We start from the raw sequence: 57,131 nt of genomic DNA, 5'->3' as shown, positions 1-57,131 counted from the left end.
CCCGACGTTCCCCGCGCTCGTCCCGGTGCGCGAGGTGATCGGGGACGCCCCCGTGACGCTCGGCGCGCAGGACCTGGCCTGGGCGGACACCGGCGCCTTCACCGGCGAGGTGTCCGGTGCGGAGCTGCGCGAGATCGGCGTCGCGCTCGTCGAGATCGCGCACGCGGAGCGGCGCTCCCTGTTCCACGAAACGGACGAGGAGATCGCCGGGAAGGTGCACGCCGCCTTCCGCAACCACCTGCGGCCCCTGATCTGCATCGGGGAGACCACCCTCCCCACCGGCTCGGCCGCCACGTCGCTCCGCAAGCTCCGCGACGCGTCGGAACCGGCCGGCGTGGGCCCTGCCTCCAGTGAGACCGCCGTGGCGGACGTGACCGCGCAGCTCGACCGGTTCCTGGCGACCGCGACCGCGGACGGTCTCGCCGGGCCGGTCATCGCGGCGTACGAGCCCGTGTGGGCGATCGGCGCCCCGGCGCCCGCGCCCGACGAGCACATCGTCGCGGTCCTCTCCGGGATCGAGGAGCACCTCGCCTCCAAGCCGGAGCTCGCCGGCTCCGTCGCGATCTACGGCGGCAGCGCCGGACCGGGCCTGCTCACCCGTGGGCAGGGGCGCATCGGCGGGCTGTTCCTCGGACGGTTCGCCCACGACCCCGCCGCCATCCGGACCATCCTCGACGAAGCCGCGCAGCTGGGGGCGACCGCATGACCTCCCTGCTCGGCCTCTCCACCTACGCCTACTTCTGGCGGATGTCCGACCGCGTGCCGGACCCGATGTCGCTCGACGACGCGATGCGGGACGCAGCGGCGCACGACGGCGTCGACCTCTTCCAGATCTGCGACCACCTGCCGCTCGACGCCGCCTCGGACGACCGACTGGCCGCGATCCGGGCACTGGCCGACGAGCTCGGGCTCGCGCTCGAGGTCGGCACCCGTGGGACCCACCCGGAGCACCTCGCGCGGTACCTCCACATCGCGCAGGCGCTCGGCGCGACCCTCGTGCGGAGCATGTGGACGAGCGGCGACGACCAGCCCGACGCCCTCGAGACCGAACGTCGACTGCGCCGGGCGCTCCCCGCGTACGAGGCAGCCGGGGTGACGCTCGCGCTCGAGACCTACGAGGTCGTCGCCACCGAGGACCTCGTCGCCGTCGTCCGGGCCGTCGGCTCCGACCACCTCGGGATCTGCCTCGACCCGGCGAACACCGTCGCGCGCCTGGAGCACCCCGCCGACGTGGTCGCCGCGGCCGCCCCGTACACCCGCAACTGGCACGTCAAGGACTCCGGGTTCACCCGCTCACCGGGCTGGGTCGGGTTCCAGTACACCGGCGTCCGCACCGGCACCGGCCTCCTCGACTACGACGCCGTCCGCGCCGCGATCGCCCCCGACGCACGGGGCATCAACCGCGTGATCGAGTTCTGGCTGCCCTGGCAGGACGAGGCCCTCGGCGCCACGGGCGACCCGGCACAGACCACCACCCGCATCGAGGCGGCGTGGACCGAACACACCATCGAGTACATCAGGAGCAAGGAATCATGACCGACACCGTCACCACCCCCCACACCGTCGCTGCCGGATCCGGTACGGCCGACGTCACCGTCGCCGTGATCGGTGCCGGCGGCAAGATGGGCACCCGCGTCTCGAACAACTTCGCCAAGAGCGAGTACACGACGCTCTACAGCGAGGCCTCGCCCGCCGGGCAGGAGCGCATCGAGGCCCTCGGCCGGTCGCTCACCGACAGCGTCGAGGCGGCCAAGGTCGCCGACGTCGTGATCCTCGCCGTGCCGGACGTCCTGCTCGGCACCATCTCCGAGCAGCTCGTCCCCGTCATGAAGTCGGGTGCCAGCATCCTGACCCTCGACCCGGCCGCCGCCTACGCCGGGCTGCTCGCCAAGCGCGAGGACATCCACTACGCCGTGGCGCACCCGTGCCACCCGTCGGTGTTCCTCGAGCGCACCACCAAGGAGGAGTGGGACGACACCTTCGGTGGCATCGCCGCCCCGCAGGAGGTCATCGCCGCCTTCGACGCGTCGGAGTCGCTCGGCGACGAGGGTGACGCCGCCAAGGCGATCGCCGAAGCCGTCATCACGACCATGTACGCGCCCGTCATCCAGGTGCACTGGGTCACGGTGAAGCAGCTCGCCGTCCTCGAGCCGACGCTCGTCGAGACCATCGCCTGCATGATCGGCGACTTCCTCAACGACGCCCTCGAGGAGACCGTCACCGGTGTCGGCGTGCCCCGCGAGGCCGCCCGCGCCATGCTCTACGGCCACACCTGGATCGCCCTGACCAACGGCCTGCGCGGCTCGAACCCGTTCTCGGACGCCTGCCACATCGCGATGGGCTACGGCCGCGAGAAGCTCATCAAGGAGGACTGGAAGCAGGTCTTCGACGACAGCGAGCTCGACAGCGTCATCGCCAAGATGCTCAAGATCGACGCCGTCAAGCGCTGATCGATCCCCGAGACCGGAACGCCCCGCCGACCCCCTTCCGGCGGGGCGTTCCCCTTGGCCCCCACACCTCGGCGAGCGTGATCGAGGCGACACCCGGCACCGTGAGCGCCTGCACGGCCGCAGCGAACCACGCGGCGGCGGCCGCGGAGTGCTGCTGCGGATCCGTCGCGTCCGGCACGGACTGCGGCCCGGAGCCGGCCTCGACCGACGCGTCGGTCACGGCCCGACGCGGTGACGTCGCCACCGCGTTGAACCGCGGACGCAGCGTCACCGGCCCGACGTGGAGCGGCCTGCCGGCGGCCAGCCTGGAGGCGCTCATCGCCACCCAGCGCTGCATCCGGATCGACTCGGTCACCTGGGCACGACTGCGGTCGTGCATCTGCGGCGTCACGCTGAACGTGAGCGGACCGTCCCAGTCGCCGAAGAGGTCGATCGTGCGGTTCAGCTCGGTGAAGTGCGCGCGTGTCCCCGCCACGACGTCGAGTCCCTCGTGTGCGGCCGCTGTCTCCCGGAGCGCCCACTGCAGCGCCGTCGTCGTCACGTGCGACGACGGGTCGAACGCGCCGATGCGCACCACCGGCCCGGACGCCAGGACCTCGTCGACCGCGGCGCGCAGCAGGGCCGGGTCGTCGGTGACGAACCGCACGTCGAGCGGTGCGCCTCGGGCGTCCCGCCGGGCGGAGGCGAGCACCGCGGCGACGTCGGGGTCGCCGAGGACGGGCTCGACCAGGATCGGCACGCCGCCGGGGAGCGCCGCGTCGTCCGGGCGCGCAGCGGCCGGGGCGGAGGCGGCCAGCAGCTGGAGGGTCGGGGGCGGGGTGACCACGGAGGTCGGGGCCGGCCCGTCGAGCGCGGCGAGGTCCGGGGCGGGGGAGGGCGCGCCTCCCGGGTGTCGCACCGCGCGCAGCGTGAGCGCCTGGTGGACGACGGCACCGGCGTCGAGCGCGACGGGGAAGGGCTCGGCCAGCGGCGTCGAGTAGGTCTTGAACGAGGCGTCGGTCCAGTTGCGCTGGTCCTCCATCTCGAACACGTCGCCGGTGAGGTCGAGCGTGCAGTCCGTGCCGCCGGTCGTCCACGCGTACCCGGCGACGTCGGTCGCGGGTTGGTGCGGGGCGATCCACAGCGGGAACGTGTGCGCCGTGGCGGGCGCTGCCGGGTGGCGGACCGTGAACGGGGTGCCGGCGAGGGTCGGCGGGTGCAGGACGACCAGGCCGATGCGGTTGCGGCGGAACGGCGCCGTCGTGGTGGCGGTCGCATCGACGTGCAGAGTGTCGTCGTCGATCGTGAGGTCGAGGGTGGTGCGGAGGACCTCGGCGTCGTCGAAGGCACTCGTCACCTCGATGCGGGCGCGGGCGCGGGCCCGCGCGTGCCCGTGTTCGTCGGTCGCGTCGGCGTCGGCTTCGGCCTCGGCGCCGGCGTCGGTCGTCCGGCGCGTGACGGTGTCGTCCGCGGTGCGCCAGTCCTGGTCGCGGGTGACGAACCGGATGCCGCGCAGCACCGGCACCCCGTCGTGGCGGACGTCGGCGAGCTCGGCGCCACGGAGGGTCACACGCCACGGTCCGACAACGAGCACGTCCTCGGCGGTCGAGTCCGCCCACGCACCGTCGTCGGTCATGTCCCTTTGCTACCAGTCGGTCAACCGGTTGCGCAATGATGTGTCCAGGAGCGACGTCGCTCCGAGGACGGGGCACTGCCGCCCCGAGGACGGAGCACACGCATGGCCGGACGACTGACCGGGAAGACCGCCCTGGTGACCGGGGCCGGATCGGGGATCGGGCGGGCGATCGCGGACCGGTTCGTGGCCGAGGGGGCGCGGGTCGTGTACGCGGACCGGGACGCCGCGGCTGCCGCTGCTGCTGCCGCGTCTGCGTCCGCGGTTGTCACTGCCGACTCGGCGATCGCGCTCACCGTGGACATCGCGGACGAGTCGAGCGTGGCGGCCGGCTTCGCCGCCCTGGTCGCCCGCGGCGCCGTACCGGACGTCGTCGTCGCCAACGCCGGCGTGCAGCTCTTCGGTCACGACGCGAAGGTCGCCGACGTCGCGCTCGAGACCTGGAACCGCACGATCGCGGTGAACCTGACGGGCACCTTCCTCACCGTGAAGCACGCCGTCCGGGCGATGCTCGCGGCCGGTGGCGGCGGGTCCGTCATCGTGACGGGGTCGCCGACCGGCCTGAACGGCGAGGGTGCCGACTTCGCCGCCTACTCGTCCACGAAGGGCGGCGTCCACGCGCTCGTCCGGGCGACCGCGATGGCCTACGCCCGTGACGGCATCCGCGCCAACACCGTCGTGCCGGGCTACACCGAGACGGCGCTCGTCCAGGCGATCTCGGGCGACCCGGAGTCCCGCGCGGCGATCGTGTCGCGGACGCCGCTCGGACGGGCGGGGACCCCGGACGACGTGACCGGGATCATGGTGTACCTCGCGAGCGACGAGTCGTCCTACGCCACCGGCGCGCTCTTCCGGGTCGACGGCGGCATGACGAGCCTGTAGCGCCGCGCCGCGCCGCGCCGCGCCGCGCCGCGCCGCGCGCGCCCGTCCGCCCGCGCACCCGCGCCCGCGCACCCGCGCCCGCGCCGCTCGATGGTGAGCAGATATGGTCGGGTTCGCTCGACCGACCCGACCATTCCTGCTCACGAAGAGTGCACGCGCCCCGGGGTCAGGCGTGCCCGCGTGCCGCGAGCAGCGCGCCGAGCGCCGCCGCACCGCGCTCGGCATCGGCGACCGTGACCACCCGCGCTCCGCCGCCCCGGAGCCGGACGACGAGCCCCGGCCCCGAACGGACCACGTACGCCACACCCCGGCCGGAGATCCGGTAGCCCCGCCCACCCCACTGCCCGGGCGACACCTGCTCCCACCCGCACGACTCGATGCGCTCGAGCGGGACCCGCACGATGGGGATCCGGGTCCACGTCGAGGTCAGCCGGAGGCCGCGTCGATCGACCGTGCACTCGACCCGCGCGAGCACCGCCACCGCGATCCCGGCGAGGACGAACAGCCCGCCCGACACCGCGGCCGCGCCGACGTCAGCGGACGCGGTGGCCCAGGCCGCGACGACGCCGCCGACGACGAGGACCACGCCGAGCCCCGCGAACCAGGGGCTGCCGGCCCGTGCACGCCAGGCGACCCGGGCGTCGGTCGGGACGTCCAACGGAGGGACGTCGTGCGCGGGGACCGGCGCTGCCGTCCGGACGAGCGCGATCGTCGGCGGCACGGCCACGGCGACACCGACCACGAGCGTGAGGACGGCCCACCACACCGGGAACGTCGGGTCGTCGACGCGGTTCACGATCGCCTCGGCGATCCACGCGGTCGCGACGGACCCGCTCAGGAGGTTCGCCACCAGCAGCAGGGTCGCCCACGTCCGGCGGTCGCTGCGTCCGAGCGCCACCACCGCGAGTCCGGCGGCGACCAGGGCCACCACGAGGGACCCCCAGAAGAACGGCCACGGCGACCCCCAGGCGTCGGCGACACCGTCCGCGCCGAAGTGCGTCGCCACCCGTGCCGGCAGCGCGGGTCCGAGCGTGAGCGCCGTGACGACCAGCGCGACGGCCACCGCCGCGCTCGGTCCCACCACGGCCAGTCGTGCGCCGGTCCCCATCGTCCGAGTCGTCATCGTGCCCCCTTGATCATCGCGTACAGGTCGTCGAGCGGGACCCCGAGGGTCTCCGCCTGCTCACGGAGTTCCACCACCAGCGACCGCAGCCGGTCGAACGACGCGTTGCCCGATCGCAGCACCGTGGCACCGCGGCCCCGGCGCAGCTCGATGAGCCCGTCGTCCTGCAGCTGGGCGTAGGCGCGCAGCACCGTGTGCATGTTGACGTCGACGGCGGCCGCGAGTTCGCGCGCGGACGGAAGCCGCTCGCCGTTCCGGAACTCGCCGCGGGCGATCGCGTGCCGGATCTGGGCGGCCACCTGGTCCGCAAGCGATGCCCGCGCTCCGGGGTCGACGGTGATCAACATGTTTGCATTGTATGCGAACAATCCAGTCCGTGCCGACAGTGGTCCGTCCGGATAGCGCGGGCTGGGTGTCCGGTCCACGTGGGCTGTCCGGCACGCGCGTACCGTCGCTGGAGAAGACGGCATCGATCCGCGTCCTCCCGACGCTCCGATGGCACCTCCTTGACCCTGAGGCCGTTCTGGACGTCGGCATCCACGAGGCCGAGGCGGAGCCGGGCTCGCGAGCAGGGAGCACGCCATGAGCAGCCAGGAACTGAGCAGCTACGAGTCGAACGCCGACGTCCAGCCGGTGCGGGTGACCACGTACCGACACCTCCGACGGGCCACACGCCGCGGTTGGGCCGTCCCCGTCGAGTCCGAGCCGTCGCTCGCCGACCTCGTCGGGGAGCGATCGCCTGGTGGTCCGGAGCGACGGTGATCCCCGCGGCGGACCGGCCGCCGGCGGAGTCCTCGACCGCGGAGGTCCGTCGGACCTCCGTCCGGGAGGTCCTCCAGAGCGGCACCGACCCCGATGAAGCACTCGAGTTCTACCGCGGCGTGTACGACGGCCACGACATGGCCTTCGCCCCTTCCTCGTCGCCGTTCGGCTTCCGGTACCGCGCCACCGGGGACGGTCGCCTGAGCCTCCGCACGTCGTCGGTGTCCGCCGCTCGGTCCGGATTCCTCGCACCCGAACGGCAGTACCTGCTGGCGTGGTCGGTCGAGGGCGGCATCGTGGTGGACGACGACGTGCTCCTCCGCGCCGGCGTGCCCGTGATGTACCCGGCCGGACGCCCCTTCCACATCTCGGCACCGGCAGGGACGAAGCACCTCGTGCACTTCGACGCGGACTTCCTCGAGGCCGTCGCGGTCGTGGGCACCGACGCCGCCCCCGTGCCCCTCGCCTTCCCCGTGATCGTGTCCGCCGAACGCCTCGCGCCGCTGCAGGCCGTGCTGCGCGAGGTCGCCCGTCCGCTGCTCGACGTCGCCGTGGTCGACGCCGACCGCGCCGCGCTCGACCTGCGGCTCGCCGAGGCCGTGCTCGGCGCCTTCCGCTCCGATGCCGACCGCCGGGGGACCGCTGCGCCCGCCGGGACGGTCGAACGTGCGAAGGCGTTCATGTACGCGCACTTCGACCGGACCATCGCCGCAACCGACATCGCCGCCGCGGCCGAGGTCAGCGTCCGGACCCTGCAGGAGGGCTTCCAACGGCGCGAGGGCAGCACCCCGATGGCGTACCTCCGCGACCTGCGCCTCGAGAAGGCCCGCCTCGGCCTGCAGCTCGCGGACCCCCGCGAGACCTCCGTGGCCACCGTCGCGCACTCCTGCGGCTTCCGGCACATGGGGCGCTTCTCGGGGTCGTACTTCTCGATGTACGGCGAGTACCCGGGGGACACCCTCCGCGGTCGGAGACGACTCATCGCCGCCGCGGATATCGTCGGGTGATGCCACCAGAGACGCGTCCCGTCGTCACCGACGACACCGAGTTCGCCGTCCGCGGCGCGGGCGCTCCCGTCCTCGTCGTGCACGGCACCCCCGGCGGGATCGACGTCGCCGAGATCATGGCGCGGTTCCTGCCGTCCGCCGACTTCCGTGTCGTCACGCTCTCACGTCCCGGGTACCTCGGCACCCGGGTCAGACCCGGTCACGACTCGCTCGACGACGAGGCCGATCGGTACGCCGAGGTCCTCGACGCGCTCGGCATCGACCGCGTGGCGGTGCTCGCCTGGTCGGGCGGAGCCCCTGCCGCCTACCGGTTCGCCGTCCGCCACCCCGAGCGGGTCCACTCCCTCGTCGTGGCGGCCGGACTGACCGGTCCCTGGACGCCCCCGGAGGTCTCCGCACCGGAGCGCCTGGTCGGCGGCACCCTCCTCGGCGCCGCGCTCGCCCGGGCCGCCGCGCGACTGGTGCCCGGCGTCGTCGTGCGCCTCGCGGTCTCGGGCGTGAGCTCCCTGCGCGGTCGACGGCTCCGCGAGCACGTCCGCGGGATCCTGCGCGATCCGGAGCGTCGCACGTTCCTGCTCGACCTCGCCCGCACCGGCAACACCGCGGGCCCGCACCGTGCCGGGTGGGAAGCCGACGTCCGGAACCTCGGCGCGGTCACCGACCTCGACCTCGGAGCCGTCCGGGCCCCGACACTGCTGCTGCACGGTGACGCGGACGTCGACGTCCCGCCGTCCAACAGCGTCCGGGCGGCGGACGAGGTCCCGGGAGCGGAGCTCCTCGTCCTGCCCGGCGGCACCCACTTCGCGCTCTGGGACCACCCGGACGCCAGCGCCGTGCAGGACCGGGTGCGGAGCCACCTGCGGCTCAGTCGCCCCTGACCCGCAGGACCTCGAGCAGGACGTCGAGTGCGCGATCGAGCTGCGGCAGCGTCAGCGCGCCGTAGCCCAGGACGATCCCCGCCGGTGCGCTCCCCGGCGACACCTCGTACTCCTCCACCGCGCTCACCAGCACACCGGACCGCGCCATCCGGGCGACCACGTCGCGCCCCGCCGCCCGACCCGACCACGTCAGGACCGCGTGCAGCCCGCCGTCCAGGGCACGCGCCTCCAGGCCCGCGACCGCTGCGACGCGCGTCGCGACCCGCTCGCGTCGGTGCGTGTAGTCCCGGCGCACGCGGCCGAGGTGGCGGCGGAGGGCGCCCGTGCGGAGGAGGTGCGCGAGCGCGACCTGCACGGGCTCCGCCACCACGGGTCCGCGAGCGAGCCGCGAGGCGGCCACGGCCTCGTGCACGGGCCCCGGTGGCAGGACCACGTAGCTGCAGCGCAGCCGTGGATCGAGGGTCTTCGAGAACCCGCCGACGTGCACCACGACGCTCGTCGCGTCGAGTGCCGCCAGTGCCGGGACGGGGGAGCCGCGGTGCCGGAACTCCGAGTCGTAGTCGTCCTCGACCACGACTGCCCCGGTGCGCGTCGCCCAGTCGAGCAGGCGGAGCCGTCGTGCCACCGGCATCACCGAGCCGAGCGGGTACTGGTGCGTCGGCGTGACGACGACCGCGTCCACCGGGCCGATGCGGCCGAGGACGTCGACGTCGATCCCGTCGCCGTCTACCGGGACACCCACGAGGGTGGCTCCGGCGCTCATCATCGCCCGACGTCCGGAGCGGTAGCCGGGATCCTCGACGGCGACGACCGGCGCCCGACCCAGGCGGTTCCGGAGTCCCTCGGTGACGAGCGAGAGCGCCTCGGCCGTGCCGGCGGTGACCACGACCCGGCCGATCTCCGGGGCGAACCCGCGAGCGAGGCCGAGCTGGGCAGCGATCTGCGCGCGGAGCTCCGGGAGCCCGGCCGGGTCGGACAGTGCGTTCCGGAGCGGGGCGTCCGCAGCGGCGCGCCAGGCGGCCCGCCAGTCGCGGGCGGCGATCGCCGTCACCGCGGGGATCCCGGGGCGGGCGTCGAGGAGGTCCGCGCCGGTACCCGCCGCGCTGTCGGCGTGCCCGTCCGTGCGCCCCGACGCGTCGCGCGCAGCGTGCTCGGTCGGCCAGTGGCCCGCACCGACCCCCGGCGCCACCCGCGCCACCGCACCCTGCCGCGTCCGGATCCACCCCTCGCCGTCGAGCTGCTCGTACGCCGCGACCACCGTCCCCCGCGCCACCCCCAGCTCCGCCGCGAGGACGCGGGTCGACGGCACTGCGTCGCCGGCCACCAGCGTCCCGTCCTGCACCATCGCCCGGACGCGCGCGACGACCCCGGCGGCCTTCCCGAACTGGTCCACCTGAGCACACCCGATCTGGTCCACGAACCGGACCGGTCCTGACCCTAGCGTTGCCCGCATGCGCACCACGAGCCTCCCGTCCGACCCCGCCGTACCGTCGCTTGCCGTCCGCCGCCTCCGCGACCGCCAGTCCCACGACCCCGCCGACCTCGACGCGATCCTCGCCGAGGCGATCGTCGCGCACGTCGGCTTCGTCCGCGACGGTCACCCGCTCGTCCTGCCGTTCCTCTGCGGCGTCGGTGATCTCGGCGCCGGCCCCGTCCTGCTCCTGCACGGCTCGACCGGCGGCGGTCTCTTCCTCGACGCCGGCGCCGCGGGAGTCCCCGTCAGCGCCACGGTGACCCACGTCGACGGCCTGGTGTTCGCGCGCTCGACCTTCGACAGCTCCGCGAACTACCGCAGCGCCGTGGTCGTCGGCAACGCCACCGTGGTGCCGGACGACCTGCGGACCGAGGCGCTCTGGCAGGTCGCCGACCACCTCATGCCCGGACGCCGCGACGAGGTCCGCGAGATGACCGCCAAGGAGGTCCGTGCCACCCAGGTCCTCCAGCTGCCCCTCGAGCACGCGAGCGTGAAGATCCGCGCCGCCGGCGTCGGCGAGGCTGTCGACGACGCCGAGGACCACGCGGTCTGGGCGGGCGTCCTCCCGCTCGCGGTCACCGCCGGGGCGCCGCTCCCGGGGGACATCTCGGGGGACGCGCCGGTCGACGAGTCGGTGCGCGCCCTGGCGGCCCGCCTCGACGACCTGGCACGGGCTCGGGAGGCGCGGATCGCCGCCGTCATGCGGCCCACCCCCGCCTGAGCCGCGTCCGGAGCGGTGCGGGCGGGTTCTGAACGGGCTGCGAGGAACGCCCGAGCCTGTGACGAACTGCAGGAACCCGCGGCGAGTGCCCAGCGGGGCCCAGGTTCGTGACCAATACGTTATCTTCCCGAGTCGCCTCGTCATCTGCTCGGGCCGGCTCGTCCGACCCGGAAGGAACCATGGGACGCCACGCACTGCCCGCAGCCCCCGACGGCGCGGCCACCACCGAAGCCGTCGAACTGCGCCGTCCCCGCGGACGTCGTTCCGCGTTCGGCCCCGCCGTGGCCCGCTCGACCTTCGTGGAGCACGAGAAGCCGGCGCGCAGCGTGTCCCTGTCGAACACTCGCCCGGTCGCCTCGACGGCCGTCGCCGGAGCGGCCGTGCTGTCCCGGTCCGCAGCGCTCCGAGCCGAACGGGCGGTCGACCCGCGGCACGTCCGCCGGGCTGCCAACGCGAAGCGCGCAGCGGTGCTCCTCGCGCCCGCACTGGCCATCACCTCGAGCCTGACGCTCGCGGTCCCGGCGAACGCCGCGACCCCGTCGACCGACGCGCACCACGGGACGACCACCTCGCAGCACACGCAGACCTACACCGTCGCCCGGGACGTCGAGGTCCCCGTGGTGTCGACCGACGGCATGACGACGACCACGACCGTGGTGTCCTACCCGACGATCGTGACGAAGTTCGGCGTCAGCACCCAGCAGGCGGAGGACGCGATCTCGAAGATCCTCTCCGCCGGTGGCGACCGGGCGACCGTGGTCTCCACCGCCCTGCAGTACATGGGCGACCCGTACGTCGAGGGCGGCGCGAGCCACGAGGGCATCGACTGCTCCGGCTTGACGATGGTCGCGTACGCGGCCGTCGGGATCCCGCTCGTGCACTACGTCCCGACGCAGGACGCCGCCGCGACGACGATCCCGGAGTCCGAGGCGCAGCCCGGCGACCTCGTCGTGTACGACAACGAGGACCACGTCGGCATCTTCCTCGGCGACGGACTGGTGCTCCAGGCGCCGCACCCCGGCGCGGTCGTCGACATCGTGCCGATGTACTCCGCGGCGCACCACTTCGCCCGGGTGCTCCCCGCCGGCAGCTGACCGGCACCCGCGGGGCGTCGTCGTCCCGTAAACTGGAGTGATGGCCTCCGAGACCCGCACCCCCTTCGAAGAGCAGCGCTCTGCTCGTCCGCAGGTGCGTCCGCGCACAGAGGGCTGGACGCAGGCCACCGGGACCGACGGCCGGCCGCTGCTGCAGTTCGCGTCCCCGAAGCGTGGCAAGCCGCCCGTGCACCTCGCCGACATGACGGTCGCCGAGCGCGAGGCGAAGGTCGTCGAGCTGGGGCTGCCGAAGTTCCGCGCCAAGCAGCTCTCGACCCACTACTTCACGCACTACACGTCCGACCCCGCGCAGATGACCGACCTGCCGGCCGCCCAGCGCGAGGAACTCGTGGCGGGCATGCTCCCGCCCCTCCTCACCGAGACCCGTCGTCTGGCGACCGACAAGGGCGACACGATCAAGTTCCTCTGGAAGCTCCACGACGGGGCGCTGGTCGAGTCGGTGCTCATGCGGTACCCGGGGCGCATCACGCTCTGCGTCTCGTCCCAGGCGGGGTGCGGGATGAACTGCCCGTTCTGCGCGACCGGGCAGGCCGGGCTGACCCGGAACATGTCCACGGCCGAGATCATCGAGCAGATCGTCCGTGCCAACGCCGCCATCGCCGCGGGGGAGCTCGGCGGTGATCCCCGCAAGGGCGGGAAGGACCGCGTCGACGCCGAGCGCGTGACGAACATCGTGTTCATGGGCATGGGGGAGCCGCTCGCGAACTACAAGCGCGTGATGGACGCCGTGCGGATCATGGTCGCGCCGCAACCGAACGGCCTCGGCATGAGCGCCCGCGGCATCACCGTGTCGACCGTGGGGCTCGTCCCCGCGATCAACAAGCTCGCCGACGAGGACATCCCCGTCACCTTCGCGCTCTCCCTGCACGCGCCCGACGACGAACTCCGCGACGAGCTCATCCCGGTGAACTCGAAGTGGAAGGCGGACGAGGCGATCGACGCCGCCCACAACTACTTCGTCAAGACGGGCCGACGTGTCTCGATCGAGTACGCGCTCATCAAGGACATGAACGACCACGCGTGGCGTGCCGACCTGCTCGCCGAGAAGCTCAACAAGCGCGGCAAGGGGTGGGTGCACGTGAACCCGATCCCGCTCAACCCGACGCCCGGCTCGGTCTGGACCTCCTCCGAGGTCCACGTGCAGGACGAGTTCGTCCGCCGACTCAACGCCGCCGGCATCCCGACGACCCTCCGCGACACCCGCGGCAAGGAGATCGACGGTGCGTGCGGGCAGCTGGCTGCGGCCGAGTAGGTCGGTCCGGTTCGGTTCGGTTCGTTCGTTCGTTCGTTCGGGAGGCACGGTGCGGGTTCGCACCGTGCCTCCCGTCGTTCCCAGCGCGGGTCGGCACTGCCCGCACCGCGCGATCCGCGTGTTTCCGGGCCTCGTAGAGCCGACACGCCCGGGATGTGGCCCGGGTTGGTGCTGCCGTTCACCTCTGCGTAAAGTAATCACTCGTTGCCGCTGAGGCGGAGAACGGAATGGCCGAGACGGTCACCTGGTCACAGACCCGGAGATCTTGTCCACCACGGTTCTTCCCCGGGCAACGAAAGCCAAAAGCCTCTCTGGCGACGCTCGTGTTCCACGGGTCGAGTGGGGAGTGCGTCTGGTCCTTGAGAACTCAACAGCGTGCACATTGTCAATGCCAATTTATTGACCCCGTGACTCATCAGCTTGCTGGTGGGTTCGGAGACAATTCCTTTTGGATAGACAGAATTGTCAGTAGACAGTTCTTTTTGTCAGAATCAACTCGCTGACATCTTCGGGTGTTGGTTGTAATTTTTTACGGAGAGTTTGATCCTGGCTCAGGACGAACGCTGGCGGCGTGCTTAACACATGCAAGTCGAACGATGATGCCCAGCTTGCTGGGTGGATTAGTGGCGAACGGGTGAGTAACACGTGAGTAACCTGCCCCTGACTCTGGGATAAGCGTTGGAAACGACGTCTAATACTGGATATGACTGCCGGCCGCATGGTCTGGTGGTGGAAAGATTTTTTGGTTGGGGATGGACTCGCGGCCTATCAGCTTGTTGGTGAGGTAATGGCTCACCAAGGCGACGACGGGTAGCCGGCCTGAGAGGGTGACCGGCCACACTGGGACTGAGACACGGCCCAGACTCCTACGGGAGGCAGCAGTGGGGAATATTGCACAATGGGCGAAAGCCTGATGCAGCAACGCCGCGTGAGGGATGACGGCCTTCGGGTTGTAAACCTCTTTTAGTAGGGAAGAAGCGAAAGTGACGGTACCTGCAGAAAAAGCACCGGCTAACTACGTGCCAGCAGCCGCGGTAATACGTAGGGTGCAAGCGTTGTCCGGAATTATTGGGCGTAAAGAGCTCGTAGGCGGTTTGTCGCGTCTGCTGTGAAATCCCGAGGCTCAACCTCGGGCTTGCAGTGGGTACGGGCAGACTAGAGTGCGGTAGGGGAGATTGGAATTCCTGGTGTAGCGGTGGAATGCGCAGATATCAGGAGGAACACCGATGGCGAAGGCAGATCTCTGGGCCGTAACTGACGCTGAGGAGCGAAAGCGTGGGGAGCGAACAGGATTAGATACCCTGGTAGTCCACGCCGTAAACGTTGGGCGCTAGATGTAGGGACCTTTCCACGGTTTCTGTGTCGTAGCTAACGCATTAAGCGCCCCGCCTGGGGAGTACGGCCGCAAGGCTAAAACTCAAAGGAATTGACGGGGGCCCGCACAAGCGGCGGAGCATGCGGATTAATTCGATGCAACGCGAAGAACCTTACCAAGGCTTGACATACACCGGAAACGGCCAGAGATGGTCGCCCCCTTGTGGTCGGTGTACAGGTGGTGCATGGTTGTCGTCAGCTCGTGTCGTGAGATGTTGGGTTAAGTCCCGCAACGAGCGCAACCCTCGTTCTATGTTGCCAGCGCGTTATGGCGGGGACTCATAGGAGACTGCCGGGGTCAACTCGGAGGAAGGTGGGGATGACGTCAAATCATCATGCCCCTTATGTCTTGGGCTTCACGCATGCTACAATGGCCGGTACAAAGGGCTGCGATACCGTAAGGTGGAGCGAATCCCAAAAAGCCGGTCTCAGTTCGGATTGAGGTCTGCAACTCGACCTCATGAAGTCGGAGTCGCTAGTAATCGCAGATCAGCAACGCTGCGGTGAATACGTTCCCGGGCCTTGTACACACCGCCCGTCAAGTCATGAAAGTCGGTAACACCCGAAGCCGGTGGCCTAACCCTTGTGGAAGGAGCCGTCGAAGGTGGGATCGGTGATTAGGACTAAGTCGTAACAAGGTAGCCGTACCGGAAGGTGCGGCTGGATCACCTCCTTTCTAAGGAGCATCTGGCTCGTCGTGTCCTTCGGGGGACGGTGGGTCCAGGCGCCGGATCGAGACGAACGTTCTCGCCGGTAGCTCATGGGTGGAACATTGACAGTGCAGTCGGGAGCGCAGCTTCTGATCTCAGTACGCCGGGGCCTTCGTGGTTCGGGTTGGAACGGGTTGGGGGTGAGCGGGTCGGCTGGTGCACGTTGTTGGGTCCTGAGGGACCAGGCTTCCTGACCGTGATGGTCGGGGGTTGAGCCGTGACTGGGGCCTTTGGGTTCTGGTTGGGTTCTTCGGTGGGCCGCATGATGCTGGGAGCGTTGCTTCTGGGGGAGTGTGGTGCCGATCGTATGTTGAGAACTACACAGTGGACGCGAGCATCTTAGATCGCTCGGAACGATGATGACTTTCGGGTTGTCGTTGTTGTGAGTCGATCGCAATTTTAATCTTTGTGGTCAAGTTTCTAAGAGCAAACGGTGGATGCCTTGGCATCTGGAGCCGAAGAAGGACGTAGAAATCTGCGATAAGCCTCGGGGAGCTGATAATCGAGCTGTGAGCCGAGGATTTCCGAATGGGGAAACCCCGCTGGGCGCTTTTGTGACCTGGTGACTCCCGCCTGAATATATAGGGCGGGTAGAGGGAACGTGGGGAAGTGAAACATCTCAGTACCCACAGGAAGAGAAAACAACATGTGATTCCGTGAGTAGTGGCGAGCGAAAGCGGATGAGGCTAAACCGATCATGTGTGATAGCCGGCGGGCGTTGCATGGTCGGGGTTGTGGGACACGTCGCTCAGTTCTGCCGGACTGGGGCGGTTACAGCGCATCATAGTCGAACCGGTTTGAAAGCCGGGCCGTAGTGGGTGCCAGCCCCGTAGACGAAATGGTGTTATGGCCGGATGTGTATCCCAAGTAGCACGGGGCCCGAGAAATCCCGTGTGAATCTGTCAGGACCACCTGATAAGCCTAAATACTCCCAGATGACCGATAGCGGACAAGTACCGTGAGGGAAAGGTGAAAAGTACCCCGGGAGGGGAGTGAAATAGTACCTGAAACCGTTTGCTTACAAACCGTCGGAGCCTCCTTGTAGGGGTGACGGCGTGCCTTTTGAAGAATGAGCCTGCGAGTTAGTGATATGTGGCGAGGTTAACCCGTGTGGGGCAGCCGTAGCGAAAGCGAGTCTGAATAGGGCGATTCAGTCGCATGTCCTAGACCCGAAGCGAAGTGATCTATCCATGGCCAGGTTGAAGCGACGGTAAGACGTCGTGGAGGACCGAACCCACTTCAGTTGAAAATGGAGGGGATGAGCTGTGGATAGGGGTGAAAGGCCAATCAAACTTCGTGATAGCTGGTTCTCTCCGAAATGCATTTAGGTGCAGCGTTGCGTGTTTCTCGCCGGAGGTAGAGCTACTGGATGGCCGATGGGCCTCAACAGGTTACTGACGTCAGCCAAACTCCGAATGCCGGTGAGTGAGAGCGCAGCAGTGAGACGGTGGGGGATAAGCTTCATCGTCGAGAGGGAAACAACCCAGACTACCAACTAAGGCCCCTAAGCGTGTGCTAAGTGGGAAAGGATGTGGAGTTGCATAGACAACCAGGAGGTTGGCTTAGAAGCAGCCACCCTTGAAAGAGTGCGTAATAGCTCACTGGTCAAGTGATTCCGCGCCGACAATGTAACGGGGCTCAAGCACACCGCCGAAGTTGTAGATTTCGCACACTCGATAAGCCTTCGTGGTTCAGTCGTGCGGAGTGGTAGGAGAGCGTCGTGTGGCGAGTGAAGCGGCGGAGTGATCCAGCCGTGGACGCTACACGAGTGAGAATGCAGGCATGAGTAGCGAAAGACGGGTGAGAAACCCGTCCTCCGAAAGACCAAGGGTTCCAGGGCCAGGTTAATCCGCCCTGGGTAAGTCGGGACCTAAGGCGAGGCCGACAGGCGTAGTCGATGGACAACGGGTTGATATTCCCGTACCGGCGAACAACCGCCCAAGCTAATCCAGTGGTGCTAAGAGTCCTAACCCGCATTGACCGGATCCCTTCGGGGTGATGGCGTGCGGTCTAACGCTCGACCCCATGCTGGTGCGGTTAGCGTATGAACAGGTGTGACGCAGGAAGGTAGCTGAGCCAGGCGATGGTATCCGTAAGGTGATCCTGGTGTAAGGATGTAGGGCTGACGATAGGCAAATCCGTCGTCTAGATGCCTGAGATCCGACGCGTACCCGTAAGGGGAAATCAGTGATCCTATGCTGCCGAGAAAAGCATCGACGCGAGGTTGCAGCCGCCCGTACCCGAAACCGACTCAGGTGGTCAGGTAGAGAATACCAAGGAGATCGAGAGAATCGTGGTTAAGGAACTCGGCAAAATGCCCCCGTAACTTCGGGAGAAGGGGGGCCGGACACGTGATGCGGACTTGCTCCGCTGAGCGTTGAAGGCCGCAGAGACCAGTGGGAAGCGACTGTTTACTAAAAACACAGGTCCGTGCGAAGTCGCAAGACGATGTATACGGACTGACGCCTGCCCGGTGCTGGAAGGTTAAGAGGAAGGGTTAGCCTTTGGGCGAAGCTCTGAATTTAAGCCCCAGTAAACGGCGGTGGTAACTATAACCATCCTAAGGTAGCGAAATTCCTTGTCGGGTAAGTTCCGACCTGCACGAATGGCGTAACGACTTCCCAGCTGTCTCAACCGCGAACTCGGCGAAATTGCACTACGAGTAAAGATGCTCGTTACGCGCAGCAGGACGGAAAGACCCCGTGACCTTTACTACAGCTTGGTATTGGTGTTCGGTGTGGCTTGTGTAGGATAGGTGGGAGACTGTGAAGCGGGCACGCTAGTGTTCGTGGAGTCGTTGTTGAAATACCACTCTGGTCACTCTGGATGTCTAACGTAGGACCCTGATCGGGTTCATGGACAGTGCCTGGTGGGTAGTTTAACTGGGGCGGTTGCCTCCCAAAGAGTAACGGAGGCGCCCAAAGGTTCCCTCAACCTGGTTGGCAATCAGGTGGCGAGTGTAAGTGCACAAGGGAGCTTGACTGTGAGACTGACAGGTCGAGCAGGGACGAAAGTCGGGACTAGTGATCCGGCAGTGGCTTGTGGAAGCGCTGTCGCTCAACGGATAAAAGGTACCTCGGGGATAACAGGCTGATCTTGCCCAAGAGTCCATATCGACGGCATGGTTTGGCACCTCGATGTCGGCTCGTCGCATCCTGGGGCTGGAGTAGGTCCCAAGGGTTGGGCTGTTCGCCCATTAAAGCGGTACGCGAGCTGGGTTTAGAACGTCGTGAGACAGTTCGGTCCCTATCCGCTGCGCGCGTTGGAAATTTGAGAAGATCTATCCCTAGTACGAGAGGACCGGGATGGACGAACCTCTGGTGTGTCAGTTGTTCTGCCAAGGGCACCGCTGATTAGCTACGTTCGGACCGGATAACCGCTGAAAGCATCTAAGCGGGAAGCCGTCTTCGAGATGAGATTTCCATGCACCTTGAGTGTGAGAGGCTCCCAGCAGACTACTGGGTTGATAGGCCGGATGTGGAAGCGGGGACTAACGACCCGTGGAGCTGACCGGTACTAATAAGCCGAAGACTTGACAACACAACTATTTCCCACACTTCGGTGTGGGGCTCGCGTCCACTTTGTGGTTCCCGACAGACGATCGGGAATCAAACTGAATACTTCAGCTTGTACTGAAGGAACGGTTTTGATCCAGGATCTGGGTCGAAGGTGTTCCGGTGGTCATAGCGAGAGGGAAACGCCCGGTCACATTCCGAACCCGGAAGCTAAGCCTCTCAGCGCCGATGGTACTGCAAGGGGGACCTTGTGGGAGAGTAGGACGCCGCCGGACTCAACGTTACGAATACCAGGGAACCCCTGACCACCACGTGGTCAGGGGTTTTCTGCGTTCGCGGGTCTTCCACACCCCTCGTGGCGGTCGGTGCCGGGCCGGTAGGATCGTCGTGTCATGACTGCGCCATTCACCACCGCTTCCGGTTCCGATGTCCGTGTCCGTTTCTGCCCGAGCCCGACGGGGACGCCGCACGTCGGACTGATCCGTACCGCGCTGTTCAACTGGGCGTACGCGCGGCACACCGGCGGCAAGCTCGTGTTCCGCATCGAGGACACCGACGCCGCGCGTGACAGCGAGGAGTCGTACCAGCAGATCCTCGAGGCACTGCGCTGGCTCCGGCTCGACTGGGACGAGGGCGTCGAGGCCGGCGGCCCGCACGGTCCGTACCGGCAGTCCGAGCGGACGGACGTGTACGAGGACGTCATCGCGAAGCTCAAGGCCTCCGGACACGTCTACGAGTCCTTCGTCACCCCCGAGGAGATGGAGGCCCGCAACAAGGCCGCCGGGCGTGACCCGAAGCAGGGGTACGACAACCACGAGCGCGACCTCTCCGACGCCGAGCTCCAGGCCTTCCGCGACCAGGGGCGTGAGCCGGCACTGCGGCTGCGTGTGCCCGACCGCGACCTGAGCTTCGAGGACCTCGTGCGCGGTGAGATCACCTTCAAGCAGGGCACCTTCCCGGACTTCGTGGTCGTCCGGCCGAACGGCAAGCCGCTCTACACGTTCACCAACCCGGTGGACGACGCGCTGATGGGCGTGACGCACGTGCTCCGCGGCGAGGACCTCCTGTCGTCGACGCCACGCCAGATCGCCCTGTACGAGGCGCTGTACGAGGTCGGTCTCGCCGAGTTCATCCCGGTGTTCGGGCACCTGCCGTACGTCACGGGGGAGGGCAACAAGAAGCTCTCGAAGCGCGACCCCGAGTCGAACCTGTTCCACCACCGTGCCGCCGGGATGATCCCCGAGGGGCTCGTCAACTACCTCGCGCTGCTCGGGTGGTCGATCGGTCCGGACCGCGACGTGTTCACGGTCGACGAGATGGTCCAGGCGTTCGAGGTCTCCGACGTCAACCCGAACCCCGCGCGCTTCGACCACAAGAAGGCAGAGGCGATCAACGGCGACCACATCCGCCTGCTGGACGCCGACGACTTCCGCGGGCGGCTGCTGCCGTACCTGTCGGGCATCGTGTCGGATCCGGTGACGCCGGAGCAGCTCGAGGTCCTCGCGAAGGCGGCGCCGCTCGTCCAGGAGCGCATGCAGCTCCTCGGCGAGGCACCGGGGCTCCTCGCGTTCCTCTTCACGTCGGACGACGCCCTCGAGATCGACGAGGACGCCCTCGGAACCCTCAAGGCCGACGCCGGTGACGTGCTCCGCGCGAGCATCGCCGCGCTCGAGCCGCTCGACGACTGGACGACGGCCTCGATCGAGGGCGCGCTCCGTGCGGCGCTCATCGACGGTCTCGGCCTGAAGCCCCGTGTGGCGTTCGGTCCGCTGCGCGTCGCGGTGTCCGGCCGACGGATCAGCCCGCCGCTGTTCGAGTCGATGGAGATCCTGGGCAAGGTGTCCACCGTCACGCGCCTGCGTCGCCTCGCGGACCGCTGACGTGGCCGAACGGCAGGGGGACGCGGCCGGCCGGCAGGCGGACGCGGCCGAGCGGCTGACGGACGCGGCCGAGCGGCTGACGGTCGACGTCGTCGTCGTCGGTGCCGGCCCGGCCGGGCTCAGCGCCGCCCTCAACCTCGTCCGTGCGAAGCGCACCGTGCTCCTCGTGGACGCCAACCGTCCCCGGAACGCCGCCACGCTGCGGTCGCACGGGTTCCTGACGCGCGACGGTGTCTCACCCCTCGAGCTCCGGAAGCTCGGGCGCGCAGAGGTCGAGGCCTACGCCGAGGCAACGGTCGTGCAGACGGTCGTGGACCGGATCGCGCCGGAGGGCGACCGGTGGCTCGTGCACGGTGCCTGGCGCGGCACCGAGGTCGAGGCGACGGCCCGTGCCGTCGTGCTCGCGACGGGCCTGCGCGAGGAGTTCCCGGCGCTCCCGATGCTCCGCGCGTTCTACGGCACCGCGGTGCACAGCTGCGTCGAGTGCGATGCCTACGAGAAGGCCGGCGAGCCGTTGGCGTTCCTCTGCGAGACGGACGACGTCGTCGATCGCGCCCTGCTGCTCGCGGCGTGGGCGGACGACCTCATCGTGTACACGAACGGCATCGCGCCGCTCGACGACGCCGGCCGTGCGCGTCTGGCCGCAGCGGGCGTGCGCGTCGACGAGCGGGCCGTGGTGGACCTCGAGGGGGACCGCTCCGGGATGACCGGCGTCCGCCTCGCAGACGGGCACGTGGAGACGCGGACGGGCGGGTTCGTCCGGCCCCGGTGGCACGCCGACCTGGACTGGGTCGACGCGGACCTCCGCCGCGACGCCGAGGGGCTCGTCGTGGTCGACCGCTCCGGACGGACGAGCGTGCCCGGGCTGTACGCCGTGGGCGACGTGACGCCGCCCGGACCGGAACAGCTGATCGTGGCGGCCGGCCACGGGGCCGTCACGGCCGCCGCGGTGCACCGGGATCTCGTCGGTGGTCTCACGGACCTCCGGGATGCTGTACAGTAGTTGATCGTGCCCCGGGCAACCGGGACCGAAGGCCTCCGGGCCTTTGGGGTATGGTGTAATTGGCAACACAGCGGTTTCTGGTACCGTCGTTCTTGGTTCGAGTCCAGGTACCCCAGCACTCGTAGAACAAGCCCCCGGGATCTCCCGGGGGCTTGTTCCGTTTCCGGCGCAGAAGCCGCGTGACACGCCAGGCGACGGACCGACACGCCGGGCCACAGCCCGACACGCCGGGCCACAGCCCGACACGCCGGGCCACAGCCCGACACGCCGGGCCACAGCCCGACACGCCGGGCGACAGCCCGACACGCCAGGGCGGCCGATCAGGTCAGGACTGCGCCCTGCTCTTCCGGTACGCGACCACCCAGTCCACGAGCACGTGCCCGGATGCGTCGGCCGGCACCTCGGCGTCGTGGATGATCGTCTCCGCCTGCAGCGTCACGCGCATCGGCGTCGTGGGCACCGCGCCCGTGACCGTCTCGAGCAGCTCGTCGTCCCAGTAGAAGCGCACCGCGTCGGCGGTCCACTCCACGGTCGCGACGTGCCAGTCGGTCTGCCCGCCGGACACCACCGTCGGGTCCTCGGGCAGGAACGTCATCGCCTCGGTCGTGGGGTCGTAGCTGCCCGGGATCGCCGACACCGGGCGGACGTCGCCGGTGAGGTCGCCCTCGGGCCAGTCGATCTCGCCCTCGTTCCAGTCGCCGGACAGCGGCCAGAGGATCATGACGAACTTGTAGCCGGGGACCTCGTCGGCGCGGTACCGGATCGAGACGCGCTGGTGCGTGTACGCCCGGTAGCCGGCGGGGAGGACCGTCGCCACGAGGGGCTGGGACCCGTCGCTGCGGAGGTGGAAGTCGAGCACCGAGTCGTGCACCGACACCACCTGGTCGGGGGAGTAGAGCCCCTTGCCCGACGTGTCCCGCATCCCGCTGTACTCCGCCATCCGCGGGTACACCGCGAGGAGTTCGCCGAGCGCGGCGTCGAGGTCGAAGTCCTGTGCGAGGTAGGGGACCCACCGCGTCCCCTCGGACTCGAGCGCTCCGGTGGGCATGCGTTCGGCGCGGGCGGTCGAGTCACCGGCACGCGTGGGCAGCACGACGGCCGTGGTGCCGGCGACCACGGCGACCCCCGCGATGCTGGCGATCGTCACGCCGCGGCGCAGGAAGGACCGCCGGGTGGTCATCCGGTGACGTGCCCCGGGCTCATGCTGCATCGCGCACCTCGTAGATCCGGACTCCGTCGCGGTCGTAGCGGAGGGTGCCCTCGTCGGCCACGGACCGCTCGATGGCGTCGATCTGCGCGCCGGTGAGTGTCCCGCGGGTGACGGCGTCGGCCCGCTGCGCCGCCGAGAACACGAGCCAGGAGTGTCCGCCCTGGTCGCGGTCCTGCAGGACACCGGTGAGGTCGTCGGCCGTCATGCCCTTCGGGAACCACGCGGCCTCGCTCTGCAGCGAGTCGACCTGGCCCCAGTGGCGGAGGAAGTTCTCGTAGTTCCCGCCGATGATCGACGGGAAGCTGCCGACGGTCGTGAGGGTGTCGTCCGCCTGGAACCGGCCGTCGAGCCACTTCGCCGCGGCCACGTCGGCCGGTGCGGTCTGGTTCGCCTGCTCGGTCTGGAACGTGGCGCCGAGGAACAGCGCGGTGGTCGCGGTCAGCACCAGGGCCGTGGCGGCGATCCGGAGCCGGCGGCCGTGGAAGGCGTGCACTGCTGCGATCGCCAGGAACGGCGCGGAGAACAGGACGACGCGGAACTTTGCCTCGCCGCCGTAGCTCTGCCCGAGCACGAGCACGATCGGGCAGGCCGCCAGCCAGAGCACCACGAGGGCGCGTCTGGCGTGCCCACCGCGGACCATCCGGACGAGTCCGATGACGGCGCACACGGCGACGAGTGCCGTGATCCCGAGGACCGCGCGGGACTGCAGGGTCGTCGCGATCGACGGGATGGCGATCGACGTCGACGCGGCGGTGACGTTGCTCACCGGGTCGAAGCCGGTGGTGAGACCGAACTTCTCCTGGATGTAGTCGAGGTTCGGCACGAGGTAGAGCAGGGGGAGCAGCGTCAGCGGGACGGCGAGCCACCAGGGACGGAGGAAGCCGAGCACGAGCAGCGGCACGAACGCGGCGACGACCACGAACGGGGTCAGCTGGTGCGAGGCCGTGATGACGAACTGCAGGACGACGACGAGCGCCACCGCCGCGACCACGGCGGCCCGCGTCGGCGTGGCGACCGCCTCGGCCACGGGGGAGCGGCGGGCACGGAGCAGCCGGCCGGTCAGCGTCGCGCTCCACCGCCCGATCACGTTGGGCTCGCCGCGGAGGACGGTCAGCGCGACGAGGACCGCCGCGAGGAACAGGAAGAACGCGAACGCCTGCGGGGAGTAGTAGTCCTGCCCGACCCAGTTCGCGGCGCTGAACAGGACCGCGGCGACGTAGGCCCAGCGGCCGTTCGCACCGAGTGCCCGTGCGATCCCGAGGACGAGCGCCCCGTCGGCGAGGGCGAACGCGAGCTCCGTCCAGCGCACCGGATCCGCCGCGTCGAGCGTGCCGGTGGCGGCGCCGAGGAACGCACTGAAGCTGAAGAACCCGGGCCAGCGGTTGTAGATGTCGATCGACGGGTCGACGGCGCCGTGCTGCAGGATGTACGCGGTCACCGCGATGTGCTTGAACACCCACGGCGGTCGGGGCTCGGCGGCGATCAGGTTCGAGGTGCCGTACATGACGAGCAGGAGGACGCCCGAGGACACCGCGCGGACCACCACGTGGTGGCGACGGTCGACGAGCGTCACCAGGGCGACGACGAACACCAGTGCGGCGCCGGCCCACCAGACCGCGGGCAGTGCAGCCAGGAGGCCCCACTCGCCCAGTCCGGTCGAGTCTGTCTGCGCGACACCCACCGCCCAGAGCGCGGCTCCGGTGACGAGGACGCCGGACGCGGCGACGGTGCGGACCAGGACCGCGGTCGGCAGGGCCGACCGCGCGCGGGCCGACCTGGGCGCGGTGCGCGCGGTCTGGACGCCCTGGCCGAGCGACACCCACCCGGCGACGAGCAGGAGGAGCCCGGCGGCGGGCAGCGGGACCCACTGCCCCGTCCAGACCATCGCGAGCCCGAGGACCGCGTCGATCGCGGCACTGGACGCGACGACGAGTCCGGCGCGCCCGATCGGCTCGCGGAGCCCGAGCAGCCGGACCACCGGCAGACCCGGGACGACCAACAGCGCGACGAGCACGACGGCCGTGCGGAGCGGACCGGACGCGTCGGCCGCGATGAGGGCGGCTCCGGCGAAACCGAGACCCGCGGCGACGAGGGACGGCACCGGTGAGGTCGGCAGCACGCGGGTTCCGTGGCGGAGCGACATCCTGGTGGGGGTCGTGGTGGCGGTCACTGCTCGACCACCGCGATCGACTGACGCATCGAGCGTCCCTTCGGGTCTGGGCCGGCGACTGGCAGCGGCCTGCGGGTGTCTCGACGGTAACCGGGGGCCGAGGGCGCACGGGAGAGCGGTCACCGGGAAGTGCGGAGGGCCTGCGGCATTGCGGGATCACGCACGCGTGGCCGGCGTCGAGCGAGGAGAAACCGCACGGTTCCGCCTGCTCGTTGACCCCCGCCGTCCCCGCAGCGACGGTGGGATGGCCGGCTGCGACCGCGCACGTCCCCCGACACGAGACAGGCCCTCCCATGACCGACACCATCCAGCGCTCGCTCCCGCCCCGCGTCGAGCTCGCCCGCCCGATGTCGAGCGCCGTCGACCCCACCTGGGGCGGTGCCGTGTGGGTCGGTGCCGTCGACCTCGCCGAGGTCCCCGGGGACGACGCCGGCACGGTGGGGCTGCACGACGCCGCCGGTCACCGGTCGGCCAGGCTCCTCGTCCGCGACGGCGTGGCACCCCTCGGGTTCGTCGACCTGCCGGTGTCCGACGAGACGATCGAGGTCGCCGCGCTCCGCGCCGCCGTCGCCGCCCTGCCCGCCGTCCCGCAGCCGCCGATCCCGGTCCGCCTGCCGAGCACCTCCGTCGTCCTGTGCACCCGTGACCGCGCCGACCAGCTCGGCGCCGCCCTCGACTCGCTGCTCGCCCTGGACCACCCCGACTTCGAGGTCGTCATCGTCGACAACGCGCCCTCCGACGAGTCGACGCGCGAACTCGTCGAGGCCCTCGACGACGACCGCGTGCGGTACGTCCGCGAACCCGTCCCGGGCCTCTCGAGCGCACGCAACGCCGGCGTCCTGGCCGCGCGGCACGAGATCGTCGCGTTCACGGACGACGACGTCGTGGTCGACCGGGCGTGGCTCCGTGCCGTCGCCTCGGGGTTCTCCCGCGGGGACGACGTCGTCTGCGTCAGCGGACTCGTCGCCAGCGGTGAGCTCCGCACCCCCACGCAGCGGTACTTCGACGAACGGGTGACCTGGTCGCGCAACCTCGTGCCGCGCGTGCATCGCCTCTCGGCCCCGCCCGTCGACCGGCCGCTCTTCCCGTTCGCGGTCGGTGACTACGGCACGGGTGCGAACTTCGCGATGCGGCGGTCGGCGATCACCGACCTCGGCGGCTTCGACGAGGCACTCGGCGTCGGCACGGTCACCGGCGGCGGCGAGGACATCGACATGTTCTCTCGCGTCGTGCTCTCGGGTGCGGCGCTCGTCGTCGAACCCGCGGCGCTGGTCTGGCACCGGCACCGTGCGGACCTCCCTGCGCTCCGGAAGCAGGCGGAGGGCTACGGCACCGGACTCGGGGCCTGGCTCACGAAGATCGCTCTGCAGCCCCGCACGCTCGGGATGGCGCTGCATCGCGCCCCGCGGGCCGTGCGCCACCTCGTCTCGGGCACCGCCGCCGAGCCGGCCGTCACCCCGGCAGCGGCACCGATCGCCGTCGGCACCGCGGACGCGCCGCTCGACGACGCCGCGTTCCTCCGCGAGGTCGGACGGATGCGCTGGGTCGAGCTCCTGGCCGTCGGGCGTGGTGTGCTCCGCTACGGGCGGTCCCGCCGCACCGTCCGCGCCCGCGAGCGCACAGCGAACCGATAGGTCCGTCACCGGGCATCCACGGCGGATCGCGAGGATGCGCCAAACCGCAGGTTCCCCGCACGGCGGTCCTCGGCCCTCGATCCGGGGCGTCGGGTCGGCTTACCGTCCTCCAAGCACCAGCAGCGCACCACCGGCCCGCACGACCCAGGGGAGAAGCAATGCGTCCGACACACCCGACAGCGCGTCACCGGACGGTCGAACCGGCCGTCCCGGCATCCGACGACCACTCGGTCCTCGACCGGTGGACGCGCGTCGTCGCAGCGTTCCCCGAGTCCCCGGCGCTCGCCGGTGCCGGGACCGCCCGCACGTTCGCCGAGACGGACCGGACGGTCCGGGCGCTCGCCGCACGGCTCACCGAGGTCCTCCGGCCCGACGACCGCACCGGCGCCGGCGTCGGACCCGAGCGCACCGGCGCGTCGGTCCCGGTGGGGATCATGGCCGGGCACACGACCGAGACCGTGGTGGGCATGCTCGCGCTGATCGCCGCCGGGCGGACGATCGTCGTGCTCGACGACCACCTGCCCGAGGCGCGCCTGCAGCACGTCGTCACGCTCGCGGGGATCGCCGAGGTGCTCGCCGACGACACCCGTGCGGACCTCGCCGCCGCGGTCCTCGGCCCGGACGGCACCGTGCACGACCTCGACGCCCTCATCGCGACGAGCACCGAGCAGGCCGCGACCGGCAGCGCGACCGCCGCCGGCACCGCGACCGGCACCGGCACCGCAGCGACCGCCCGCCCCGGTGGCACCGACCCCGCCGCGATCGTCTTCACCTCGGGCTCCACGGGCCTGCCGAAGGGCGTCGCGATGACGCATCGGCAGCTCCTCCGGAACACCGAGCAGAGTGCCTGGAGCGCCGACTACCGGCCCGGCGACCTCGTGGGCGTCGTGCTGCCGCTGTCCTTCGCCGCCGGCATCCTCACCACGCTCGACAGCATGCTGAGCGGGGCCGCCGCGGTCCTGCTCGACGCACGCGACCTCGGGACCGAGCGACTGCTCGAGGGCATGTCCGCCGAGCACGTCACCGCCGTGGTCTGCACGCCGCACCTGCTCCGGTCGATCGTCTCCACCGTGCGCGACCGCGGCACGGACCTGCACCCCGCGCTCGCCGGGCTCCGGCTCGTCATGACGGTCGGCGAGCCGATCACCGGGACCGACGTGCACGCCGCACGCCCGGTCCTCGGCGCCCGCACGGTCCTCTGGAACGGGTTCGGGTCGAGCGAGATGGGGGCGGTCTCCTACTTCCCGGTCGGTCCGGACGACGCCGTGCCGGACGGCGTCGTGCCGGCCGGGTACGTGCCGCCGGGCAAGACCGCCCGGGTCCTCCGCGAGGACGGCACCATCGCCGCGACGGGCGAGACCGGCCAGCTCGTGGTCATCGGAGACGGCATGACCGCCGGCTACTGGGGCGCGCCCGAGAAGACGAGCGAGCACCTCTCCGTCGACGAGGACAGCACCCCGCTGTGGCGCCAGGGCGACCTCGCCCGCGTCGAGGAGGACGGCTGCCTGGTCCTGCTCGGCCGCGACGACGACGCCGTGAAGGTCCGCGGGTACCTCGTCGAGCCGAGCGAGGTCGAGGCGGCGCTCCGTGCCGTCGAGGACGTCCACGACGTCGTCGTCACCGCCCTCGTCGACCCGCCCGCCGTCACGCGCCTCGTCGCCTACGTCGTCGGCCGTCCCGGTCGCCGCACCCCGGCGCCGGCGGCCCTGCGACGCGCACTGCGGGCGAAGCTGCCCGAGTACATGGTGCCGGCGGCGATCGTCCCGATGCCCGAACTGCCGCGCAACGAGCGCGGCAAGGTCGACCGGGCGAAGCTGCCCGGTGCGCCGTCGCTCGAGGTCGAGATGGTCGAGGGCGAGTACGACCAGTGGGAGCTCGTCGTCGGGCAGATCTGGGCCGAGGTGCTCGGACTCCGCGGCGTGCACCTCGACGAGGACTTCACCGCGCTCGGCGGCGACTCGCTCTCCGCCGAGGAGATGCTCGCGATCGTGCAGGCCCGGCTCGGCGTCGACCTCCGCGCGTCGGAGCTCCTGGAACAGCCCACCCTGCGCGCCTTCGCCCGACGGGTGCGCTCGGGGGCGAAGTCCCTGCCGAGCCACCCCGACGTCGTCAAGGTCTCCGAGGCCCGTGTCCCCGGGCGCCCGCCCGTGTTCTGCCTCAGCGGGGCCGGAGCCCTCGGCCTGACGTTCCTGCCGCTGTCCCGGTACCTGCCCGAGCACGACGTGTACGCCTTCCAGCAGCACGGTCTCGAGCGACGGGCGATCCCGGACTGGAGCATCCAGCGCACCGCGCGGCGCACCGTCGAGCTCATGCGCATCGTCCAGCCCCGCGGCCCGTACCTGCTCGTCGGGCACTCCCTCGGCGGCCTCGTCGCCCTCGAGGTGGCGAAGCTCCTCACCGAGGGCGGCGAGCGGGTCGAGCACGTCGCGATCCTGGACAGCTACCTGCCGCGCAGCAGCACCGAGCAGGCCCAGCTGCACTTCGGCCGGATGGCGGAGAGCCCGGTGCGCAACCCGGCGCTCCGAGCACTCAAGCGCGGGCTCGACCGGGCGGCGAAGCGCATCCTGCCCGCCGGCGTGCCGGTGGGCGAGGAGTTCGCCAAGCGCGTCCGCGCCTACGGTGCCGGTGTCCTCCGCTACGGCGGGCAGAAGGACTTCGACGCCCTCTTCGACCAGGCCACGATCGTGACGCGGCGGCACACGCCCTCGCCCTACGACGGCACGGCGACGTTCGTGCTCGCCGACGGCAACCCCGACGTGGACGGCTGGAACGACGTGCTCCGCGGTGCGACGACCACGGTGCGCATCGAGAGCGAGCACAGCTCGCTCCTCCGCGAGCCGCACGTCGCCGAGCTGGCGACCGCGTTGCGCGCCGCCTTCACGACGCACGAGTCGCGTCCCTGACGTGACCAGCGAGGGCCCTGGAGGCGCGTGGCGGGCCCGCCCCGCGCCTCCAGGGCCCTCGTGCGTGCCGACACGCCACCCGGCCGCGGCTTGCGGGTTTCCGTATCCGCACTCGGGGGTCCGCAACCAGTGCCCACCCGCATTGACCAGCCCCGTCCGCCGGACGATGGTTGGTCCAAGCCCAGGGAACGGTGTACCCCCGTTCCGACGCCCACCCAGCGCCGGGTCCTCCCTCGACCACTCCCGCATGCAGCCTGAACCCGACAGGAGCACCATGTCCGCCAGCACCGTCCGACCCCGAGACCCCCGCGTCTCGGTCGTCATCCCCGCGAGGAACGAGGCCCGCAACCTCGAGATCATCCTCCCGCAGCTCCCGCCCGTGTACGAGGTGATCCTCGTCGACGGCAACTCGGTGGACGACACCATCGCGACGGCGCAGCGCCTCATGCCGGCGATCAAGGTCGTGCAGCAGACCCGCAAGGGCAAGGGCAACGCGCTCGCCTGCGGCTTCGAGGCCGTGACCGGCGACGTCGTCGTCATGTTCGACGCCGACTGCTCCGCCGACGCCGCCGAGATCCCGCGCTTCGTGCAGGCGCTCATCGACGGTGCCGACGTCGCGAAGGGCTCCCGCTACGCACCCGGTGGCGGCAGCGACGACATCACGATCATCCGCGGCCTCGGCAACAAGGGGCTCAACATGATCTCCAACGTGCTGCTCCGTGCGCGGTACACCGACCTCTGCTACGGCTACAACGCCTTCTGGGCGGACACGCTGCCGACGATCGGGCTCCTGTCGTCGACGCTCCCGCAGCCGACCGACGGCTCGATGCGCTGGGGCGACGGCTTCGAGATCGAGACGATCCTGACCTGCCGCTGGTCCGCCGCGGAGTTCGCGATCACCGAGGTGCCGAGCCACGAGAAGCTCCGCGTGCACGGCACCAGCAACCTGAACGCGGTCAGCGACGGCATCCGCGTCCTGAAGTCGATCATGCACGAGCGTCGTCGTGCCCGCGAGGCCAAGGCCCGCATGCGCCTCATGCCGACCCCCGTCTCGGGCCTCGTGGTCCCGGCCGCCGTGCCGGCGATGGACGAGGAAGCGGCGTGAGCGTCGCGACGGTCGCCGTCGTCATCTGCGCCTACACGCAGCAGCGCTGGGGTGACCTGCAGGACGCGGTCGAGTCGGCGAAGCGCCAGCCCGACGCGACCGAGGTGATCGTCGTCATCGACCACGAGCCGGAGCTGTTCCGCCGAGCGGCCGCCCGCTGGCCGGAGCTCCGGGTCGTCGAGAACGCCGAGGACCGCGGCCTCTCGGGTGCGCGCAACACCGGTGTCGCACTCACCGAGGCCGACGTCGTCGCCTTCCTGGACGACGACGCGACGGCCGACCCGGACTGGCTGATGCACCTCGTCGAGGCGCTCGAGCTGCCCGACGTCGTCGGTGTCGGCGGCCGGGCGACCCCGTCGTGGCCGACCGCGACCGGCGCCGGGCCCTACCCGGACGAGCTGCTCTGGATCGTCGGGTGCAGCTACACCGGCCTCCCCACCACGTCCGCGGACGTCCGCAACGTCATCGGGTCGAGCATGGCCTTCCACCGTGACGTCGTGCTCGCCGCCGGCGGCTTCCGCTCCGGGATCGGCCGCGTCGGCAACCACCCGCTGGGGTGCGAGGAGACCGAGCTCTGCATCCGCATCGCCCGGATCCGTCCCGGCGCCCGCATCCGCTTCGAGCCGCGCTCGAACGTCTCGCACCGGGTCTCCCCGGACCGCGTCACGATGCGGTACCTGCGACGCCGGAGCTACTACGAGGGCATCTCGAAGGCCGTGCTGAGCCGCCGGGTCGGTGCCCGCGACTCGCTCTCGAGCGAGTCGACGTACCTCACCCGGGTCCTGCCCGGCGCGGTGCTCCGCGAGCTCGGGGCCCTCGGTCGCGGTGGGGGCCTCCGTGCCCTGGCGATCGTGACCTCGGCGGTCTCGACCGTGTTCGGCTACGCCGTCGGCCGTGTCTTCGGCACCGTCGTGGTCCGTGCACCCGCCCCGGTGTCCGCGCCCGTGCAGCAGCCCGTCGGCGCTCCCTGACCGACACCCACCCACCCGACCCACCCACGCACAGAAGACGACATGCAGCGAGACGCCCCGACCCCGAGTGCCACCATCCGACGCCGTTGGAAGGTGGCACTCGCGGTCGCGGCAGCGGTCATCACGGGCGCCACCGTCTCGGCGCCGAGCCTCCTCGCGCCGTCGGGTGCCGGTGCGGCGACCACCGCGGACTGCAGCGCGGGGAAGGTCCTCACCGTTGTGGCGCACGCCGACGACGACCTGCTGTTCGAAGGGACCGAGCTCCGCAAGGACATCGACGCGGACAAGTGCGTCCGCTCGGTCATCGTCACCGCCGGGGACGCGGGCAAGTCCGCCACGTACTGGAAGGGCCGGCAGACGGGCCTCGAGGCCGCCTACGCGAACCTCGCCGGCGTCACGAGCGCCTGGACCTCGGGCTCGGTCAGCGCCGGTGGCAAGACCGTCGTGACGCGCACCCTGACGGCGGACCCGCGGCTCAGCCTTGTCTACCTGCAGCTGCCGGACGGCAACATCGACGGCTCCGGGTTCGCCGCCACCCGGTACCAGAGCCTGCAGAAGCTCTACCAGCGCTCGATCACGAGCATGAGCACGGTCTCCGGTGCGACCTACGGGACCACCTACACGCTCGCCCAGCTCCAGGCCACCGTGCTCGCGCTGATGACCGGGTACGGGCCGCAGGAGGTGCACACCCTCGACCACGTCGGCACCTACGGCGACGGCGACCACAGCGACCACCACACCGTCGCGTACCTCACCAAGTCCGCGCAGCAGCAGCTCACGACGGCGAGCACGCTCACCGGGTACATGGGGTACCCGATCGCGGACAAGCCCTCGAACCTCACCGCCGCGCAGACGCAGGCGAAGGGGAACGCGTTCTTCGCCTACTCCGCGTACGACGCCGAGACCTGCGCCTCGGTGGCGTCGTGCTCGTCGCGTCCCGAGGGCTCGTGGCTCAGCCGTGAGTACACCGTCGGCACGCAGACACCCACCGACCCGGGCACCGGTTCGGGCGGGTCCGTCGGAGCCGACGTGACCGCCGGTGCGGCCGTCACCGCGAGCAGCGAGAACCCCGCGGACGGGCAGACCGCCGTGAAGGCCGTCGACGGCGTCGCGAGCGGCTACCCCGACGCGCCGACCGCCGAGTGGGCGACCCGCGGAGGGGGCACCGGTTCGTGGCTGCAGCTCGCGTGGTCGAGCGCGGTGACGCTCGGCGCCGTGGACCTCGCGGACCGTCCGAACGCCGACGACCAGGTCACGGCCGGCACGCTGACGTTCTCCGACGGGAGCAGCGTCGCCGTGCCGACGCTCGACAACGGCGGCGCCTTCACCCGCGTCACCTTCTCGTCCCGGCAGGTCAGCTGGGTGAAGTTCACCGTCACCGGCGTCAGCGCGACGACGCGCAACGTCGGCCTGGCGGAGATCCGGACGTTCGCCCCAGGCAGCACGACGCCGACCCCGACGCCCACCCCGACGCCGACGCCGACCCCGACCCCGACCCCGACTCCCACGCCCACGCCGACGCCCGGGGGCGCGACCGACGTCACGGGTTCGGCGACCGCCACCGCGGCGTGGGACGACACCTCGACCGGGCAGACCGCCGCCAAGGCGATCGACGGGGTCGTCAGCGGCTACCCCGACAACACGACCGCCGAGTGGGTCGCTCCCTGGGGGACGACCGGTGTCTGGTTGCAGCTCGACTGGGCCTCGTCGAAGGCATTGAACCGGGTCGTCCTGTACGACCGACCGAACGGCGATGACCAGGTCACGAGCGGCACCCTGACGTTCTCCGACGGCAGCCAGGTGGCGGTCGGGACACTCCCGAACGACGCGTCGCCGCTCACGGTGGACTTCTCGACGCGCAACGTCACGTGGGTCCGGTTCACCGTCACCGGGGTGTCGGCGAGCACGCGGAACGTCGGCCTGGCCGAGTTCCGGGCGTTCACCGGCTGACCCGGGAGCACTCGACGGACGGGAGGCGCGGTGCCGGTGGGTACCGCACCTCCCGTTCGTCGTCCGCGCGTGTGCGCGGGTCGCGGGTGCAGCGTGGGAGGTTCCGCGTGCGGTGCGGTACGCGAGGCCTCGCACCGTGCGCGCGACCTCGCACGCTGGTGTGGCGCGTGCCGCCGCGGCTGACCGTCGCCGTCGGCGCGGCCACGGGGCGGACGGGAGGCGCGGTGCCGGCCCGCCCCGCGCCTTCCGTCCGCGCGTTTGCGCGGGTCGCGGGCGCAGCGTGCGAGGTTCCACGCGCGGTGCGGCGTGTGAGGCGTTGCACCGTGCGCGCGACCTCGCACGTTGGTGCGGCGCGTGCCGCCGCGGGTGACCGTCGCCGTCGGCGCGACCACGGGGCGGACGGGAGGCGCGGTGCCGGTGGGTACCGCGCCTCCCGTTCGTCGTCCGCGCGTGTGCGCGGGTCGCGGGTCGCGGGTGCAGCGTGCGAGGTTCCGCGCGCGGTGCGGCCCGCGAGGCCTCGCACCGTGCGCGCGACCTCGCACGCTGGTGCGGCGCGTGCCGCCGCGGGTGACCGTCGTCGTGGGCGCGACCTCATCGCGGCGAGCGGCGCGGTACCGGCGGGCGGACGCCTGCGGGAACGGCGCGCATCGCGCGGGAAGAGCACGTTGCGTACGGGAGGCATGACCGTTCTGGTTCGCGATCGCCGGGGATCGCGAACCGGAACGGTCACGCGGCGAGCAGAAGGCGACACGGGCGCGAGCACGCGACGGACGGGAGGAGCGGTGCCAGGGGAAGCCGCGCCTCCTGGGCTTCAGTGACGGGCGTGCGTGAGGAGGGCGCGGAGGAGACCGGCCACGTGCGGTCCGCGGCCGTAGTGGTCGCGTACCCAGGCGCGGCAGCGCTCGCCGAGGGAGGGGTCGCGGTCGGCGCGGTCGAGGGTGTCGAGGACCTTGGTGGCGAGCGCCTCGGGGTCGGTCGGGTCGACGGTCGACGTCGCCCATTCGCCGGCGAGGATCTCGCCCGTGCCACCGCTCTCGGCGGCGACGACCGGGCGGCCGGCGGACATCGCCTCGACGACGACCCGGCCGAAGCCCTCGGGCTCGATGGAGGGCACGACGACCATGTCGGCGGCGTGGAGCAGGGTGACGACGTCGTCCCGCTCGGGGAGGAGCACGACGGAGCCGGCGGGGAGGGACGCGACGGCGCGTCGGACGTCCTCGGCGTCGTCGGGCGCGGCCGCTCCGGCGAGCACGAGCACGGGCGGGTGGTGCGGCTGCGTGGCGTGGTGCGTGCCGGCGGGCCCGAGCGCGGGGGTGAGGGCACGCACGGCGGCGCGCGGCGCGCGGGCGCTGTGGCGTTCTGCGTCCTGCTCGAGCACGAGGCGCCAGGCCTCGAGCAGCGCGAGCACGCCCTTCGACCGGGTGAGACGGCCGTAGTAGAGGACGGTGCGGGTGTCGTCGTCGAGCCCGAGGGTGCGGCGTGCGCGGACGGTCGCGGACGGCGTGGCCGCGGGGAAGAGTGCAGTGTCGACGCCGTTCGGGACGACGGTGATCCGCGAGGCGGGGATGCCCACGTCCGCCCACGCACGAGCCATCGCGTGCGAGACGGCCAGGTAGTGCGTGCGGCCGCCGGCGATCGGGCCGAGGCGTCGGTAGTTCGGCGCGTGGTGCAGGTGCACGACGAGCGGGACTCCGGAGACCACGGACGCCACACGACCCCAGGGGAGGTGCTCGGGCCGGTTCAGCCAGATGACGTCGGGGCGCGAGCGGCGGAGGCGGAGGCCGTCGAGGACGAACCGTGCGGCGTCGCCGGCAGCGCTGCGGAGGCCGAAGGACCGGTTGCCGGTGCGGTGCAGGGTGACCCCGAGCTCGGTGAACTGGTCGCTGCCGGGTTCGGCGCCGTCAGGTCTCGGGGCGAGGTGGCCGCGGTGCCAGACCTCGACGTCCTGTCCGGCGCGCACGAGCTCGCGGGTGTCCTCGAGGACGCACCGCTCGACCCCGCCGGTGATGGCGAGCCCGTTCGTGACGACCGCGATCCGGAGTCGACGGTCGGGGCGTTCCGGGGCGTGGGTCACGGTGTGCCTCCTCGGGCGATCGCGAGCCTGCGGATGAACCAGGGCAGGCAGCCGAGGACGCCGGCGACGCGGACGATGTTCCACACGAGGTCTTGGGGCACGAGGACGGACACCCCGGCGACGACCACCACGGCCGCCAGGACGAGGACCGTCCGGGCACGCGGGCCGCGCCACTCACGGCGGTCGGGGAGCGAGAGCTGCTGCAGCGCCGCGAGCACCATGTAGGCGAAGACCGTGGAGACCCCGGCGCCGGCGATGCCGAGCAGCGGGACCAGCAGCAGGTTCGCGCCGATGTTGACGGCACCGGCGATGGCCGCGATCACCCCGACGGCGACGCCGCGACGCTCCACGAGCAGGAGCCGTCCGGTCGCGCCGCTGGCGATCACCGGGAACGCCGTGAGCGCCACGATGAAGACCACGACGGTGAGCTCGTGCACGCGGTACGACGCCGGTGCGAGGATCGGCAGCGCGACCGGTGACACGAGGGTGACCGCGAGCAGCACCGGGGCGAGCAGCAGGTACAGCTGGTCCCGGGCGTGCAGGGCCAGCTGTCGGCGGGCGACGGCGTCCCGGAGCGCCGCGAAGTGCGGTGCCCAGGCCTGGTTCGTGAAGGTCAGCAGGAGGATCACGGCGGAGCCGACGACGTAGGCGATCTGGTAGCGCGCGACCTCGTCCGGGCCGAGCAGCCGCTGCACGACGATCCGGTCGCCGGCGTTCAGCACGAAGTAGGACAGGTTGCCGAGGGCGATCGGCACGCCGAGCTTGAAGGCCCGTGCGGTGGTCTGGCGGTCGAACAGGCCGGCGAGGCGAGGCCGGGTCGCCGCGAAGCCGATGACCATCGCGGCGGCCTGGGCGAACACGCCGCCCCACGCGTAGGTCGTGGCGTCGGCGTGCACGAACACGAGCAGGCCGAGGCCGATGATCGAACCGCCGACCGAGGACAGCAGGCTCGTGACCGCGAAGACCCGGATGCGGTCCTGGGCGACCAGGATCGCGAGGGAGAGCTGGACGACCGCGGCGGGGAAGATCCAGAGGACCGCGACGAGCAGGATCGGGTGTTCGCCGACGAACCCGGCGACGTCGCCCCAGAGCGGGATCGTGGCGAGGGCGACCGCGGTGACGACGGCTGCGAGGACGATGCCGACCGCGATGAGCCCGCGGGCTTTCCGGTCGTCACCGCCGTCCTCGGCGCGCTGCAGCACGGACGCTTGGTCGAGTCCCGCGACCGCGAGCACGACGAGCGCCTGGTAGAGCGCGATCGCCGAGGCGAGCACACCGAACTCGGAGAGCGGCATGAGGTGCGCGAGGACCGGCGAGATCAGCGAGCTCACGACGAGCTGCATCGACCACACGACCACGTACAGCAGGCCACGGCCGAACAGGACGGACGCGCCCTTCTGGACCGCGGTGCTGCCGGTGTCGGGGACGGTGTGGGCGGCGGCCTCGACGGCGGCGGCTGCCTCGGCGGCCTCGACCGCGGCGGCCTTCCGACCGGTGCTGTCGGCGTCGGGCGGGGTGGCTGCGGCGTGGCGGGCCTCGCGGCGGGTCTGGGGAACGGTCACGAGACACCCACCTCCGGGGTCCGGACGTGCTGTCGGAGTCCGAACGCCTGGTCGACGAGGTCGAGCAGGTCCGAGCTCGCAGCGGTCGAGAACTTGCGGGCGAAGAGGTGCGGCATCGCGGTGGGGTCCGTCGTCCATCGTTCGAGCAGCCGACCGGCGTGGGGGAGCGTCAGCCACGGCGGGCTCTTCATCTTCGAGCCGTCCCAGCCGATGAACCACAGGGTGTGCGGGACGTGGTCCTCGGCGAAGCCGTCGACCAGGGCGGGGGAGTTCAGCACGGTCGGCACGAACGACTCGTCGGCGATCCAGGTGCGGCGCCAGAAGCGGACCAGGTCGGGACGGGCATCGACGACCTCGACGACGGCGGCTGCGTGCGCGGCGCTGAGGACCTTGAGCTGCGACCCGCCCGTGAGCACCACGTCACGCGGGATCCGGCGGGGGATCGGCAGGCGGAGCATGTGCTTCCGCCACGCCCAGTGCGGGTACCGCATCCGGGCGACCCCGCCGCTGGCGCCCCACGCCGCGTGTGGGAGGGGGTGCGGGATGAGGAAGGACTGGTCGCGGTGGGCGTCGAGCAGCGCGGTGATCTCGGCGGGGTTCGCCAGCGGGTAGTCGCTGCCGGTCAGCACCGCCACGTGGCGCGCGCCGGTCTCGGCGAGGGCGGCACGGTAGCCGGAGACCTCGGCCGCGACGTTCTCCCACTTCGCCCAGCCCGTCCGCAGTCGCGGCAGGAGGCGGACCCGGTCGGGGAGCCCCTCGGTCATCGCACGGTGCACGTCGTCCGGGGTCCGCGCGTCGACGTGCAGGAACACCGGGAACGGGTCGAGTGCCTCGACGAGTCGTCGGACGTGCTGGGGGTCCTCGTGGGCGAGGACGATGCACGCGAGCGCCGCGGGGGAGTTGGCCATGTCTCGAGTGAACAGGGCCGTCCGGACACCGACAAGGCGGTCCCGGGGCGGGTGCGGGGAAGCGGCGGTTTCCCGCAGCGGTCACCGGCGGCGGCGGTACCTCGGGCAGTCGCAGAGGGCGCAGTCGCTGCCCGGTCGGTAGTGCTCGTGGGCCTCCTGCGCGTGGCCGCACACGCAGACGGCCGTCTCCGTGGTGGCGTGGGACGTCGGCACGGTGACGGGCTCGAGCACGAGCGTGGGCCCCAACGGCATGCGTCCTCCTCCGACCCGCGCGGTACGGGCAGCTGCACCGATCCTACGGGGCAGGGAGCGACGCGTCCGCCGACCGAGGGGCCACCGGGCGTGGAACCGGCCGCGGGCTCACCGGGCGTGGACCCGCCCGCGGGGTCACCGGGCGCGGAACCGCCCGCGGGGTCACCCGGCGTGGAACCGCCCGGCCTCGACGTCCCGCCAGCGACGACGGCTGCGGAACCACGCCGCCGGGCCCGCCGGGAAGCCCCGGAGCTCGTGGTAGGCCAGCGACCGCGGCACCCCGGCGTCCGGGACGGCGGGGATCGCGGGCCCGACGGGCGCGGACTCGACGGCAGCGGGGGCCGGTGCGCTGCCGGTGCGCAGTCGTCCGACCGTCTCGCGGAGCTTCACCATCGCGGCGGCGGGCACGAGCCGGGCGAGGACCGCGACGTGCCGTCGGTCCTTGGCAGCGAGGGCGCACATCAGCGCGGTGAACCCGACGCCGTTGCCGTGCAACTGCTTGTGCAGGTCCTCGATGCTCTGCCGGTGCCGGTGGTGCACGACCGCGCGCGGCTCGAACCCGATGCGCCCACCGCGCCAGAGCGTCTCGATGAACATCGCCAGGTCCTCGCCGCCACGGGCCGGGGAACCCGCGCCGAGCGTGGTGTCGAACCCACCGACGGCGTCGATCACCGACCGCCGGAACGCCATGTTCGCACCCGCGCCGTAGGCACCGATGCCGTACACGGCGAAGTGCTTCACGACCGACCCGTCGGCGCGGACCGCCTGCACCCGCGCGTGCCGCATCGTGCCGGCGACGTCGTCGGGGACGATCGTGACGGGCGCGAAGGTGCGCTCGCCGCTGAACCCGCCGTAGTACGCCTCGTACCAGATCTGCGCGGGCGTCGAGAGCTCGGTGGGGAGGATCACGCCGGACACCGCGTCGAGGTCGGCCTCGCGGACGAACCGCGCGCCGAGTGCGCGCAGCCACTGCGGGTCGACCCGCACGTCGTCGTCGGTGAACGCGACGACCTCGCCGCGGGCGGCTGCGACCCCGGCGTTGCGGCCGGCGGACAGTCCGGGCCGGCGCTCCGTCACGAGGCGCACGCCCCGACCGGCGAGCAGTGCCGGGAGCCGGTCGTCGGCGGGTACCCGGACGCGGTTGTCGACGACGATCACCTCGTGGTCGGGGTAGTCCAGGTGCTCGAGGACGTCGAGCAGTGCGCCGAGGTCCTCGACGCGGTCCACCACCGTCGAGACGACCACGGAGATCGTCGGCAGGAGGGCATCCGGCACCGGTTCGACGTCGGCGAGCACGGTCTCCCGCAGCGATCCGAGCGCACGGGCGGCGTCGGCGGGGTCGTCGGTGAGCTCGACGTCGAGCGTGCCCGTCGGACGCCCGCCGCGGTAGCCGATCACCAGCGCGGACGAGCCCGTGCCGTCCGCGACGAGGCGGGGGAGCGGTGCGTCGAGGTCGACGTCGATCACGCGTCGGGGTGCGGGGAGTGCACGAGCGGTGCTGGTGGTGGCCATGGTGTGGACGGTAGGTGCCAGGCCGCGGCGGCGACAACGGGGAGCGGGGCCGCTGGCGGTGATCGTGCGGAACCCCGCACGGCCGCGCTGACGAGCCCCCGGACGAGGGTGAGCGCTCACACCCGAAAAGCGAACGGCGCACGGTGGTCACGAGCAGGTCACGGAATCTTTGCAACCGGTTGCGAACGGCTGAGAGCGGGCGTAGCTTCCTCCTCCAGCAGGCAGCGTCGCCTGCTCCAGGCAGCGTCGACCCGATGGTCCTCGCCTGGTGATCTCAACGTGGAGACGACACTGTGAAGACAACACGCGCCAAAGTGCGGTTCGCATCCGTAGCGGGGATCGCGGTCATCGGCCTCGTGCTGACCGGGTGCTCGAGCGGCAGCTCGGCGTCGGACGACGCCAAGAACGGTCAGGACAGCCGCGGGCCCATCACCTACGTGCAGGGCAAGGACAACTCGAACGTCGTCCGCCCCCTCATCGCGAAGTGGAACAAGGCCCACCCCGACGAGAAGGTCACCTTCAAGGAGCAGTCCGACCAGGCCGACCAGCAGCACGACGACCTCGTGCAGCACTTCCAGGCGAAGGACGCGAACTACGACGTCGTCGACGTGGACGTCGTCTGGACCGCCGAGTTCGCGGCGAAGGGCTGGCTCACCCCGCTCACCGGCAGCATGAAGATCGACACGTCGAAGCTCCTGCCGGCCACCGTCAAGACGGCCACCTACAACAACACGCTCTACGCGGCACCGCAGACCTCCGACGGCGCGCTGCTCTACTACCGCAAGGACCTCGTCAAGACGCCCCCGACCACCTGGGCCGAGATGATGAAGGACTGCGACATCGCCAAGCAGGCCGGCATCGGGTGCTACGCCGGGCAGTTCGCGAAGTACGAGGGCCTGACCGTGAACGCCTCCGAGGCGATCAACGGCTCCGGCGGCTCGGTCCTCAGCAAGAGCGGCACGCCGGACGTCGACACGTCCGACGCGAAGGCCGGCCTGCAGAACCTGGTCGACGCCTTCAAGGACGGCAACATCCCCGCCGAGGCGATCACCTACCAGGAGGAGCAGGGCCGCACCGCCTTCGAGGCCGGCAAGCTCCTGTTCCTGCGCAACTGGCCGTACGTCTACAGCCTCGCGAAGACGGACGGGTCGAGCACGGTCAAGGACACCTTCGGCATCGCCCCGATCCCCGGCAAGGACGGCACCGGCGCCTCGACGCTCGGCGGTCACAACGCCGCGATCAGCGTGTACTCGAAGCACAAGGCGACCGCGCACGACTTCCTCGAGTTCCTGGAGTCGAACGAGACGCAGAAGTTCTTCGCAACGCAGGGCTCCCTCGCCCCGGTCGTCGGTGACCTCTACACCGACTCCGAGCTGACGGCGAAGCTGCCCTACCTGCCGACCCTGCTCAAGTCCATCGAGTCGGCCGAGCCGCGCCCGGTCACGCCGTTCTACCCGGCCGTGACGAAGGCGATCCAGGACAACACCTACGCCGCCCTCAAGGGATCGAAGAGCGTCGACGAGGCGATCAAGGACATGCAGGCGGCCCTCAAGACGGCCACCAGCAGCGGCAGTTAGCACCCGAGTACGCGGCGGACGCCGCATCGGACTGGAGGCGCGGGTCGACCCCGCCCCGCGCCTCCCGTCCGTCCCATCCTGCGTTCCGACACCCGGCAAGGAGGCCGTCACGTGTCAGCAGCAACCGAGATCCCCGCCGCCATCCCCAACCCGACGGGCATGGAGCCGCAGAAGCGGCGCAAGGGCGGACTCAACGCCGAGCACGGCCGATGGGCCGTGTACCTCATCGGCCCGACGATCGTGCTCCTCGCCATCGTCATCGGCTACCCGGTGGTCAGCGCGATCATCCAGTCGTTCCAGCTCGACGCCGGACTCGACAAGGCCACCGGCCTGTTCGTGCAGGGCGGCTTCGCCGGCGTCACCAACTACGTGCACTGGCTCGCACAGCAGTGCGGCAACACCACCTGCCCGCCCGGCAGCATCGGCTCGCAGTTCTGGGTGTCGATGGGCAACACGTTCTTCTTCACGGTCGTCACCGTCGCCCTGGAGACGGTGATCGGCGTGTGGATGGCGATCATCATGAACCGCAACTTCAAGGGCCGCGCGCTCGTCCGTGCCGCGATCCTCGTGCCGTGGGCCATCCCGACCGCCGTCACCGCGAAGCTCTGGTACTTCATCTTCGACGCGAACGGCGTGCTCAACCACGTCCTCGGGCAGCAGATCCTCTGGACGAGCGGCGAGTGGGCGTCCCGGTGGGCGGTCATCATCGCCGACACCTGGAAGACCACGCCGTTCATGGCGCTGCTCATCCTCGCGGGGCTGCAGCTCATCCCCGAAGAGGTCTACGAGGCCGGGAAGATGGACGGCGCCTCCACCGTCCAGCGCTTCGTGCTCATCACCCTGCCGCTCATCAAGCCGGCGCTCATGGTCGCCGTCCTGTTCCGCGTGCTCGACGCGCTGCGCATGTACGACCTGCCGGCGATCCTCACCGGCGGTGGCGGTGGTTCCGGCAACGCCACCACGACCCTGTCGATCCTCGTCGTCGAACAGATCCGGCAGGGCTTCAACTCCGCGTCGGCACTGTCGACCATCACCTTCCTGGTGATCTTCATCGTCGCGTTCGTCTTCGTGCGGTTCCTCGGCGCCAACGTGGTGCAGACGCAGGCCGCCCAGCAGAAGGGGGAGCTCAAGTGACCCTCGCAGCCGACCGTCCCCGGTCCAACGCCCGAGCCCGCGACATCGCCGTCGACCGCAGCGACGTGCGGGTCAAGCGCCACACCGGCCCGCGGATCCGCACCGCCGTGCAGGCCATCGTCATCGCCGTCTGGTGCCTCCTGCCGTTCTACTGGATGGTGGTGACCAGCTTCCGCGACGTCGGGTTCACGTTCGACGCCACACCGTGGCCGACGCACGTCACGCTCGACAACTACGCGACGGCGTTCTCGACGTCGCTCGGCAACCACTTGGGGCGGGCGCTCGCGAACAGCCTCCTCATCGGTGGCGTCGTGACGATCATCGCCCTGCTCGTCGGCACGAGCGCGGCGTACGCCCTGGCCCGTCTGGAGTTCAAGGGCAAGTCGCTCATCGCCGGTGCGATCCTCGCGGCGTCGATGTTCCCGGGCGTCGCGCTCATCTCCCCGTTGTTCCAGCTGTTCACGGACATCGGGTGGATGGGCTCGTACCAGGCGCTGATCCTGCCGAGCATCTCGTTCGTGCTGCCCCTGACCGTCTACACGCTCGCGAGCTTCTTCCGCGAGATGCCGTGGGACCTCGAGGAAGCGGCACGCATCGACGGGTGCACCCGCGTGCAGGCGTTCCGACGGATCATCCTGCCGCTGGCCGCCCCGGCCGTGTTCACGACGGCGATCCTGGCGTTCATCTCCAGCTGGAACGAGTACCTCATCTCCTCCCAGCTCTCGAGCGACGCGACGCAGCCGGTGACCGTGGCGATCGCCTCGTTCGCCGGGTCCCAGCCGCACCAGGAGCCCTACACGGCGGTGATGGCCGCCGGCACGATCGTCACGATCCCGCTCGTGGTCCTCGTGCTCATCTTCCAACGACGCATCGTGGCCGGCCTCACCGCCGGCGGCGTGAAGGGCTGACGACCATGGCACAGCGCGGACCGACCCGGCCCACGGCCCGGATCGAGGAGGCCATCGGCTTCGTCGGCACGTTCGGCATCCTGTTCCTCGGGGCCACGGTGTTCTGCGAGCTCACCGGTCGCCCGGCGCTCGGCTGGGCGCTCACGCTGCTCGTCTGCGTGCTCGGCGTGGTGGTGCTCGACCGGTGGCGGGTGTCGGTGCTCCGCCGCACCCGTTCGACCGACGGTGTCGGCGGGGCGGCGCCGGTCGTCGCTTCGGTCGCGCGGCCGGCAGCGGCGGCGGGCGTCGCGGCCGGCTCCGGTCCGTCGGGGTGGCGGTCGGACCCGTCCCGCATCGCCGTGCAGCCCGCGGTGGACGGTCGGGTGCACCGCCACGTCGGGTGGGACGAACTCGCGCCCGCCGGTCGTCGGGCCGCTCGGACACGCCGCGCCGCGGTCCCGCGCACCGGAGCAGCGCCGGGCACGGCGCTCCCCGGGGCGGGCAGTGCGCCGTCGGTCGCGCGAGCGCAGACCGGCCCCGTCGCCGACGTGCGGCGGCCGTCGGACGGGTGACGGGCCTCCCGGGACCGTCCATGGGCATCCAGGAGATCGCGACCGTCACGGGCCTGTCGAAGTCGACGGTGTCCCGCGCACTGCGTGGGATGTCGACGGTCGCGGACACCACGATCGACGAGGTGCGACGGGTGGCCGACGAGCTCGGGTACGTGCCGAGCTCGGCGGCGGCCGGCCTCGCCACGGGGCGACAGCGTGCGATCGGCGTCGTCGTCCCGGTGATCGACCGGTGGTTCTACGTCAAGGCGCTCGGCGGTGTCGACGCCGAACTGCGGCGGGCCGGGTACGACCTGGTGCTGTACAACCTCGGCGGACCCGGCGGCGACCGTGACCGGGCGTTCCGACGGTCGATGCTGCGGCACCGGGTCGACGGCCTCGTCCTGCTGTCGCTCGTGCTCGACGAGACCGAGCGCGCCGAACTCGAACTCACGCGACACCCCATGATCGTGATCGGCGGTCCGGCGCCGGGCCTCCGGAACGTCGGCGTGGACGACGTCGCCGTGGCCGGGGTCGCCGTCGAGCACCTCTGCGGACTCGGGCACCGGGACGTGGCCTACGTCGGCGGACAGGACGAGGCGGGGATGAACGTGGCGGTGCCGTGGCTGCGGCGGGACGGGTTCGTGGACGCGCTCGCCGCGCGGGGGATCGCAGTGCGGGAGGACTGGATCCTCGACGGGCGGTTCTCCTTCGCGGGCGGAGTCGACGCGGGGGAGGCCTTGTTCGGCAGGCGTGACGAGTGCCGCGGTGTCGGGCGTGACGGTGCGTGGCCGACCGCGGTGTTCTGTGCGTCGGACGAGATGGCACTCGGGGTGGTCCTCGCCGCGCGTCGAGCGGGTCTCTCGGTGCCGGAGGACGTCTCGGTCATCGGCATCGACGGCCACGAGTACGGCGAGGTCGCCGGGCTGACCACCATCGCCCAGGACCCGGTGGCGCAGGGTCGGGTCGCCGCTCGGGCCGTGCTCGCCGAGGTCGACGGCGGGCTCGCGGGGCCGTTGCCGGCGTCCCCGGCGCACCTCGTGGTGCGGTCGACGACGGGGCCGCCCCGGGCCGTCCGCGCGTAGGCGGTGGCATCGCCGCGCTCCGAACCACGAACGCGACATCGAACCGGGCGCCGTGCCGGGTTTGACGTCGCTTCCGTGGTTCGACGCAAGCCGCGCCATCGCTCCGCCCCGCCGCCCCGCGCCGCCGCGTAGGGTCGCCCGCATGGAGGTCACCAAGCTCGAGCACGCCTGCCAGATCGTCACCGAGGGCAGCGCGCGCCTCGTCATCGACCCGGGCAACTTCACCCGGCCCGTCGACGTCACCGGTGTCGTCGCCGTCGTCGTCACCCACGAGCACCCCGACCACGTCACGCCCGAGCAGATCCGGCGGATCCTCGACGCGAACCCCGGGGCGGTCGTGATCGGCCCCGCCGGTGTCGCCCGGGCGCTCGCCGGCGCGGGCGGCGCAGGCGGTGCGGACGGCGCGGGTGGCGTCGTGGTGGACGTCGTCACCGCCGGGGACCGACGCACCGTGGGTCCGTTCGACCTGTCGTTCCACGGCACACGCCACAACCTGATCCACTCGAGCGTCCCGATCGTCGACAACACCGGTGTCCTCGTGAACGGCAGGCTCTTCCACCCGGGCGACTCCTACACGGTGCCCGACGTCCCGGTCGAGGTCCTCGCCGCACCCGTCGGCGCCCCGTGGCTCAAGGTGTCCGAGATGATGGACTACGTCCTCGCGGTCGGGCCCCGCCTGGCCTACCCCGTGCACGAGGCAACGCTCTCCGACGTCGGCTACGGCACGCACACCGGTCGTCTCCGCGAGGCCGTGGAGCCCTCCGGCTCGCTCGTCGTCCTCCGTCCCGGGGAGTCGCTCACGATCTGACCGACTGGTCCAGGAGGCACGGCTCACCTCTGCGCGTCTCGCCTGCGCAGACGGTCGCGCACTATCCGGTCGAGCGCGAGTGCGTCCCAGGGAGCGTGCCGCTCGGCGTCGTTGTCGAAGTACACGTACGCGTCCCTCCCAGCATCGAGATGCTCGACGATCGTCGTCGCCCACCGACCGAGCGCCTGCGGCGAGTAGCCGTCGTGGTAGGTCCTGGGTGCGCCGTGCAGTCGGAGGTAGGCGATGCGTGCGCCGGTGTCGACGCGCAGGCGTGGGAAGTCGCCCGCGTGCGAGTCGACCAGGGTGGTCCGGTGCCGTCGGAGCACATCGGCGTGCTCAGCACCGAACCCCGCCGCCCGCACCTCGACGGCGTGCTCGATCACCCGGCCGGGGTCCTCTGCCTCGACGGCGGGGACCGGGACCTTCTCGTCGTGCCGTCGGGCGAGCGCTGCCGCTGCACCGTGCGTGCGGGGGAGTCGCCCGAGGAAGTCGTCGAGCACCTCCGGTGTCGGCAGGAGCGCCTCGGGGAGCTGCCAGAGCACCGGGCCGAGCGTCGACCCGAGCTCCAGTGGTCCGGACGCGAAGAAGTTCGCCAGCGCCGTGTCGACGTGCCTGAGGCGCAACATGTGCGTCACGTAGCGCCCTCCCTTGAGCGCGAAGCGGAACGTCGGGGGAACTGCCTCGCGCCACGCTCGGTACCGCGACGGCCGCTGCAGCGAGTAGAAGGAGCCGTTGACCTCGACCGTCGAGAAGTGTCCGGCAGCGTACGCGAGCCATCGGCGCTTCGGCACGTCGGCGGGGTAGAAGTCCCCGCGCCAGGAGTCGTACTGCCAGCCCGACAGTCCGGTGCGCACGATCACCGCCCCACCGTATTCCCGCCGCGGCATGGCGGCGCACCCGGGCGACACGCCTCGTTTTGGCACGGCGCGGGGCTTGTGCAATACTTGTCGAGTTGTCGGAACGGCCCCATCGTACAGCGGCCTAGTACGTCGCCCTCTCACGGCGGTAACGCGGGTTCGAATCCCGCTGGGGTCACCACAGGTGGCTTGCCTCCGACTCCGGCAACGACCATGACCCCCGCTTCCGGGCGGGGGATTCCCATGTGTGACGGCCCCATCGTACAGCGGCCTAGTACGTCGCCCTCTCACGGCGGTAACGCGGGTTCGAATCCCGCTGGGGTCACACCAGCACGAAAGCCCTCCGGTCCGCCGGGGGGCTTTCGTCGTCCCGGTCGGCTCTGCGAGGCTGACGGGGTGACCAGTGTCGTGCAACTCATCCGTTCCGGTGCCCTCAGCGACGTCGCGGAGTACGCGTACGCCGCGTCCGTGCCCGCCGGCAGCCGACTCGTCTTCCTCGCCGGCGCGTGCCCCCTCGACGCCGACGGCCGGACCGTGGCCGTGGGCGACGTCCGCGGTCAGGCGGCGCAGTGCGTCGAGAACCTCCGCACCGCGCTCGACGCCGCGGGGGCCGGGATCACCGACCTCGCCCAGACCCGGGTCCTCGTCGCGTCGACGCGGCAGGCCGACCTCGTGGCCGCGTGGGAGGTCGTCCGCGAGGCCATGGGCGACCACGACGTGCCGAGCACCCTCGTCGGGGTGACCGTCCTCGGGTACGACGACCAGCTCGTCGAGATCGAGGGCATCGCGGCCGTCGCGGACTGACGCGGTACGCTGATCCGGTCGTCAGACCCGGCAGTGGGGCCTGCCGGACCCAACCGCGGCCAGCCGCCAACGGTCCCTATCCCGAGAACACCGCACGCGCGGAGACGATCCGGCGTGCTCGGCGATAGGAGCACCGTGCACGAACGTCCACCCCACCTCCGCTGGTCGATGCTCGGCGTCGTCGCACTCGGCGGGGCGATCGGCACCGGTGTCCGAGCGCTCCTCACCGAGGTCTTCCCGGCGCACGACGGCATCAGCTGGGCGATCTTCGCGATCAACGTCGTCGGCGCGTTCTGCCTCGGCCTCCTGCTCGAGGCGCTGGCGCACCGCGGCCCGGACGTCGGGCGTCGTCGGGGCCTGCGCTTGTTCGTCGGCACCGGGGTCCTCGGCGGCTTCACGACCTACAGCACGCTCGCCGACGACACCGCGCAGCTGCTCGACGTCGGTCGCTTGGGCGCCGGCAGCGGGTACGCCCTGCTCACGGTCGTGGCGGGGCTGCTCGCCGTCGTGGCCGGCATCGGACTCGCCACGGTGCTCCGGCCCGGAGGTGCCCGGTGAACGCCCTCGATCTGCTCCTCGTCGCGGTCGGCGGGGGAGTCGGCGCGGCGCTGCGCTTCCTCCTCGACGGCGTCGTCAAGGCCCGGGTGTCCGGCTTCCCGCTCGGCACGGTCGTCATCAACGTGTCCGGATCGCTCGTCCTCGGGGTGCTGACGGGCCTCGGGCAGGCGGGCACGATCCCGCTCCCGGTCGTCGCGGTGCTCGGAACGGGCATGATGGGTGGGTACACGACGTTCTCGACGGCGAGCGTCGAGACCGTACAGCTCCTCCGATCCGGCAAGCCCCGGCTCGCCGTCCTGAACGGCCTCGGGATGCTCGTCGTCTCGGTCGGCGCAGCCGCGCTCGGCCTGCTCATCGGAAGGAACACATGACCTCGGAACGCCCCGGCGAACTCGTCCTCGTCCGTCACGGAGAGACGGAGTGGTCGAAGAGCGGGCAGCACACCGGCCGCACCGACATCCCGCTCACCGAGAACGGCATCGAGCAGGCGAAGCGCGCCGGCCGGTACCTGGCGGACCGCACGTTCGCGCTGGCACTGTCCAGCCCGTTGCAGCGCGCCCGCGACACGGCGGCGCTCGTCGGTGTCGACGCGGAGCTCGACGAGGACCTCTACGAGTGGGACTACGGCGCGTACGAGGGGCTCACCACGCCGCAGATCAAGGTCCTCCGGCACGGCCCGTGGGACCTCTGGACCGACGGCGTGCCCGCCGGTGACACCCCCGGCGAGAACGCCGCCGAGGTCCGGGTCCGCGTCGAGCGCATCCTCGACCGTGCCCGACCGGTCCTCGCCGAGGGGCAGGACGCGATCGTCGTCGCCCACGGGCACGTCCTCCGCGCGCTCGGCGCCGCGTGGATCCGCCTCGCACCGCAGGACGGCGCCGTGCTGAAGCTCGGCACCGCCTCGGTGAGCGTGCTCGGGTACGAGCACGGCCGTCCCGTCATCGACGCCTGGAACATCCAGCCTCGCGACTGACGCGTCCGCAGCCGCCGCTGGTCTGCGGCGGCGCGCTGCGGAGGGGAGGCGCGGTGCCGGCCCGACCCGCGCCTCCCGTCCGCGCAGCCCGCGTCAGACGGTGCGGATCGCGCTCGTCGCGCCCAGCGCGCGACCGCGGCGCCGCTCGATCCCACGCCCCACGAACAGCAGCGCGACGCTGACGAGCGCCCCCAGGGTGGTCTGCGCGACGCGGTCGAGCGCGAGGAGCTCCGGCGCCTCGGGCAGGCTCAGCCACGACACGGCGAGCGCGAGCGGCGTGAGGAAGAGCAGACACACGGCGTAGTGCCGCGCGACGAAGATCTCGGCGAAGAACTGCCCGACGACGGCGATCAGGACGATCCACCACGCCGAGGGCTCCAGCAGCAGGATCCCCACCGCGATCACGGTGCCGCCGATCGTGCCGATGAACCGCTGGAACGCCCGGAACACCGTGTGCCGCTGGCGCAGTGCGGGCAGCGTCGACACCACGGCGATGACCGCCCAGTAGGGGTGCCCGAGCCCGGGGATCGTCTCGGCGACGGCCCCGGCGACGAGCGCTCCGACCACGTTGAGGGCCACGGTCTCCCACAGCGCGGGCGTCCGGAGCACCGCGAGCGAACGGTGCTTGCGCTCCGCCAGCGGCCGGAACCGGTGCGGGGCGTGCGGGTGCAGCACCAGGCGCAGGACGGACCCGGACATCGCGACGAGCCAGGCCCAGACGACCGAGCACACGATGATCGTGGCGATGACCGGGACGTCGGCCGGCCGGACCGGCACGAGCGACGAGACGAGGAACGCGAACACCGGGAAGATCGGCTGCGCCGGGATCGTGCGGAGGGTGCTCAGCGTGCAGACGGCGAGGACGAGCACGAGGACGAGCCCGACCGCCTGCATCCAGAGCTGCGACCCGGCCAGGGCGACACCCACGCCAGCGGCCATGCACACAGCCTGCATCCCGCCGGCGACACCGGTCGTCACCGCACGCTGCCGGTAGGGCTCGGTCGCGCCGAAGATCGCCGTGAATCCGGCGAACATAGCGAAGGCGGCGTACCCGGGCATCCCGAGGGCGATGAGCAGCGCGAGCGGGGCGCCCCCGGCGACCGCGGCGCGGATCGCGCCCTCGATGTTGATGGTCCGGGTCGAGTGCGCAGGTGTCGTCATGTCGCGACCATCTTCCCACCGCGACGGGTGTCGTGGAGTCGAGCCGCGCCTCCAGGCCGCCGGACCGGCGCGGGAGCACGTTGGTATACCAACCTGCTAGACTCGCCGGACCGAGCCGCGACAGCGGCGCGTCGACGACAACGAGGAAGGGTCGCACCCGATGGGAAAGACGCTCGCCGAGAAGGTGTGGGACGACCACGTCGTGGTCAAGGGCGAGGACGGCAACCCCGACCTCCTCTACATCGACCTCCACCTCGTGCACGAGGTCACGAGCCCGCAGGCGTTCGACGGCCTGCGCCAGGCCGGCCGCCCGGTGCGCCGCCTGGACCTGACGATCGCGACCGAGGACCACAACACCCCGACCCTCGCGATCGACCGTCCGATCGCGGACCCGACCAGCCGGACCCAGATCGAGACGCTCCGTCGCAACTGCGAGGAGTTCGGCGTCCGCCTGCACTCCCTGGGCGACAAGGAGCAGGGCATCGTGCACGTGGTCGGTCCCCAGCTCGGCCTGACCATGCCCGGCATCACGGTGGTCTGCGGCGACTCGCACACCAGCACGCACGGGGCGTTCGGTGCGATGGCGTTCGGCATCGGGACGTCCGAGGTCGAGCACGTCCTCGCGACCCAGACCCTGCCGCTGAAGCCCTTCAAGACCATGGCGATCACGGTCGAGGGCACGCTGCGTCCGGGCGTGACGGCGAAGGACATCATCCTCGCCGTCATCGCGAAGATCGGCACCGGCGGCGGGCAGGGCTACGTGCTCGAGTACCGCGGCTCGGCGATCCGCGCGCTCTCGATGGAGGGCCGCATGACGATCTGCAACATGTCGATCGAGGCCGGTGCCCGCGCCGGCATGGTCGCCCCCGACCAGACCACCTACGACTACGTGCAGGGTCGCGACCACGCCCCGACCGGCCAGGACTGGGACGACGCGGTCGCGTACTGGGACACCCTGTCGACCGACGACGACGCGGTGTTCGACGCCGAGGTCTTCATCGACGCCGACGAGCTCGAGCCCTTCGTCACCTGGGGCACGAACCCCGGCCAGGGCGTCTCGCTGTCCGAGAGCGTGCCGTCGCCCGCGGACTTCGACGACCCGAACGACCAGGCCGCCGCGCAGCGTGCGCTGGAGTACATGGACATCGCGGCCGGCACCCCGATGAAGGACATCGCCGTCGACGCGGTGTTCATGGGGTCGTGCACGAACTCCCGCATCGAGGACCTGCGCGCCTTCGCCTCGATCATCCAGGGCCGCAAGAAGGCCGACGGGGTCCGCGTCATGGTCGTGCCGGGGTCCGCCCGTGTCCGGCTCGAGGCCGAGGCCGAGGGGCTCGACAAGGTGTTCACGGACTTCGGTGCCGAGTGGCGGTTCGCCGGCTGCTCGATGTGCCTCGGCATGAACCCCGACCAGCTCGCGCCGGGGGAGCGCTGCGCGAGCACCTCCAACCGCAACTTCGAGGGACGCCAGGGCAAGGGCGGTCGCACCCACCTCGTGTCACCGCTCGTCGCCGCGGCCACCGCCGTGCGCGGCACGCTCTCCAGCCCGTGGGACCTGGAGACGTCCGAGTCGAACGCTGTCCTGGAAGGGGCACACTGATGGACAAGATCACCACCGTCACCGGGATCGCCGCACCGCTCGAGCGCTCGAACGTCGACACCGACCAGATCATCCCCGCGGTCTACCTCAAGCGGGTCACGAAGACCGGCTTCGAGGACGCGCTGTTCTCCGGCTGGCGCCAGGACCCCGCGTTCGTGCTGAACCAGCCGGCGTACGCCGGCGCGAAGGTGCTCGTCGCCGGGCCGGACTTCGGCACCGGGTCGAGCCGTGAGCACGCCGTCTGGGCGCTCCGCGACTTCGGCTTCCAGGTCGTCGTCTCGCCCCGCTTCGCCGACATCTTCAAGGGCAACGCGGGCAAGCAGGGACTGGTCACCGCGATCGTGACCGAATCGGAAGTCGAGCGGCTCTGGGCCGAGATCGAGCGGAACCCGGGGGTGTCGGCGACCGTGGACCTGGTGGCGCAGCGCGTGTCACTCGGGGATGTGGACGTCCCCTTCGAGATCGACGCTTACACTCGTTGGCGGTTGATGGAAGGGCTCGACGACATCGGGCTCACCCTCCGTGACGAGACCTCGATCACGGAGTTCGAATCCCGCCGCTCCCGTTGGCGGCCGAAGACATTGCCGGTGAAGTAGTGAACTCTCTCGTACAGGACGCAGCGGCCGCAGGGGCGCGCGTGGGCCTCAAGTCGGACGAGATCGTCATCCGCGGGGGCAAGCCGCTCGTGGGACGCATCGAGGTCCGCGGGGCGAAGAACCTCGCGACCAAGGCCATGGTGGCGTCGCTGCTCGGTGACACCCCGTCGATCCTCAAGGACGTCCCGGACATCTCCGACGTCAAGGTCGTCCGCGGGCTGCTCGAGGTGCACGGCGTGCGCATCACCGATCCTGCACGAGGCGAGCTCATCCTCGACCCGTCGAACGTCGAGTCGGCGCACTTCGCCGAGATCGACGCCCACGCCGGTTCGAGCCGCATCCCGATCCTGTTCTGCGGTCCGCTGCTGCACAAGCTCGGCGAGGCGTTCATCCCCGACCTCGGCGGCTGCCGCATCGGCGACCGCCCGATCGACTTCCACCTCGACGCCCTCCGCGCCATGGGCGCGGTCGTCGACAAGCAGGTCAACGGCATCCACCTCACCGCCCCGGACGGTCTCAAGGGCGCGTACATCGAGCTGCCGTACCCGAGTGTCGGCGCCACCGAGCAGGTCCTGCTGTCCGCGACCCTCGCCGAGGGCGTCACGGAGCTCCGGAACGCCGCGATCGAGCCCGAGATCATGGACCTCATCGCGATCCTGCAGAAGATGGGCGCCATCGTCTCGGTCGAGCCGAACCGCGTCATCTTCATCGAGGGCGTCCAGTCGCTCCGCGGCTACACGCACCGTGCGATCAACGACCGCAACGAGGCCGCCAGCTGGGCCTCCGCCGCGCTCGCGACCAACGGCGACATCTTCGTCGAGGGCGCGAAGCAGCAGGAGCTCATGACGTTCCTCAACGTCTTCCGCAAGGTCGGCGGCGGGTTCGACATCCAAGAGGACGGCATCCGCTTCTACCGCGAGCTCGAGGTCCTCAAGCCGGTCGTCATCGAGACGGACGTGCACCCCGGGTTCATGACGGACTGGCAGCAGCCGCTCGTCGTGGCCCTGACCCAGGCCGCCGGGCAGAGCATCGTGCACGAGACCGTGTACGAGAACCGCTTCGGCTTCACCGACGCCCTGAACGAGATGGGCGCGGACATCGTCGTCCACAAGGAGGGCCTGCCCGGGCACGACCGTCGCGTCGCCCGCCGTCCCTTCGAGCAGGCCGCGGTCATCACCGGCCCGACGACGCTCCACGCCGCCAACGTCCGCGTCCCGGACCTCCGCGGCGGCTTCAGCCACCTCATCGCGGCACTCACCGCCGAGGGCGAGTCCCACATCACGAACGTCGGCATCATCAGCCGCGGCTACGAGCACTTCATCCCGAAGCTGCGCAAGCTCGGCGCCGACTTCGACTTCGCGGGGTAGCGCGGTGACTGCTGCTCCGGCACCTCGCGGTGACGGTGAGGGCCAGGAGGCGCGGCGCGCCTCCGCCTCGCAGGTCACCACCGGCATGCCCGTCCCTGGGCGCCGGTGGCGTCGCGGCGAGCTGAACACGGCGTTCCGGATCCTCGCGACCGTGGTCATCCCGACCTTCCGCTTCTCCGCGCGCTACCACTGGCACGGTCCGAACCGGTTGCCGGCCGAGGGTGCGTTCGTCCTCGCACCGAACCACTTCACGAACATCGACCCGCTCGTCGTCGGCACGGCGGTCTGGCTGTCCCGTCGGGCGCCGCGGTTCCTCGCGAAGGCGTCCCTGTTCAAGGTCCCGGTCTTCGGCAAGATCATGTCCGGCATGGGCCAGATCCCCGTCGAGCGTTCCGGCCGTACCCGGCTGAGCGACCCGCTCGGCGGCGGGCGGTCGCTCATCGAGCAGGGCGGCGCCATCATCGTCTACCCCGAGGGCACGCTCACCCGCGACCCGGACCTGTGGCCGATGCGCGGCAAGACCGGCGCGGTGCGGATCGCGCTCGAGAACGACGTGCCGCTCATCCCGATGGCCCACTGGGGCACGCAGAACATCATGGCGCGGTACGGCAAGAAGCTCCGGCTCATCCCGCCGTCGCGCGTGGACGTCATCGTCGGCGACCCCGTCGACCTGTCGGCGTACCGCGGCAAGCCGATCGACCAGCAGGTGCTCGTCGAGGCGACCGAGCTGCTCATGCGGCACATCACCGCGCTGCTCGAGGAGCTCCGCGGGCAGCAGGCGCCCCCGACCCGCTGGGACCCGGCGGCGAACAACCAGAAGGAGACCGGCCGGTTTGAGTGAGCAGCGACCGGGCCTCCGCCCGCACGATGACCACCCGGACCCCGCGGTCGCAGCCCCCGGAGCGGTGGACACCGCCGCGATCCGCGTGGTCATGCAGTCGACCGAGAAGCCGCGCGTCGCCGTCATCGGTGCCGGCAGCTGGGGGACCACGTTCGCCAAGGTCCTCGCCGAGGGCGGTGCCGACACGGTCGTGTGGGCACGGCGCCCCGAGGTCGCGCGCGAGATCACCGAGACCAAGCGCAACTCGGAGTACCTGCCCGGCATCAACCTCCCGCGCACCCTGACCGCGTCGACGTCGCTGTCCGCCGTGCTCGACGGCGCCCAGCAGGTGTACGTGTCGGTGCCGTCGCAGACCCTGCGGTCGAACCTCGATGCGATCGCGCCGCTGCTCGCGCCGGGAGTGCCCGTGGTGAGCCTGATGAAGGGCGTCGAGAAGGCGACCGGTCTGCGGATGAGCGAGGTCCTGCTCCAGGGACTCGGCATCGACCAGGACCGCATCGCCGTCGCGAGCGGCCCGAACCTGGCGCTCGAGATCGCCCGTCGGCAGCCCACCGCGGCCGTCGTGTCCTCGTCGTCGGCCGAGACCGCCAGCGCGGTGGCCGCCGTCGCCACGAACCCGTACTTCCGGTCGTTCATCAACACCGACGTCATCGGCACCGAGTTCGGCGGCGTGCTGAAGAACCTCATCGCCGTGGCGATCGGCATCGTCGACGGCGTCGGCTACGGCGAGAACACGAAGGCGTCGATCATCACGCGCGGGCTCGCCGAGATGACCGACTTCGCGGTGTCGCTCGGCGCGCAGCCCTCGACGCTGTCCGGGCTCGCCGGGCTCGGCGACCTCATCGCCACGTGCCAGTCACCGCTCTCGCGGAACAACACCGCGGGGCGGCTGCTCGGCCAGGGGTACCGGTTCGACGAGGTCGTGCGCCAGATGAACCAGACCGCCGAGGGGCTCGCCTCGGTCGCGCCGATCCTCGAGCTCGCCGCGGCGAACGGCGTCGACATGCCCATCGTGGGGCAGGTCGCCGAGGTGCTCGCCGGTAGGCTCGATCCGCGCAACATCGCGCCGCACCTCACCGAGACCGACGAACCCCAGGGCGAGTGACCGGTCCGACCCCGACCAGCAAGAGGACTGCCATGCCCACGATCGCACCCGTGCCACCGACGACCGTCGCCGTGCTGTTCGGCGGCCGTTCGAGCGAGCACGAGATCAGCTGCGTGACCGCCGGCGGGATCATGGACGTCGTCGACCGTGCCGAGTACGACCTCGTGCCGATCGGCATCACGAAGGACGGCGCGTTCACGCTCCAGCCCGACGACCCTGCGCAGTGGGCGCTCCGTGACGGCACGCTCCCGACCGTGCCCGACAACGGCACCCGCGTGGCGTTCCCGACGTCGCCGGCGACGAACGAGCTCGTGGTCTCGCACCCGGACGGCTCCGTCACGACGATCGCGGTCGACATCGTCTTCCCGATCCTGCACGGCCCGTTCGGCGAGGACGGCACCGTCCAGGGGCTCCTCGAGATCGCCGGTCTGCCGTACGTCGGCGACGGGGTGCTCGCGAGCGCCCTGGCCATGGACAAGCACGTCGCCAAGGCGGTCCTCGAGCACGCCGGGCTGCGGGTCGCGCCGTGGACGACCGTGCTCCGTCGCGAGTGGTCGGCCGACCCGGTCGACGTCGCCGAGGCGATCGCCGCGCACGGGTGGCCCCTCTTCGTGAAGCCGGCACGTGCGGGCTCCAGCATGGGGGTGTCCCGCGTGGACGGCCCCGACGAGCTCGGTGCCGCGATGGACCTGGCGTTCGAGCACGACTCCAAGGTCATCGTCGAGCCGCGGGTGATCGGGCGCGAGGTCGAGGTCGCGGTGCTCGAGGGTCGCGACGGCGTCCCGCGCACGAGCCTGCCGGGCGAGATCGTCGTCGCCGAGGACGGCTTCTACGACTTCGCGTCGAAGTACCTCGGCGGTGACGAGTCGCTGCTCTGCCCGGCCCCGCTCACCGAGGCGCAGACGGACGAGATCCGGTCGATCGGCGCCCGGGCGTTCGAGGCGATCGGCGGCTCCGGGCTCGCCCGCGTCGACTGCTTCCTGACCGACGACGGCTTCGTGGTGAACGAGGTCAACACGATGCCGGGGTTCACGCCGCTGTCGATGTACCCGCGCTGCTGGGCGGCGTCGGGCGTGTCCTACGGTGAGCTCGTCCGCGAGCTCATCGAGCTGGGGCGCGCCGCCGTCCGCTGACCCGGGCCTACTGGTCGACGTCGGACGGGTCCAGGCACTGGTGCCCGTCCTTCGGGAGCGTCGACACCGCGTCGGTGACGTCCTGCAC

The 57,131-nt window shown here is 70.9% G+C and carries 47 protein-coding genes, 3 tRNA genes and 3 rRNA genes (2 of these 53 running past the window's edge); 39 read left to right on the top strand and 14 right to left on the bottom strand.

Features of this window, described 5'->3' with window-relative positions; translation table 11 throughout:
• The 3 genes in view from ACEN8D_RS05095 to ACEN8D_RS05085 are tightly spaced (each overlapping or abutting the next) and all read left to right on the top strand, a layout consistent with a single transcriptional unit that may run on beyond the window.
• On the top strand, positions 1-706 hold the 3' portion of the coding sequence (locus tag ACEN8D_RS05095; protein WP_413399835.1) for a triose-phosphate isomerase family protein. Its footprint begins 155 nt before the window's first position; only the last 706 of its 861 coding nucleotides appear in the window; the start codon falls outside the window, past its left edge; its stop codon occupies positions 704-706.
• Positions 703-1,536, top strand: coding sequence for a sugar phosphate isomerase/epimerase family protein (locus ACEN8D_RS05090; RefSeq protein WP_413399834.1), 834 nt, complete (start codon positions 703-705; stop codon positions 1,534-1,536). The genes ACEN8D_RS05095 and ACEN8D_RS05090 overlap by 4 nt, the downstream gene beginning before the upstream one ends.
• Positions 1,533-2,450 carry a phosphogluconate dehydrogenase C-terminal domain-containing protein gene (locus ACEN8D_RS05085; RefSeq protein WP_413399833.1) on the top strand — a complete coding sequence of 306 codons (918 nt, stop codon included), beginning with the start codon at positions 1,533-1,535 and terminating at the stop codon, positions 2,448-2,450. Before ACEN8D_RS05090 ends, ACEN8D_RS05085 begins: the two co-directional genes overlap by 4 nt.
• On the opposite strand, the gene ACEN8D_RS05080 is transcribed toward ACEN8D_RS05085, so the two are convergent.
• Positions 2,440-4,065, bottom strand: a complete 1,626-nt coding sequence (locus tag ACEN8D_RS05080; RefSeq protein ID WP_495601181.1) for a D-apionate lactonase family protein — start codon at positions 4,063-4,065, stop codon at positions 2,440-2,442. The genes ACEN8D_RS05085 and ACEN8D_RS05080 overlap by 11 nt on opposite strands.
• Before the next feature lie 102 nt (positions 4,066-4,167).
• Here ACEN8D_RS05080 and ACEN8D_RS05075 point away from each other — a divergent pair, with 102 nt between their 5' ends.
• On the top strand, positions 4,168-4,944 hold the full coding sequence (locus ACEN8D_RS05075; protein ID WP_413461921.1) for an SDR family NAD(P)-dependent oxidoreductase: 777 nt from the start codon (positions 4,168-4,170) through the stop codon (positions 4,942-4,944).
• A gap of 166 nt (positions 4,945-5,110) precedes the next feature.
• Here ACEN8D_RS05075 and ACEN8D_RS05070 read toward each other — a convergent pair whose 3' ends face one another.
• Positions 5,111-6,067 (bottom strand): DUF1648 domain-containing protein, encoded by a 957-nt coding sequence (locus ACEN8D_RS05070; protein ID WP_495601180.1) that lies wholly within the window; start codon positions 6,065-6,067, stop codon positions 5,111-5,113.
• Complete coding sequence (locus ACEN8D_RS05065; protein ID WP_070416454.1) at positions 6,064-6,414, bottom strand: GntR family transcriptional regulator; 351 nt, start codon at positions 6,412-6,414, stop codon at positions 6,064-6,066. Before ACEN8D_RS05065 ends, ACEN8D_RS05070 begins: the two co-directional genes overlap by 4 nt.
• A 235-nt stretch (positions 6,415-6,649) precedes the next feature.
• Between ACEN8D_RS05065 and ACEN8D_RS05060 the strand changes: the two genes are divergently transcribed.
• The 3 genes from ACEN8D_RS05060 to ACEN8D_RS05050 are packed head-to-tail and all read left to right on the top strand — an operon-like array spanning position 6,650 to position 8,714.
• Complete coding sequence (locus tag ACEN8D_RS05060) at positions 6,650-6,829, top strand: hypothetical protein (RefSeq protein WP_070416453.1); 180 nt, start codon at positions 6,650-6,652, stop codon at positions 6,827-6,829.
• Entirely contained in the window at positions 6,826-7,836 is a 1,011-nt protein-coding gene (locus tag ACEN8D_RS05055) for a helix-turn-helix domain-containing protein (RefSeq protein WP_413399682.1), read from the top strand. The genes ACEN8D_RS05060 and ACEN8D_RS05055 overlap by 4 nt, the downstream gene beginning before the upstream one ends.
• Positions 7,836-8,714 carry an alpha/beta fold hydrolase gene (locus ACEN8D_RS05050; RefSeq protein WP_413399681.1) on the top strand — a complete coding sequence of 293 codons (879 nt, stop codon included), beginning with the start codon at positions 7,836-7,838 and terminating at the stop codon, positions 8,712-8,714. The genes ACEN8D_RS05055 and ACEN8D_RS05050 overlap by 1 nt, the downstream gene beginning before the upstream one ends.
• Here the strand turns inward: ACEN8D_RS05050 and pdxR are convergent.
• Entirely contained in the window at positions 8,701-10,107 is a 1,407-nt protein-coding gene (gene pdxR, locus ACEN8D_RS05045) for a MocR-like pyridoxine biosynthesis transcription factor PdxR (RefSeq protein ID WP_413461663.1), read from the bottom strand. The two genes, ACEN8D_RS05050 and pdxR, sit on opposite strands and share 14 nt — an antisense overlap.
• Positions 10,108-10,165: 58 nt before the next feature.
• On the opposite strand from pdxR, the gene ACEN8D_RS05040 reads away from it, so the two are divergent.
• The 9 genes from ACEN8D_RS05040 to ACEN8D_RS05000 all read left to right on the top strand — a co-directional run bounded on the left by ACEN8D_RS05040 (position 10,166) and on the right by ACEN8D_RS05000 (position 21,874).
• Positions 10,166-10,909: a pyridoxamine 5'-phosphate oxidase family protein gene (locus tag ACEN8D_RS05040; protein ID WP_413399784.1), complete on the top strand. Its 744-nt coding sequence runs from the start codon at positions 10,166-10,168 to the stop codon at positions 10,907-10,909.
• 179 nt (positions 10,910-11,088) lie between these two features.
• A complete protein-coding gene (locus tag ACEN8D_RS05035) occupies positions 11,089-12,003 on the top strand; it encodes a C40 family peptidase (RefSeq protein ID WP_071295487.1) in 915 nt (304 codons plus the stop codon).
• A gap of 40 nt (positions 12,004-12,043) precedes the next feature.
• Positions 12,044-13,276, top strand: coding sequence for a dual-specificity RNA methyltransferase RlmN (gene rlmN, locus ACEN8D_RS05030; protein WP_070416448.1), 1,233 nt, complete (start codon positions 12,044-12,046; stop codon positions 13,274-13,276).
• 528 nt (positions 13,277-13,804) lie between these two features.
• Positions 13,805-15,326 (top strand): 16S ribosomal RNA (locus ACEN8D_RS05025).
• 444 nt (positions 15,327-15,770) lie between these two features.
• A 23S ribosomal RNA gene (locus ACEN8D_RS05020) occupies positions 15,771-18,900 on the top strand.
• Between the two features lie 133 nt (positions 18,901-19,033).
• A 5S ribosomal RNA gene (gene rrf, locus ACEN8D_RS05015) occupies positions 19,034-19,150 on the top strand.
• The 16S, 23S and 5S rRNA genes sit together here, the layout of an rRNA operon.
• A 117-nt stretch (positions 19,151-19,267) precedes the next feature.
• The gene (gene gltX / locus ACEN8D_RS05010) at positions 19,268-20,755 is read left to right on the top strand and encodes a glutamate--tRNA ligase (RefSeq protein WP_413400245.1); all 1,488 of its coding nucleotides are present in this window, start codon (positions 19,268-19,270) and stop codon (positions 20,753-20,755) included.
• Positions 20,756-20,810: 55 nt separating this feature from the next.
• Complete coding sequence (locus tag ACEN8D_RS05005; protein ID WP_413399752.1) at positions 20,811-21,758, top strand: NAD(P)/FAD-dependent oxidoreductase; 948 nt, start codon at positions 20,811-20,813, stop codon at positions 21,756-21,758.
• 44 nt (positions 21,759-21,802) lie between these two features.
• A tRNA-Gln gene (locus ACEN8D_RS05000) sits at positions 21,803-21,874 on the top strand.
• A gap of 209 nt (positions 21,875-22,083) precedes the next feature.
• On the opposite strand, the gene ACEN8D_RS04995 is transcribed toward ACEN8D_RS05000, so the two are convergent.
• Together ACEN8D_RS04995 and ACEN8D_RS04990 are read right to left on the bottom strand one after the other, a co-directional pair.
• On the bottom strand, positions 22,084-22,968 hold the full coding sequence (locus ACEN8D_RS04995; RefSeq protein ID WP_413399751.1) for a glycoside hydrolase family 16 protein: 885 nt from the start codon (positions 22,966-22,968) through the stop codon (positions 22,084-22,086).
• A complete protein-coding gene (locus ACEN8D_RS04990; protein ID WP_495601179.1) occupies positions 22,958-25,138 on the bottom strand; it encodes a hypothetical protein in 2,181 nt (726 codons plus the stop codon). The genes ACEN8D_RS04995 and ACEN8D_RS04990 overlap by 11 nt, the downstream gene beginning before the upstream one ends.
• 293 nt (positions 25,139-25,431) lie before the next feature.
• Between ACEN8D_RS04990 and ACEN8D_RS04985 the strand changes: the two genes are divergently transcribed.
• The 5 genes from ACEN8D_RS04985 (at position 25,432) to ACEN8D_RS04965 (ending at position 33,701) form a co-directional block, all read left to right on the top strand.
• Complete coding sequence (locus ACEN8D_RS04985; protein ID WP_309779873.1) at positions 25,432-26,772, top strand: glycosyltransferase family 2 protein; 1,341 nt, start codon at positions 25,432-25,434, stop codon at positions 26,770-26,772.
• A gap of 158 nt (positions 26,773-26,930) precedes the next feature.
• Positions 26,931-29,675 carry an alpha/beta fold hydrolase gene (locus ACEN8D_RS04980; RefSeq protein ID WP_413461534.1) on the top strand — a complete coding sequence of 915 codons (2,745 nt, stop codon included), beginning with the start codon at positions 26,931-26,933 and terminating at the stop codon, positions 29,673-29,675.
• Positions 29,676-29,949: 274 nt separating this feature from the next.
• Positions 29,950-30,780: a glycosyltransferase family 2 protein gene (locus ACEN8D_RS04975; protein ID WP_413400158.1), complete on the top strand. Its 831-nt coding sequence runs from the start codon at positions 29,950-29,952 to the stop codon at positions 30,778-30,780.
• Positions 30,777-31,751: a glycosyltransferase family 2 protein gene (locus tag ACEN8D_RS04970; protein WP_070416441.1), complete on the top strand. Its 975-nt coding sequence runs from the start codon at positions 30,777-30,779 to the stop codon at positions 31,749-31,751. The genes ACEN8D_RS04975 and ACEN8D_RS04970 overlap by 4 nt, the downstream gene beginning before the upstream one ends.
• A gap of 42 nt (positions 31,752-31,793) precedes the next feature.
• Positions 31,794-33,701 (top strand): DUF7402 domain-containing protein, encoded by a 1,908-nt coding sequence (locus ACEN8D_RS04965; protein WP_495601178.1) that lies wholly within the window; start codon positions 31,794-31,796, stop codon positions 33,699-33,701.
• Between the two features lie 811 nt (positions 33,702-34,512).
• On the opposite strand, the gene ACEN8D_RS04960 is transcribed toward ACEN8D_RS04965, so the two are convergent.
• The 5 genes from ACEN8D_RS04960 to ACEN8D_RS04940 form a co-directional block, all read right to left on the bottom strand.
• Complete coding sequence (locus tag ACEN8D_RS04960) at positions 34,513-35,775, bottom strand: glycosyltransferase family 4 protein (protein ID WP_413461736.1); 1,263 nt, start codon at positions 35,773-35,775, stop codon at positions 34,513-34,515.
• A complete protein-coding gene (locus tag ACEN8D_RS04955) occupies positions 35,772-37,337 on the bottom strand; it encodes a lipopolysaccharide biosynthesis protein (protein WP_139201990.1) in 1,566 nt (521 codons plus the stop codon). The genes ACEN8D_RS04960 and ACEN8D_RS04955 overlap by 4 nt, the downstream gene beginning before the upstream one ends.
• Positions 37,334-38,245 (bottom strand): beta-1,6-N-acetylglucosaminyltransferase, encoded by a 912-nt coding sequence (locus ACEN8D_RS04950; protein WP_261646391.1) that lies wholly within the window; start codon positions 38,243-38,245, stop codon positions 37,334-37,336. Before ACEN8D_RS04950 ends, ACEN8D_RS04955 begins: the two co-directional genes overlap by 4 nt.
• Positions 38,246-38,326: 81 nt before the next feature.
• The gene (locus ACEN8D_RS04945; RefSeq protein WP_413399791.1) at positions 38,327-38,497 is read right to left on the bottom strand and encodes a hypothetical protein; all 171 of its coding nucleotides are present in this window, start codon (positions 38,495-38,497) and stop codon (positions 38,327-38,329) included.
• Positions 38,498-38,659: 162 nt separating this feature from the next.
• Positions 38,660-40,009: a glycosyltransferase family 2 protein gene (locus ACEN8D_RS04940; RefSeq protein ID WP_495601177.1), complete on the bottom strand. Its 1,350-nt coding sequence runs from the start codon at positions 40,007-40,009 to the stop codon at positions 38,660-38,662.
• A 314-nt stretch (positions 40,010-40,323) separates the two neighbouring features.
• Here ACEN8D_RS04940 and ACEN8D_RS04935 point away from each other — a divergent pair, with 314 nt between their 5' ends.
• The 6 genes from ACEN8D_RS04935 (at position 40,324) to ACEN8D_RS04910 (ending at position 46,048) form a co-directional block, all read left to right on the top strand.
• A complete protein-coding gene (locus ACEN8D_RS04935; RefSeq protein WP_413399036.1) occupies positions 40,324-41,586 on the top strand; it encodes an ABC transporter substrate-binding protein in 1,263 nt (420 codons plus the stop codon).
• A gap of 159 nt (positions 41,587-41,745) precedes the next feature.
• On the top strand, positions 41,746-42,720 hold the full coding sequence (locus ACEN8D_RS04930; RefSeq protein WP_070416435.1) for a carbohydrate ABC transporter permease: 975 nt from the start codon (positions 41,746-41,748) through the stop codon (positions 42,718-42,720).
• A gap of 95 nt (positions 42,721-42,815) precedes the next feature.
• Positions 42,816-43,628 (top strand): carbohydrate ABC transporter permease, encoded by an 813-nt coding sequence (locus ACEN8D_RS04925; RefSeq protein ID WP_374475467.1) that lies wholly within the window; start codon positions 42,816-42,818, stop codon positions 43,626-43,628.
• A 5-nt stretch (positions 43,629-43,633) separates the two neighbouring features.
• A complete protein-coding gene (locus ACEN8D_RS04920; protein ID WP_309888928.1) occupies positions 43,634-44,179 on the top strand; it encodes a hypothetical protein in 546 nt (181 codons plus the stop codon).
• A gap of 20 nt (positions 44,180-44,199) precedes the next feature.
• Positions 44,200-45,240: a LacI family DNA-binding transcriptional regulator gene (locus ACEN8D_RS04915; protein WP_495601176.1), complete on the top strand. Its 1,041-nt coding sequence runs from the start codon at positions 44,200-44,202 to the stop codon at positions 45,238-45,240.
• A 142-nt stretch (positions 45,241-45,382) separates the two neighbouring features.
• Positions 45,383-46,048 carry an MBL fold metallo-hydrolase gene (locus ACEN8D_RS04910; protein WP_413461848.1) on the top strand — a complete coding sequence of 222 codons (666 nt, stop codon included), beginning with the start codon at positions 45,383-45,385 and terminating at the stop codon, positions 46,046-46,048.
• Positions 46,049-46,071: 23 nt separating this feature from the next.
• Here ACEN8D_RS04910 and ACEN8D_RS04905 read toward each other — a convergent pair whose 3' ends face one another.
• Entirely contained in the window at positions 46,072-46,908 is an 837-nt protein-coding gene (locus ACEN8D_RS04905; protein ID WP_309888922.1) for a DUF72 domain-containing protein, read from the bottom strand.
• A 102-nt stretch (positions 46,909-47,010) separates the two neighbouring features.
• Between ACEN8D_RS04905 and ACEN8D_RS04900 the strand changes: the two genes are divergently transcribed.
• From ACEN8D_RS04900 to ACEN8D_RS04875, 6 genes are all read left to right on the top strand, one after another.
• A tRNA-Glu gene (locus tag ACEN8D_RS04900) sits at positions 47,011-47,086 on the top strand.
• A gap of 71 nt (positions 47,087-47,157) precedes the next feature.
• Positions 47,158-47,230 (top strand) — tRNA-Glu (locus ACEN8D_RS04895).
• Positions 47,231-47,301: 71 nt separating this feature from the next.
• The gene (locus ACEN8D_RS04890; RefSeq protein WP_413400220.1) at positions 47,302-47,709 is read left to right on the top strand and encodes a RidA family protein; all 408 of its coding nucleotides are present in this window, start codon (positions 47,302-47,304) and stop codon (positions 47,707-47,709) included.
• 168 nt (positions 47,710-47,877) lie between these two features.
• Positions 47,878-48,267 (top strand): fluoride efflux transporter FluC, encoded by a 390-nt coding sequence (locus tag ACEN8D_RS04885; RefSeq protein ID WP_413400221.1) that lies wholly within the window; start codon positions 47,878-47,880, stop codon positions 48,265-48,267.
• Positions 48,264-48,638 (top strand): fluoride efflux transporter CrcB, encoded by a 375-nt coding sequence (gene crcB, locus ACEN8D_RS04880; RefSeq protein ID WP_413400219.1) that lies wholly within the window; start codon positions 48,264-48,266, stop codon positions 48,636-48,638. The genes ACEN8D_RS04885 and crcB overlap by 4 nt, the downstream gene beginning before the upstream one ends.
• Complete coding sequence (locus tag ACEN8D_RS04875; RefSeq protein ID WP_309779859.1) at positions 48,635-49,240, top strand: histidine phosphatase family protein; 606 nt, start codon at positions 48,635-48,637, stop codon at positions 49,238-49,240. The genes crcB and ACEN8D_RS04875 overlap by 4 nt, the downstream gene beginning before the upstream one ends.
• 93 nt (positions 49,241-49,333) lie before the next feature.
• On the opposite strand, the gene ACEN8D_RS04870 is transcribed toward ACEN8D_RS04875, so the two are convergent.
• The gene (locus tag ACEN8D_RS04870; protein WP_309888918.1) at positions 49,334-50,401 is read right to left on the bottom strand and encodes an FUSC family protein; all 1,068 of its coding nucleotides are present in this window, start codon (positions 50,399-50,401) and stop codon (positions 49,334-49,336) included.
• Between the two features lie 160 nt (positions 50,402-50,561).
• Here ACEN8D_RS04870 and leuC point away from each other — a divergent pair, with 160 nt between their 5' ends.
• The 6 genes from leuC to ACEN8D_RS04840 all read left to right on the top strand — a co-directional run bounded on the left by leuC (position 50,562) and on the right by ACEN8D_RS04840 (position 57,043).
• Complete coding sequence (gene leuC, locus ACEN8D_RS04865; protein WP_309888911.1) at positions 50,562-52,001, top strand: 3-isopropylmalate dehydratase large subunit; 1,440 nt, start codon at positions 50,562-50,564, stop codon at positions 51,999-52,001.
• A complete protein-coding gene (leuD, locus tag ACEN8D_RS04860) occupies positions 52,001-52,597 on the top strand; it encodes a 3-isopropylmalate dehydratase small subunit (RefSeq protein ID WP_413398391.1) in 597 nt (198 codons plus the stop codon). Before leuC ends, leuD begins: the two co-directional genes overlap by 1 nt.
• Entirely contained in the window at positions 52,597-53,964 is a 1,368-nt protein-coding gene (gene murA, locus ACEN8D_RS04855; RefSeq protein WP_071296140.1) for a UDP-N-acetylglucosamine 1-carboxyvinyltransferase, read from the top strand. Before leuD ends, murA begins: the two co-directional genes overlap by 1 nt.
• A 4-nt stretch (positions 53,965-53,968) precedes the next feature.
• Positions 53,969-54,805, top strand: a complete 837-nt coding sequence (locus ACEN8D_RS04850) for a lysophospholipid acyltransferase family protein (protein WP_309888907.1) — start codon at positions 53,969-53,971, stop codon at positions 54,803-54,805.
• Between the two features lie 91 nt (positions 54,806-54,896).
• A complete protein-coding gene (locus tag ACEN8D_RS04845; RefSeq protein WP_413398394.1) occupies positions 54,897-55,910 on the top strand; it encodes an NAD(P)H-dependent glycerol-3-phosphate dehydrogenase in 1,014 nt (337 codons plus the stop codon).
• Positions 55,911-55,942: 32 nt separating this feature from the next.
• On the top strand, positions 55,943-57,043 hold the full coding sequence (locus ACEN8D_RS04840) for a D-alanine--D-alanine ligase family protein (protein WP_071302178.1): 1,101 nt from the start codon (positions 55,943-55,945) through the stop codon (positions 57,041-57,043).
• 7 nt (positions 57,044-57,050) lie between these two features.
• On the opposite strand, the gene ACEN8D_RS04835 is transcribed toward ACEN8D_RS04840, so the two are convergent.
• Positions 57,051-57,131 carry the end of a DUF3515 family protein gene (locus ACEN8D_RS04835; RefSeq protein ID WP_071302177.1) on the bottom strand. The gene runs 405 nt beyond the window's last position, so the window shows 81 of its 486 coding nt (coding positions 406-486); its start codon lies beyond the right edge, outside the window; it ends in the stop codon at positions 57,051-57,053.

The organism is Curtobacterium sp. Curtsp22 (assembly GCF_059492135.1).
Note: the sequence above shows the minus strand (reverse complement) of the source record. Positions and strands in the feature narration are given on the sequence as shown.

Coding starts and splice junctions, on each gene's coding strand:
- rlmN (WP_070416448.1), top strand. CDS start 12,044: ATGGCCTCCGAGACCCGCACCCCCTTCGAAGAGCAGCGCTCTGCTCGT.
- ACEN8D_RS04980 (WP_413461534.1), top strand. CDS start 26,931: ATGCGTCCGACACACCCGACAGCGCGTCACCGGACGGTCGAACCGGCC.
- ACEN8D_RS04940 (WP_495601177.1), bottom strand. CDS start 40,009: ATGGCCACCACCAGCACCGCTCGTGCACTCCCCGCACCCCGACGCGTG.
- ACEN8D_RS05050 (WP_413399681.1), top strand. CDS start 7,836: ATGCCACCAGAGACGCGTCCCGTCGTCACCGACGACACCGAGTTCGCC.
- ACEN8D_RS04965 (WP_495601178.1), top strand. CDS start 31,794: ATGCAGCGAGACGCCCCGACCCCGAGTGCCACCATCCGACGCCGTTGG.
- ACEN8D_RS05085 (WP_413399833.1), top strand. CDS start 1,533: ATGACCGACACCGTCACCACCCCCCACACCGTCGCTGCCGGATCCGGT.
- leuC (WP_309888911.1), top strand. CDS start 50,562: ATGGGAAAGACGCTCGCCGAGAAGGTGTGGGACGACCACGTCGTGGTC.
- ACEN8D_RS04950 (WP_261646391.1), bottom strand. CDS start 38,245: ATGGCCAACTCCCCCGCGGCGCTCGCGTGCATCGTCCTCGCCCACGAG.
- gltX (WP_413400245.1), top strand. CDS start 19,268: ATGACTGCGCCATTCACCACCGCTTCCGGTTCCGATGTCCGTGTCCGT.
- ACEN8D_RS04870 (WP_309888918.1), bottom strand. CDS start 50,401: ATGACGACACCTGCGCACTCGACCCGGACCATCAACATCGAGGGCGCG.
- ACEN8D_RS05060 (WP_070416453.1), top strand. CDS start 6,650: ATGAGCAGCCAGGAACTGAGCAGCTACGAGTCGAACGCCGACGTCCAG.
- ACEN8D_RS05080 (WP_495601181.1), bottom strand. CDS start 4,065: ATGACCGACGACGGTGCGTGGGCGGACTCGACCGCCGAGGACGTGCTC.
- leuD (WP_413398391.1), top strand. CDS start 52,001: ATGGACAAGATCACCACCGTCACCGGGATCGCCGCACCGCTCGAGCGC.
- ACEN8D_RS05075 (WP_413461921.1), top strand. CDS start 4,168: ATGGCCGGACGACTGACCGGGAAGACCGCCCTGGTGACCGGGGCCGGA.
- ACEN8D_RS04945 (WP_413399791.1), bottom strand. CDS start 38,497: ATGCCGTTGGGGCCCACGCTCGTGCTCGAGCCCGTCACCGTGCCGACG.
- ACEN8D_RS05090 (WP_413399834.1), top strand. CDS start 703: ATGACCTCCCTGCTCGGCCTCTCCACCTACGCCTACTTCTGGCGGATG.
- ACEN8D_RS04920 (WP_309888928.1), top strand. CDS start 43,634: ATGGCACAGCGCGGACCGACCCGGCCCACGGCCCGGATCGAGGAGGCC.
- ACEN8D_RS04985 (WP_309779873.1), top strand. CDS start 25,432: ATGACCGACACCATCCAGCGCTCGCTCCCGCCCCGCGTCGAGCTCGCC.
- ACEN8D_RS04975 (WP_413400158.1), top strand. CDS start 29,950: ATGTCCGCCAGCACCGTCCGACCCCGAGACCCCCGCGTCTCGGTCGTC.
- ACEN8D_RS04995 (WP_413399751.1), bottom strand. CDS start 22,968: ATGCAGCATGAGCCCGGGGCACGTCACCGGATGACCACCCGGCGGTCC.
- ACEN8D_RS04915 (WP_495601176.1), top strand. CDS start 44,200: ATGGGCATCCAGGAGATCGCGACCGTCACGGGCCTGTCGAAGTCGACG.
- ACEN8D_RS04910 (WP_413461848.1), top strand. CDS start 45,383: ATGGAGGTCACCAAGCTCGAGCACGCCTGCCAGATCGTCACCGAGGGC.
- ACEN8D_RS05070 (WP_495601180.1), bottom strand. CDS start 6,067: ATGACGACTCGGACGATGGGGACCGGCGCACGACTGGCCGTGGTGGGA.
- ACEN8D_RS04840 (WP_071302178.1), top strand. CDS start 55,943: ATGCCCACGATCGCACCCGTGCCACCGACGACCGTCGCCGTGCTGTTC.
- ACEN8D_RS05040 (WP_413399784.1), top strand. CDS start 10,166: ATGCGCACCACGAGCCTCCCGTCCGACCCCGCCGTACCGTCGCTTGCC.
- ACEN8D_RS04845 (WP_413398394.1), top strand. CDS start 54,897: ATGCAGTCGACCGAGAAGCCGCGCGTCGCCGTCATCGGTGCCGGCAGC.
- ACEN8D_RS04930 (WP_070416435.1), top strand. CDS start 41,746: ATGGAGCCGCAGAAGCGGCGCAAGGGCGGACTCAACGCCGAGCACGGC.
- ACEN8D_RS04885 (WP_413400221.1), top strand. CDS start 47,878: ATGCTCGGCGTCGTCGCACTCGGCGGGGCGATCGGCACCGGTGTCCGA.
- ACEN8D_RS05065 (WP_070416454.1), bottom strand. CDS start 6,414: ATGTTGATCACCGTCGACCCCGGAGCGCGGGCATCGCTTGCGGACCAG.
- ACEN8D_RS04875 (WP_309779859.1), top strand. CDS start 48,635: ATGACCTCGGAACGCCCCGGCGAACTCGTCCTCGTCCGTCACGGAGAG.
- ACEN8D_RS05035 (WP_071295487.1), top strand. CDS start 11,089: ATGGGACGCCACGCACTGCCCGCAGCCCCCGACGGCGCGGCCACCACC.